The sequence below is a fragment of the Clostridium sp. AF15-41 genome (genome assembly GCF_003604095.1).
Classification (GTDB): Bacteria; Bacillota; Clostridia; order Lachnospirales; family Lachnospiraceae; genus Coprococcus.
In genome coordinates this window covers 16,709-58,527 of sequence record NZ_QTMQ01000017.1, presented here as the reverse complement: position 1 = coordinate 58,527, position 41,819 = coordinate 16,709, and the positions used below count along the sequence as shown (strand labels likewise).

The window sequence follows — 41,819 nt, the reverse complement described above, 5'->3', positions numbered from 1 at the left end:
ATTTATATTTCATATATAGAATTATATTTCAAGCATAGGATATTATTTTATAAATGACATCACAGGTAATAACCTACAAATACAAATTATCTTATAGTAAAAGCAGTGCCAGCAATTATTTTTCGTTGTGCACTGCTTACTATTAACTAAATTTAGAAAGAGAGATTTTATTAAATGGCACTTTTAGATAAATTAACCTCCGGTTCTTCCTCATCTCCTGATAATTCCGGAATGAGCAAACAAGCAAAACTTGTATGTGAACTGGTCGCAGATTTCAATAGTAACAACCTTCTTACACAGATTAGAAATAACAATCGTTCCAAAAGCGACATTGATAAAACATATAAATATCCGGATCATTTTACCAGCGAATTAATAGAAACAAAGAATTTCAAAATGGAAATGTTAAAATGGAAAAATTCCCATAATCCATATGTCATCCTTCAATTTCATGGTGGCGGATATGTCGGAGCTTTTAAGACACAGTATCGTATGTTTGCCGGTTTATATTCAGAACTTGGGAAAGGCGCATCTGTTCTTTCCATTGATTATCGTGTTGCCCCGGAGAATCCATATCCAGCAGCTTTAAACGATGCCTTATATTCATATGACTGGCTGTTAACCCATGGCTACTCTGAAAACCATATCATTCTGGCCGGTGATTCTGCCGGTGGCGGATTAGCTATGGCATTATGCCATTATCTTGCAGATCGAGATCGTATTCTTCCTGCCGGAATCGTAGCTATGTCTCCATGGACAGACCTGACAGCAAGTGGTCCATCCTATACAGAGAATTTTGAGATTGATCCACTTTTTGGAAATACAAATGAAAGCTTAATCTACAACAGTGTTTATCCGGGAGCTCATGACTCAAGTGATCCTTATATCTCACCATTGTTTGGTGATTTTACCGGTTTTCCTCCGATGCTGATTCAGGTTGGATCTAATGAGATGCTTTTATCTGATTCTGTTCTTGTTGCTGAAAAAGCAAAAGCCCAGGGTGTAAAAGTTCGTTTATCCATATATGAGAATATGTTCCATGTTTTTCAAATGGGTATGACCCTTATGCCGGAATCCAAAAAAGCCTGGGTGGAGGTTTCTAAATTCTTAGAGCAATTAATGATATTCTAACAGATATATAGAATAAACGGATAGGATACTCTTACACATAAAAATTTAGTAAGTAAACAAACATAAGATAGGATTGTCTTACTATAAAGAAGCAATCCTATTTTATGTTTCACGTGAAACACAGACATATTTTTTATTATTATATGTTTCACGTGAAATACAATCATACTTGTTTATCATTACTTGTTTCACGTGAAACACAGCGAGGAATTCATCTCACGAGAACATCTTTTTTAATTTTTTCTACATTTTTCAAAATAATAGTAGATATTTCTACATATTAGTGTTATAATAAGTCCATCGAAACGCAGTCTATACGTTTTGATAAGATTGATGTGACTACACATAATATAGCAAAATTTAATCCCCCCCTTTTTTTAAATTGCTCTTTCCGGAGCCCGCTATATCATGTTACGTCACATCTTTCCTTTTATATAGACATTTTCTTGTACCCGTTCTGCTAATTTATTTTTTAATTAGTGTGACGGGATTTTATAATATATAGAGATTTTTTCATTTCAATAATTCTATTATAGTGATATAATGGACAAGGAAAAAATAATACAACAAAGTAAAAAATAAATTTGTAAATAAAATGTTTCACGTGAAACATCTGTTATTAGACTTTAAGAAGGAGATTATCAACAAGTGGGAAGAATAATCGCAATTGCCAACCAGAAAGGTGGCGTAGGAAAAACTACAACTGCAATTAATCTTGCAGCCTGCCTTGCAAAAAAGGGAAAGAAGGTATTAGCTGTAGATATGGATCCACAGGGTAATATGACAAGTGGTCTCGGTATCGATAAGAATGCACTTGAATACAGTGTATATGATATGCTAAATGGCGATTGTAACCTTGGCGAATGTATGATTATTGATGCCTATCCCGATATCAAAGGTTTGAATCTATTACCTGCAAGTCGAGAACTCGCAGGTGCTGAAGTAGAATTTGTTACGGTAGAAGACCCACAATATGTCCTTAAAAATCATCTTAAAAGTGTAAGGCGAAAATTTGATTACATCATTATAGATTGTCCACCTGCTCTCGGAATGTTAACTGTCAATGCCTTAACTGCAGCCAACACAGTATTAGTTCCTATTCAGTGTGAATTTTTTGCTCTGGATGGATTATCACAGTTAATCTATACAGTAAATTTGATTCGAAAACAGCTTAACCGTTTACTAACGATTGAAGGAATCGTATTCACTATGTATGATTCACGAACAAATCTTTCTATGCAGGTTGTAGAAAATGTAAAAGAAAATCTGAATCAGCATATCTATAACACTATGATTCCCAGAAATGTACGTCTGGCAGAAGCACCAAGTTATGGAATGCCTATAATTGAATATGACCCAAAATCTGCTGGAGCTGAACACTATATGATGCTTGCAGATGAAGTAATCGAAAATGATTATTATAAATAAAATACAGGAGGAAAATCATGCCCACAAAAAAAGGTTTGGGAAGAGGTCTGAATCAACTGATTCCCACAGGCGATGAAGCAAGAACGAAATCCAAATCTACTCCTGGCGAAACAACAAAAACCATTACAAAAGAAGTTGTAAAGGAAGTTGTAAAAGAAGTAGAACAAAAAGTTAAGATAACACAGATTGAGCCAAATAAATCTCAGCCCAGAAAGCAATTCGATGAAGATGCATTACAGGAACTTGCAGATTCTATCAAACAGTATGGTGTATTAGAACCCCTTATTGTTACAAAAAAAGGCAAATTTTATGAGATTATTGCCGGTGAACGCAGATGGCGCGCAGCCAGACTTGCCGGTGTAAAAGAAGTTCCTGTCGTCATTCGGGAATATACAGATCGTGAAATTATGGAGATTTCTCTCATTGAAAATATTCAACGTGAAGATCTGAACCCAATTGAAGAAGCTCTGGCATATGAAAGCCTGATTAATGAATATAGTCTGACTCAGGAAGAAGTTGCTGAAAAGGTGTCCAAGAACAGATCAACTATCGCAAATTCTCTTCGTCTCTTAAAATTATGCGACGAAGTACGTCAGATGATTATTGAAGATAAACTAACAACCGGTCATGCTCGTGCACTAATTCCGATTGAAGACGCTGAATTACAGACAGAAGCGGCCAATTTTATCTTTGATAATAAACTTAGTGTTCGCGACACAGAGATTTATATTAAAAAGCTTTTAAGTATTCCGAAAGAGTCGAAAGAAAATATTGTAGCCACAAACGATTTATCTATCTTCTATAATGATATTGAAAGTCGTTTAAAAGATATTTTGGGTGCAAAGATAGCTATAAAATCAAAGAACAATGAAAAAGGAAAAATTGAAATAAATTACTATTCTCAGGATGAATTGGAAAGAATAACAGAGATGTTATATTCCATCAACAGAGAATAAACGGAAAGGAACTATATCAGATGAACAATACATTACTTGATAAGATTGGTCTGGATCCTGCTATCCTTTTCATCATTTTATTCATTTTAATCATCGCCCAGTTTATATTTATATTCTATATACTGGCAAATATACGAAAAAGAAATAAAGATATCAAACGTCTTCTAAACGGGAAAACAGCAGGCGATATGGAAGACATTATTCTTGATCGTTTTGCTGAAATGGACGCTGTTAAAAATAATTCCAAACGTCTTACAAAGGAACATAAAGAGATACAGGAAACTCTTGCCTCCTGCATAAGTAAGATTGGTCTTGTAAAATACGATGCCTTTGAAGGAATGGGTGGAAGTCTCAGCTTTGCTATTGCATTTATGGATAGCAATAACAATGGTATTGTTCTAAACTGTATGCATTCCAGAGAAGGATGTTTTGCATATGCTAAAGAATTGATTCGCGGAGAATCTTATGTTGCTCTCTCCGATGAAGAGAAAGAAGCAATTGAACGTGCAAAAACTCTGGATGAAGAAATTGAAGATATTATAGAACAATAATAATTTTCAGAACAATAATAATTTTCAGAACAATAATGACTTTAGTCAAAAAAATATAAAAACATATGGATATACAATATTCATATAAACTAGGAGGAATATCAAAAAATGATAGACATTAAATTTTTAAGAGAGAATCCAGATGTAGTAAAACAGAACATTAAAAACAAATTTCAGGACAGCAAGCTCCCACTTGTTGATGAGGTAATTGAACTCGATGCACAGGCAAGAGCTACACAGCAGGAAGCAGATGATCTGAGAGCAAATAGGAATAAACTGTCCAAGCAGATTGGTGCTTTAATGGCTCAGGGTAAAAAGGAAGAAGCTGAAGAAATTAAGAAACAGGTAACAGAACAGGCTGAGCGTTTATCAGAATTACAGGAAAACGAAACAGAACTTCAAGCAAAAGTAAAAGAAATCATGATGGTCATTCCAAATATCATTGATCCATCAGTTCCTATCGGTAAGGACGATTCCGAAAACGTAGAGATTGAGCGCTTTGGTGAGCCGGTCGTTCCTGATTTTGAGATTCCGTATCATTCAGAGATCATGGAACATCTTCACGGACTGGATCTTGATTCAGCAAGACGTGTAGCAGGAAATGGTTTCTACTATCTGATGGGTGATATTGCAAGACTCCATTCTGCTGTTATCTCTTATGCAAGAGACTTCATGATTGATAGAGGATTTACCTACTGTGTTCCTCCTTTCATGATTCGAAGCAATGTAGTTACAGGTGTTATGAGTTTTGCGGAAATGGATGCGATGATGTATAAGATTGAAGGTGAAGATCTTTACTTGATCGGTACATCCGAGCACTCCATGATTGGTAAATTCATCGATCAGATTATTCCGGAAGAAGAACTTCCAAAGACATTAACAAGCTACTCTCCATGTTTCAGAAAAGAAAAAGGTGCTCATGGTATTGAGGAACGTGGTGTATATCGTATTCATCAATTTGAGAAACAGGAAATGATCGTTGTCTGTAAACCGGAAGAAAGCAAGATGTGGTTTGATAAATTATGGCAGAATACAGTTGATCTTTTCCGTTCACTTGATATTCCTGTTCGTACTCTGGAATGCTGCTCAGGTGACCTCGCAGATTTGAAAGTTAAATCACTGGATGTAGAAGCATGGTCACCACGTCAGAAGAAGTACTTTGAAGTAGGAAGTTGTTCAAATCTGGGTGATGCTCAGGCAAGAAGACTTCAGATTCGTGTAAAGGGCGAAGATGGCAAGAAGTATCTTGCACATACCTTAAATAATACTGTAGTTGCTCCACCTAGAATGTTAATTGCCTTCCTCGAGAACAACCTTCAGGAAGATGGCTCAGTAAGAATTCCGGAAGTACTTCGTCCATACATGGGTGGCAAGGATAAAATTGAAGCTTAATTATATAAAATAGACTTTTTTGACCATAGTAAATTAGACTAAATTATAAAAATGTAAGACAGGAGGTGTCTGTATGCACAGTTATCTGCGTTCAATTGGTTTTTCCGATATAAAAAACAGAAGGCAATTGACTCCGATCACAAAAGAAATCATTGCCTATCCAACAACAAGAAATATTATAACTGTTGATGCAGACACACGTCTTGTCCAACTGACCAAAGACTTTGGAGAAGGCTTTGGCATTTCACTTGTTGGTGAAATGGATATCGACAACACAGTTTCATTTGAATATTACTTTCCTTATGTTCGCAGTTCTTCCGTAATGAATCAGGAACGCATCTATATAGAAAAGCACGGAGATAAAGAATCTTTTGCCGGTGTATGTGAGGATTATAATCTCGGCATGACACTTATCTTCTTTCTTACCAATGTTTCCGACTATGCAAATACAAAATGGATGAACTACTCCAACCATCTGATCAATAAGGCTTATATGTCCGGTCTGTCTACAAATGGTAAGATCATACTTGATATAGAACAGCTTCCACCATCAACAAAAGAACACAATCATTCTTCTGCTAACCGAAACAAGTTGATTGAAGCTGCCAGACAAGGTGATCGCACCGCAATGGAAAGTCTTACGTTGGATGACATGGATATCTATACACAGGTAAACCGTCGGTCACATTATGAAGACATTCTTTCCATTGTAGAAACAAATTTCATGCCATATGGTATTGAGACAGAACACTATTCTATTATAGGAAATATTCTGGACTACACCTTATGTAAGAATGATTATACAAATGATAATGTCTATCTTCTGAACGTGGAAACAAATGAAATGCTTATGACCATAGCCATTAATGAAAAAGATCTTCTCGGGCTACCGGCTCCGGGGCGCCGTTTTAAAGGTGAAATCTGGCTGCAGGGAAATGTCATTTTTTAAAAATTGACATTTCTAATATTCTTAGGTATCATAGTAATGTTAGGGTTTCTATAAAGTTTAACTCGTCTGCATTTGTAGCTCAGCAGGATAGAGCGTCCGCCTCCTAAGCGGAAGGCCGTGGGTTCGAATCCCGCCAGGTGCATTTTTTATGAAGTTCTTATATTTTAAATTATTTTCAGAATTTCATAGATGTAAATTAATTAATTTGAAAGTATACGACAGTTATTTTCATATAACAAATCAAAGGATCAATACACATGAACTATATCGTAATGGATCTTGAGTGGAATCAAAGTTATTCCGGTCATATCGGAGAACATCCCCGAATGCCTTTTGAAATTATCGAAATCGGTGCAGTTAAAGTAGATAAGAACTATCGCATCATTGATGAATACTCCAGTTTGATAAAACCCCGGATCTATAAAAAATTACATTCAAAAATCAGAACCATTTTAAATTATGATGAAACGGATCTGGCAAAAGGAAGAGGATTTAAAGAAGTCTGTACGGAATTTCTGGAATGGTGCGGTAAAGATTATATCTTTTGTACCTGGGGTCCCATGGATCTTACCGAATTACAGACAAATATGGCTTTCTACTATATGGACAAGCTTCCTCGTCCTTTGAAATTTTTAAATCTTCAGCAGATATATGCAAACATGGTCGATCCAACCGGTTCTACCGTCAGTAAACTGGAAAAAGCAGTTGCAGATTTTAATATACCGGAAGATGAACCTTTTCATTCTGCTGTAAACGATGCCAGATATACCGCTCTTGTTTTAAAAGAGATGCATCCAAGAAATTTGAAAGATTTATACAGCTTCGATCTGTATATTCATCCTACAAAAAAGGAAGAGGAAATTGTAGCCATACATAATAATCAGTATGAATACATTACAAGAGAATTTTCAAGCAAGCAGGAAGCAATGGACGATGAAGATATTACCTGTATAAGATGCTACAAATGTAACAAGAAGATCAATAAGAGGCTTGAATGGTTTTCAAACAGTCCGTCTTCTTACATCTGTGCAGGGAAATGCTGGCACCATGGTTATTTCAGTGGAAAGATAAAATTTAAACCACTTGATAACGGAAAATACTATGTTGTTAAAACAATTAAACCAATAGATAAAAACGGTGTTGAAGCTATCAAACAAAAACAGACAGAAATTCGAGAGAGACGTAAAGAAAAACGGCACACTCGTGCTACAAGATAATATTCTAACATTTGATAATAAAACGAACAGATCATTTTTCTGTATATTTTCCTAATAAAAATGGAGCAGGTTTACAAATACCTGCTCCATTTTTATATAATGTCTTTCATTGATATTATATATTTTTCATATTATATATTTTCATTTCTACTATACTTTTTTATTTTTCTTTCATTCCAAGAGGCTTCTTTGTCGCTGTTCCTGCTTTTCTTGGATACTCCTCCGGTGTTGCTGCTATCTTCTTCACGAAGACAAAACAACGCTCCATATCCGTATCAGGTATCGTTGTATGGAAGATATTCTCTACCTGTCCTCCAAGGATACGAATAGCTTTCTTTCCTGCATGGATCTCTTCATCCAGTCCGGATGCCTTATATGGAATAAAATATCCACCTGTCTTAACAAATGGCATACAAAATTCCGATAAAGAAGAAAGATTGGCAACTGCCCTTGATACCGCAAGATCATACTTCTCACGATACTGTACATTTCTTCCCCCATCCTCAGCTCTGCTGTGAACAGCTTCTATATCATCCAGCTCAAGCGTGCGGATAACTTCATTTAAAAACTTTACACGCTTATTCAGGGAATCCATCAAAGTTACCTTTAATCCCGGAAATGCGATCTTAAGTGGTATTCCGGGAAATCCTGCTCCGGTCCCTACATCTATGACTGATAAAGATTCATACAGCTTTTTATATTTTGCAAGTAGAAGACTATCTGCAAAATGCTTTATAATGACATCTTCCTTCTCTATGATGGCTGTCAGATTCATAACCTTATTCCACTCTACCAGAAGCTCATAATATTTCTGAAACTGTTCTAACTGATGATCACTTAATTCAATATCTATCTTCTTTGCTACTTCATATAGTCGATCCATATTTATGGTATCCTTTCTATATATTTTTGAACATATATATTACATCTCATATTATATGCTTTCAAAAATAACACTTACCTACAGATAATTTTATATTATCTTCATATCTGCTTTTTTATTTATTTTCTGATTCTCCGCCATGCTGCCTCATCTTCAGATAAACCAGCAGCACAGATATATCTGCCGGTGATACACCGGAGATTCTGGATGCCTGACCGATATTTTCCGGCTTGATATCCTTTAACTTCTGTCTGGCTTCTTTTCGAAGATTCGATACATCATCATAATTCAGATCAGCCGGGATCATTCTCTTTTCCAGCTTCTTAAACTGATGTACCTGTTCCGTCTGTCTCTTGATATATCCTTCATACTTGATCGATATATCAATTTGTTCGATCACATCCGCAGGCAACGGCTGTCTCTCCGGATCGATTGGTGCAATCTTCTCATAAGAAAGCTCCGGTCTGCGGATCAGCTCTGCAAGACTTACTGCTGTCTTTAACTCCGTTGTTTCCATAGAACGCAAGAATTCCTGAATCTTACTGTTTCCGCCAACCATCGTTTCATTTAAACGCTTTGTTTCTTCTTCGATCATTGTACGTTTCTGACAGAATTTCTCATATCTCTCATCGTCGATCAGCCCGATTTCATGACCTATATCGGTCAGTCGAAGATCCGCGTTATCCTGTCTTAACAGCAAACGATATTCTGCTCTGGAAGTCATCATTCGGTAAGGTTCTTTTGTCTCCTTTGTAACCAGATCATCGATCAACACACCTATATAAGCCTGTGAACGATCCAGTACAACAGGCTCTTTTCCAAGCACCTTTCTGGCTGCATTGATACCGGCCATAAGTCCCTGTGCTGCCGCTTCCTCATAACCGGAGCTTCCATTTAACTGACCTGCTCCAAATAAGCCTTCCACATCCTTAAATTCCAGTGAATGCTTCAGATTGATCGCACTGATACAATCATACTCAATCGCATAAGCATTTCTTACGATCCTGACATTCTCAAGTCCTTTCATGCTCCGTATCATCTTATACTGAACATCCTCCGGGAGAGAGCTGGACATTCCGCCCATATACATCTCATTTGTAAATTCACCCTCCGGCTCTATAAAAATCTGATGTCTCGTCTTATCCGGAAACTTCATAACCTTGTCCTCGATCGAAGGGCAGTATCTAGGTCCTGTACCTTCGATCACACCGGAAAACAATGGAGAACGGTTGATATTCTCACGAATGATCTCATGTGTTTCCTCATTTGTATAACAAAGCCAGCAGGATACCTGATCCCTCTTGATATCTTCTTCTGTATTTGTAAATGAAAATGGAACGATATGCTCATCACCCTTTTGTTCCTCCATCTGAGAGAAATCAATCGTTCTCTTATCCAGTCTTGCAGGTGTACCTGTCTTAAACCGGCGGATACCGATTCCGGCTTCTTTCATGGAATCCGACAAATGATTGGCTGCCATAAGTCCATTTGGTCCTGTATGATTTACGACATCTCCATAGATACATCTTGCTTTCAGATAAGTACCTGTACAGAGAACAACTGCCTTTGCATAATAGGTTGCACCGGAAAATGTCTTAACACCCTTAACCACGCCGTCTGTTACCATCAGCTCTGATACCTCAGCCTGACGTAATACCAGATGATCGGTATTCTCTAATGTATGTTTCATTGTACGGGAATAATTTGACTTATCTGCCTGCGCTCGAAGAGAATGAACAGCAGGTCCTTTTGATGCATTTAACATTTTGGACTGAATATAAGTCTTATCAATATTCTTTCCCATCTCCCCGCCGAGTGCATCCAGTTCTCTTACCAGGTGTCCTTTCGAGCTTCCACCTACGTTTGGATTACAGGGCATCATGGCTACACTGTCCATACTAACTGTAAAAAGAATCGTTTCAAGTCCAAGCCGAGCAGAAGCAAGTGCAGCTTCACAGCCTGCATGACCGGCCCCCACAACTACCACATCATAATTTTCTTCAACCACTGGCATTTATCCATCCTCCTATTTACCCATGCAGAATTCTTCAAATATCTTATCTGCAAGATCATCTCTGTTCGTTTCTCCTATAATAAGCCCCAGATGTTCATAAGCATCCATCAGGTCAATTGAGAAGAAATCCTCCTCCATACCCATATCAATGCTTTCTCTTACCTTTAAAAGACTTTCTTCGGTCTTCATCAGTTCTTCTTTATGTCTCGCATTTGTAATGTACAACTGGTCATTATAATCCAATTCTCCGGAAAAGAATTTGTCATTTAACAGATCATATAACTTTTCTTTTCCATCTCCTGTAGAAGCAGATAATTCTACGATATCACAACCAAGCTCGCATGTTATCCACATTTTATCCACAACTGTTTGTAAGTCGTTTTTATTCATAACGGCAATGACATTCTTGCCCTTAATCTCTGATATTATCTGCTTATCGTTGTCATCTAACGGTACAGATCCATCGATCACATATAAGATCAGATCTGCCTGTGATGCAAATTTCAGTGCTTTATCCACACCCATCTTTTCCACAATATCTTCTGTATCGCGAATACCTGCTGTATCCACAATGTTCAGTATAATACCATTTATGTTGACAACTTCTTCTAATGTATCTCTTGTCGTTCCTGCAATATCCGTAACGATTGCTCTGTTTTCTCCCAGAAACATGTTGAGAAGTGAGGATTTTCCGGCATTAGGCTTACCAACGATAACAGTCTTGATTCCCTCTTTTAATATTCTTCCGTTATCAAAAGTTCGCAGTAATTTATCCACATTATCACCCAATTTATCCACAATTATTTGTAGTTTTTGTGGATAACCATCCAGACTGTAATGTTCCGGATCATCAAGTGCCGATTCTATAAACGCTACATTATATAAAATCTGTTCTCTCATATCTATGATCTGATTCTTCAGATCACCACGCAGCTGCATAAGAGAAGATTTCACCGCAAAGTCATTCTTCGCACTGATCAAATCCATAACTGATTCTGCCTGTGACAGATCGATCCTTCCATTTAAGAATGCCCTTTTGGTAAATTCTCCCGGTTCTGCAAGTCTTGCACCATTTTTAATTACTGCAGCAAGTACATTTCTTAATACAACCATTCCTCCATGACACTGCAGTTCACACACATCCTCACATGTATAAGTATGCGGAGCACGCATCAGAAGCAGAATACCTTCATCCAGCTCTTTATCGCCATCATATACCTGTCCAAATGCTGCCGTGTAGCTTTTCATGCTTTCTATTTTTTTTTCTTTATTTGCCGGTCTGAACACCTTTGAAGCGACTTCAACTGCATTCTTACCACTGATCCTTATAATACCAACTCCGGCATTTCCCATACCGGTTGCGATCGCGGCGATCGTATCATTTACAAGCATATGATTTCTCCTGTTTCTATCTGATCAATATTCTACATATCGTTTACTGTCATGACAGATATCATGTATTTTATCTTATCATGTCATTTTATTTATACTAACATACTTTTAGATAATACACCTATACATACTTTTTTTCTATCCCTAAAAAAAATTTCCGGAAGCCGATTCACCAGAGCCGTTACCCTGATTCTTCGTTTTCCGGAAATCATATTTTTTCAGAAATTCATATTTACATATGTTTTTCTGTTTTTATACAAGTATCTGTTAGCAAAATACTTTATTATTTGTTATTCCTGTCGTATTTTTTTAAATATACGATAACCTTACGATATGGCTCTTCACCCTCGCTTCTTGTGGATACATACTTATCATTCTGTAAAGTAGCGTGGATAATTCTTCTCTCATAAGGATTCATTGGTTCAAGTGCAAATGAACGCTTTGTTCTCTTTACCTTGAATGCAATGTTCTTGGCAAGATTTTCAAGAGTTTCTTTTCTTCTTGCTCTGTAATTCTCTGTATCAAGCTTTACTCTGATATAAGAGTCACTCTTCTTGTTTACTGCGAGACTGATCAGATACTGGAGTGCATCTAATGTCTGACCTCTCTTACCGATCAGAATACCCATCTCAGGTCCTTCTACATCGATATCAAGAAGATTGTCTGTCTCATTAAACTCAATCTTAATGTCAGCCTGAATATCCATAGCCTTGAATAATGTTTCAAGATATTCTCTTACATCATCCACAAATGTTTTCTTCTTTCTGGCACTGATGACAAATGGCTTTGAACCGATCAGTCCAAGAAAACCTGTGCTTCCCTCACTGACTACATTATATTCCAGGTCTGTACTGGCACATCCAAGCTCAACACTTGCCTGCATAAGTGCCTCATCTAAAGTTTTACCTTTAAATTCTACAAACTCCATTATTTTTTTCCTCCCTTATCATTACTCTTATTCTGATACTGAAGCATGATATTTGCTTTGGAACCAATACTTCCAGATTTGTAATGAACGTTGTTTTCTGACTGTTTCACTTCATCAACTGTCGGATTCGTATAACTTTTCAGTCTTGAAGATGCCATTCTGTTAATACTTTCAGACTGGGTGCTATCTGAACTTACATTACCATTCTGAGCGTCCATCATTCTTTCATAGAATGACTTCTTACCAGGATGCTTTGCTTCTTTCTTTGCCTGCTTCTTATCTGCTTTTACTCTACATTTCTCAAGAACTGCTTCTTTATCACACTTCTTATAATAATTGTTGATAATAAGCTGTGTAATAATTGTAATAACAGAACCTATGATCCAGTAAAGACCAATAGCGATTGGCAGATTAATACAGATAAATAATGACATAAGCGGCATACCGTAAGTCATCATATTCATCATGCTGTTTGCCTGTGCAGCCGTAGGATCATTTGAATTTGTATTGGAAGCACTCATGCTGATTTTTGAAGATACAAACTGCAATACTGCTGACAGGATTGGAACGATCAGTGCTGCTGAAAGCTTCAATCCGGGAGCATCTGCAATATTCATATTAAATAAAAATCTGTTCATATTCTCAAAGTTCTGAATATAATCTGCTTCTTTTCCACTTGTAAATCCAAAAATATCCTGTAACTGTGACCAGTCATATGTGGATATCTTATCCAGTACATCAATTACCTTATTATTTGTAAGATCTCCATTTGATGCAGCCGTCATCATCTGCTTTGAAGCAGTAACTGCTGTAGAAACCTGACCTTCCTTATCTGTTGCAACCGCATTGATAATATCATAATATTTTGCACCGGAATCAAGTCCGATTGCCTGTAACTTGGAAGCATCTATCTTATCGATAGCTACACTCTGCATACTTGTTACAATCGCATCATACTTACCCTTCATATCTTCTACATAAGCAGGAATATTCTGGATAACACGGTACAAACCATAGAATACAGGAAGCTGGATCAGAGTTGGCAGACATCCGGATGTAAGGCTTACACCATACTTCTTCTGGATCTTCTGTGTCTCCTGCTGCTTCTTCATCAGGGATTCCTGATCTGTTTTATTGTTATACTTCTTTGTTGCCTTATTAATCTCCGGCTGGATAAAACTCATAATCTTAGAAGATTTCTGCTGTTTGAAATTCAACGGAAACAAACAAGCTCTTATAAAAAACGTAAATAAGATAACGCAGATACTAAGATTAACATATCCTATTCCCATGCTGTTACTGATAAGCTCGATCAATTTATACATAAGATCGAATATCTTACCGAATAACCAACATATCGGTCCTAAGATCAGACCGTCTTCTACTGTTAGAAACATCTTGTCCTCCTTTATGGAACGGGATCATATCCTCCTTTAGAAAAAGGATTACATCTAAGTATTCTCCATACAGCCAGGAGGCCACCTTTTATCACTCCATACTTTTCCAAAGCTTCGATCGCATATTGTGAACAGGTTGGAAAATACTTGCAGGTAGGATGTCCTTTTAACATGGACAAATACCTTTGATAAAATCTGATTAAACCAATTAACATTCTTTTCATTTTTAATTTTCACCATCTCTGACTAGCGTCAGTTTCTTCAGCCTGAACAGATGCATCATAGCACTTTCTATCTCATGATACCCTTTGTCCTTCGCTGTTGTTCTGGCAACGAACACAATGTCATAACCACTGCGGATACAGTCTTTGTTTAATCGATAAGCTTCTCTAATCAATCTGGTTACCTTGTGTCTCACCACACTGTTACCAACTTTTTTACTAACAGAGATTCCAAGTCTATTGTATTCCAAGCTGTTGGCTCTCAGATACATAACTAAATATTTATTGGCCACCGAATCCTTTGTGTTATAAACACTGCCAAACTCTCTGCTGTTTTTTAACGTAATAAAATTACTCATAACATAACCACCAAATCATTGATTGAAAATTAGAAAAACTAAAAAAGGCCACAACCTTGTGACCTATGCTGATAATTTCTTTCTACCCTTAGCTCGTCTAGCGGCCAGTACCTTTCTGCCATTAGCAGTACTCATTCTCTTTCTGAAACCATGTACTTTTGATCTCTGTCTCTTCTTAGGCTGGAAAGTCATCTTCATATCTATACACCTCCTTTAATTATTATGACCATGATTTATCCACATCCATTCGTTTCCTCTGTTTATAACAGACTCGGACGAACACATGTAGATACCTACAAAGTCCTTGCATATTATAAATAAATAACCACATACAGTCAAGTTTTTTTTGAATATTTCCTTTAAAATCAAGGGTTTTTACACTATAAAATACTTAGTTAGAAAAATGTGATTTTTTATTTTTCAAAAATTGGTGTACATATAATTTTCAAATACAAAATCTTGTGGTTTTTCTTTCTTTTCACATTTATCCATTGATATGTACTTTACCATAATCAATTTACATAATGTTATCCACAAATTGTTAATAACATGTGGATAACATCTGGATTTGTTGTTTTCATTCTTACATAAATCCATATTTTATCTTATTTTTTGATGTTCACAATTTATTAGGTAACATTTTTATTACTTAACATAACAATACTTTTTCATAATTATTATGTAACTTATTTTCAACCTTTTACAAAACGATTTCCATCCATAATGCAAAATGAGTTTCTTCCTATTATATAGAAAATTTTTATCATATGTCTGTCTGAGGGTAATAAAACTTGAAAAAATGGTCATTTTATTATAAGATATAAATACGTGGTTCTATGCCTATAACTCCATAGATACAACGAATGGACTGAAAGGATTTTCATAAAAATGAAAGAATTGATATTATCAAAATGGGACGAGATTCTCTCCCTTCTTGAGACTGAACATGGATTATCCCATATCGTTATTAATACATGGATAAAACCTTTGAAGTTATATTCTGTCGAAGGAAAAAAATTGTATTTCACAATTGACGAGCAGATGGGAGCAAGGGGCATAGAATTTATCAACAAGAAAATGTACGATATGTTTCTGGTTACTTCTATAAGAGAAGTTCTTCAGGATGATTCTATCGAAGTTGTCATTGATCTTGAAAGTAACCTCAAAAACGATTCAAAAGAAATCGTCACATCTGAGGAATACAACGAGGCAATTACAAAAAGCAATCTTTACCCAAAATATACATTTGAAACATTTGTAGTAGGTGAGAGTAACAAACTCGCCCATGCAACATGTCTGGCTGTCGCAGATTCACCGGGACTGGATAAATTCAATCCACTATTCTTATATGGTGGGGCAGGTCTTGGAAAGACACATCTGATGCAGTCGATTGCACATTATATATTACAACATAATAAGAATATGAAAGTTCTCTACGTTCCATCTAACAAATTCACAAATGAGATCGTAGAAGCAATCAAGAAAAATAAGACAGATGAATTTCGGGAAAAATACAGAACCGTCGATGTATTACTTATCGATGATATTCAATACCTGATTGGTAAAGAGAGTACCCAGCAGGAATTCTTTGATACCTTCAATGCACTTCATGATGAAGGTAAGCAGATCATCCTGTCTTCAGATAAACCACCAAAAGAGATCAAAACTCTGGAAGAACGTTTTCGTTCCAGATTTGAATGGGGTGTACCGATCGATATTCATGCTCCTGATTACGAGACAAGAATGGCGATTCTTAAAAACAAAGTAGAGATGAACGGTTATAAAAATATCAGTGATAACATTCTCGAATATATTGCTAATAATGTTACCTATAATGTAAGAGAACTGGAAGGTGCATTGAACAAGATCAGTGTATATGCCGAACTTGGAAATGTCACAATAACCGAAGATCTTGCAAAGAACATATTAAAAGACATGATATCCAAGGAAACCAATGTAGCTATTACACCTGATCTTATCATTAATACGGTTTCCGAACATTTAAATATAAGTGTAGATGATATCAAATCTTCCAAACGTAGTCAGGATGTTGCAAATGCAAGGCAAATATCCATGTATCTCTGCCGTAAGTTTACAACTAAAGGACTCAAAACAATCGGTGATGTATTTGGAGGAAAAGATCATTCCACTGTATTAAGCAACATAAAGAGAGTAGAGGAAAGAATAGCAAATGATCCTGAATATGCTGAAACCATTGATGTGATCATGAAAAAGCTAAGTCCTCACAGCTGATGTTAATTAAATGTGGATGAATGTATGTAATAGTATTATGAAATGTTAGTATCTGACAATTCATTCAATTCAAACGATTTTTAAATGTTAAAAACCTCCATTAAATTAACATTTAAAAAGAGCCTCATTAACATAGTCACATAATTAGTTTTATTATATTTTATAATGGGTTTTAAGAGTTTCAACAAATCCACACCTACTACTACTATTATTACTACTTTAATTATTAAATATATATATAGAATCAAACCGGGAAAGGAGTTATAAACAAAATGAAGATTTCGTGTATGAAGGGAAAATTGATGCAGGGAATAAGTAATGTATCAAAAGCTGTATCTACAAAAACCACACATCCAATTCTTTCATGTATCTTTATAGAAGCTGAAAATGGAAATATCAAACTTACAGCAAATGACATGGAGATTGGTATTGAATCATATGTTGAAGGAACTGTTATTGAGGAAGGAAAGGTTGCTATCGAAGCAAAACTTTTATCCGATATTGTTCGTAAGTTACCTGACAGCGAGATACATATGGAGACAAATGAAGATTTTAAGACAACTATAAAATGTGAGAAATCATTATTTACAATTGCCGGAAAGTCAGGAGAGGATTTTTCCAGTCTTCCTGTTGTAGAGAAATCTAAATTTATAACTATTTCGCAGTTTACATTGAGAGAAATCATTAACCAGACAATTTTTTCTATTTCAGACAGTGAATACAATAATGTTATGACAGGTGAGTTATTTGAAGTTTCAAATAATCGTCTTCGTGTAGTAGCAATTGATGGTCATAGAATTGCTATTCGTAACGTTGAACTTAAGAATGAAAGTGAAGATGTAAAGGTTATTGTTCCAGGGAAGGCACTCAGTTATATAAGTAAGATTGTAAGTGGTGGAGTAGATGATGATGTAAATATCTACTTTGCAGATAACAATATATTATTTGAATTTGATCGGACAAAGGTTGTATCCCGTCTGGTAGAAGGTGAATTCTTCAGAATCGATAATATGCTAAATGTAGATTATCAGATTAAGTTTACAATCAACAAGAGAGAGTTTCTTGACTGTCTGGATCGTTCTTCTCTTCTGATCAAAGAATCAGATAAGAAGCCTATCAAACTTACGATCGAGGATAATATGTTATATTTGAAGATTGATTCTCTGATAGGTTCCATGAATGAAGAGATTGAGATTCATAAAGAGGGAAACAATATTATCATCGGATTTAATCCAAAGTTTTTAATGGATGCGATCCGTGCAATTGAAGATGATGATATTACAATATATATGAATAATACAAAATCACCTTGCGTAATAAAGGATGAAGAAGAGAGTTATATTTATCTGATTCTTCCAATGGGTATCGGAAGCAGATAATCCGGGATTGGAGATAAGAAAAAATGGAAATAATCAAGCTGAGAGATGAATTTATAAAACTGGGTCAGGCATTAAAGGCAGCCGGTTTTGTAGAGTCAGGAGTAGAAGCAAAAGAGGTTATATCTCAGGGTCTTGTCATCGTAAACGGTGAGATAGAGACCAGAAGAGGAAAAAAACTGTATGATGGAGACGAAGTAGAATTTGATGGAGATAAGATAAGTATCCAGAAATAATTCTATATGTGTGGCTGGTAGATAGTATGTATGTAGAATCACTGAATATTAACAACTATAGAAATTATGATGAATTATTCATCACATTCGATAAGAATACAAATATCTTATATGGTGATAATGCACAGGGAAAGACAAATATATTGGAATCTATCTATATGGCAGCCACAACCAAGTCTCACCGCGGAAGTAAGGATCGGGAAATAATAAAAATAGGCGAAGAAGAGTCACATATACGTCTTTGCATTAAAAAAAGTGATATAAGTCATAGAATAGATATGCATTTGCGTAAAAACAAGAATAAAGGAGTTGCAATAGACGGACTTCCCATCAGACGTACAACAGAACTCTTTGGTTTATTAAATGTGATATTTTTCTCGCCGGAGGATTTATCTATCATAAAAAACGGTCCTTCTGAAAGAAGAAGGTTTCTGGATCTGGAATTATGTCAGTTGAGCAGATTATATTATCAGAACCTTTCATCTTATTCGAAAATATTGAATCAGAGAAATAATCTTTTAAAGCAGATTGTCTATAATAAGAGTCTGATGGATACCTTAGATGTATGGAATATCCAGTTAGTAGATTATGGAAAAAAAGTTATAAAAGAAAGACAAAATTTTATAATGATGTTAAATAATCTGATAGGAGAGATTCATTCGAAGCTTACTTCCGGAAAAGAAAAGCTGGAAATTATCTATGATAAGAATGTAAGTGAAGATGAATTTGAAAAGGTACTGGCAGACAAGGTTCATGTCGATCTGAATTATATGAGTACCCAGACAGGACCTCACAGAGATGATATCATGTTTATGATAAACGGAATCGATGCGAGAAGATTCGGATCGCAGGGACAGCAAAGAACAGTTGCTCTTTCTCTTAAAATAGCGGAGATAAAGCTGGTAAAGAATATTATAAATGATAATCCGATATTGCTTTTGGACGATGTTATGTCAGAGCTTGACAGCAGCAGAAGAGAAGCTTTGTTAGAGGAGATCAAAGATATTCAGACAATTATAACCTGTACGGGTTATGATGATTTTATAAAAGAACAAGTAGTGATCAATAATGTGTATCATGTTATAAACGGAACTGTAAAAAAAATATAAGTTTCGTGTGTTGTGGAATATTAAGGAGGAAAAAAATGTCAAATAATTATGATGCTGAACAGATACAGGTTCTGGAAGGACTTGAGGCTGTCAGAAAAAGACCGGGAATGTACATAGGAAGTACGTCTACAAGAGGATTGCATCATCTTGTTTATGAGATTGTCGATAATTCCGTAGATGAAGCTCTGGCTGGTTATTGTAATCACATAGAAGTTTTTATTAACCCTGATAATTCCATAACGGTTGTTGATAATGGACGTGGTATCCCTGTAGGTATTCAGGAGAAGACCGGAAAGTCTGCATTGGAAGTAGTATTTACCGTTCTTCATGCCGGTGGTAAGTTCGGTGGTGGAGGATATAAAGTATCCGGTGGTCTTCATGGTGTAGGTGCTTCTGTTGTAAATGCTCTTTCCGAATGGTTAGAGGTTGAAGTTACAAGAGATGGTCATGTATATAAGCAGACCTATAAGCGCGGTAATGTTGACAGTACATTACAAATCATTGCGGATGCACCGGAAGATAAATCCGGAACAAAGGTAACATTTCTTCCGGATAAGACGATTTTTGATGACTGGATCTATGATTATGATACTTTAAGAACACGACTTCGTGAGACTGCATTTCTCACAAAAGGTTTAAAAATAACATTGACAGATCTTCGTGTAGATCCGCCAAAGGAACGTCATTTCCATTATGAGGGCGGTATCAAAGAGTTTGTTGAATATATGAACAGACACAGAGAAGCACTCTATGATAAGGTAATCTACTGTGAAGGACTTAAGGACGGTGTGTATGTAGAAGTAGCAATGCAGCATAACGATTCTTACAATGAAATGATACACAGTTATGTAAACAATATTAATACACCGGAGGGTGGTACACATTTAACAGGTTTCAAATCAGCTATTACTAAAATATTCAATGATTATGCCAGAAAGAATAATCTGTTAAAAGAAAAAGAGGATAATCTGTCCGGTGAAGATCTGCGAGAAGGTATGTCTGCAATAGTATCTGTAAAGATCGGTGAACCTCAGTTTGAAGGTCAGACAAAGCAGAAGCTTGGTAATTCAGAAGTAAGACCTGTTGTGGAAAATATCGTAAGTGAACAGCTTACCTACTTCTTAGAGCAAAATCCGAATATAGCAAAAATAATTATAAATAAATCTGTGATGGCACAACGTGCAAGAATTGCAGCAAGAAGAGCCAGAGATGTAGCAAGAAAGGCAAATCTTGCAGATAATATGGCACTTCCCGGAAAACTTGCAGATTGTTCCGATAAAGATCCGAAGAATTGTGAGATATATATCGTAGAGGGAGATTCCGCCGGTGGTTCTGCAAAGAAAGCTAGATCCCGTGCAACACAGGCGATACTTCCACTTCGTGGTAAAATATTAAATGTAGAAAAAGCAAGAATTGACAGAATCCTTGAGAATGCTGAGATTAAAGCAATGATCACAGCATTCGGTACAGGTATTCATGAAAATTTTGATATTGATAAGCTCAGATATAATAAGATCATCATTATGACGGATGCCGATGTAGATGGTGCTCATATCGCAACCCTGCTTCTGACATTCTTCTATCGGTTTATGCCGGATCTGATACGAAAAGGACATGTATATCTGGCACAACCACCACTTTATAAATTGGAAAAGAACAAGAAAATCTGGTATGCCTACAGTGATGATGAACTGAACAGTATTCTGAATGAAGTTGGAAGAGATCAGTCAAACAAGATCCAGAGATATAAAGGTCTTGGAGAAATGGATGCAGAACAGTTATGGGAGACAACCATGGATCCGGAAAAGAGAATTTTATTAAAAGTTGCGATTGATGATGATGATGAATCAGAGATTGATATGACCTTTAATGTACTGATGGGAGATAAAGTAGAACCTAGAAGACAGTTCATAGAGACAAATGCCAAGTTCGTTAAGAACCTTGACATTTAAACGAAAGGGAGAAGAACATGGATGATGATAAGATTTTTGACAAAATAAGTGAAGTCGGACTCAAAAAAACCATGGAGCGGTCTTATATAGATTATGCCATGAGTGTTATTGCAGCACGAGCACTTCCTGATGTAAGAGATGGCTTGAAGCCTGTTCAGAGAAGAATTCTTCACTCAATGATAGAATTGAACAACGGTCCGGATAAGCCACATCGTAAATGTGCCCGTATCGTCGGTGATACCATGGGTAAATATCATCCACATGGAGATAGTTCCATCTATGATGCTCTCGTAAAACTGGCTCAGGACTGGAATACAAGATATCCATTGGTAGATGGTCATGGTAACTTCGGTTCAGAAGATGGTGATGGCGCTGCTGCGATGCGATACACAGAGGCAAGATTATCAAAGATAAGTATGGAAATGTTAGCTGATATCAATAAGGATACAGTAGATTTTGTACCAAACTTTGATGAAACGGAAAAAGAGCCTACGGTACTTCCATCACGTTTTCCAAATCTATTAGTAAATGGAACAACGGGTATCGCAGTTGGTATGGCTACCAATATTCCACCACATAATTTGAAGGAAGTAATCGGTGCAACCGTAAAAATTATTGATAATCGTATAGAAGAAGACAGAGAAACCTCCATTGACGAGATCATGCAGATCATAAAAGGACCTGATTTTCCTATGGGAGCAGAGATCCTCGGACGTCGTGGAATCGAAGAAGCATACAGAACCGGCCGTGGTAAGATCAAGGTTCGTGCCGTTACAGATATCGAAGCAATGCCAAATGGCAAGCATAAGATTGTAGTAACGGAGCTTCCATACATGGTAAATAAAGCTTTACTGATCCAGAAAATCGTAGAGCTGGTAAAGACCAAGCGTGTAGAAGGAATCACGGATGTAAGAGATGAATCCTCCAGAGAAGGTATCCGTGTTGTCATCGAATTAAAGAAAGATACAAATGCAAATGTACTTTTGAATCAGTTATATAAGCATACACAGCTTCAGGATACATTTGGTGTTAATATGCTGGCACTTGTAGATGGTGTTCCAAAGATCTTAAATATTAGCCAGATGCTTGGATATTATCTGAAGCATCAGGAGGATGTAGTAACCAGACGTACAAAGTATGACCTGAATAAGGCAGAGGAACGGGCACATATTTTAAAGGGATTGTTGATCGCACTCGATAATATCGATGAAGTTATCAACATTATCCGTAGTTCTAAGAGTGTACAGGATGCGAAGAATTCATTGATCGAAAGATTCGGACTGACAGAGATTCAGGCACAGGCAATCGTAGATATGAGACTTCGTGCTCTGACAGGTCTGGAACGCGAGAAGTTAGAAGCAGAATATAAAGAACTGATGGATAAGATCAGTTATCTGAAAGCAATTCTTGCAGATGAGAAAAAATTACTCGGAGTTATCAAAGATGAACTTCTTGTTATTTCTCAGAAATATGGTGATGAGAGAAGAACAGCTCTCGGCAGAGATGTCGATGAAGTAACAGACGAGGAACTGATAGAGAGAGAAAATATCGTTATAACCATGACAAAGCTTGGTTATATCAAGCGTATGCCGGAAGATATCTTTAAAGCACAGAACAGAGGTGGAAAAGGTATTCGAGGTATGCAGACGATTGATGAAGATTATATAGAGAGTATGATCGTAACAACGACACATAATTATCTGATGTTCTTTACAAATACCGGTCGTGTATATCGTCTGAAGGGATATGAGATACCGGAAGCAGGAAGAACAGCCAGAGGTGTTGCAATCGTAAACCTTCTTCAGCTTCAGGCAGGTGAGAAGATCACAGCAGTTATTCCGTTAAAGAGCTACGAGGATGGTAAATATCTGTTCATGGCAACCAGAAACGGTATGGTTAAGAAAACAGATATATCAGAATATCAGAATGTCAGAAAGACAGGACTTACAGCTATTGTTCTGCGTGATAATGATGAACTGATCGAAGTGAAAGCAACAAATGGAGAGGATGATATATTCCTGATCACAAAGAAGGGTATGACAATTCGTTTCAATGAAAAGGATGTCAGACAGACAGGAAGAACTTCCATGGGTGTAAAGGGTATTCATCTTGGAAAAGATGATATCGTAATTTCCATGCAGATGAGTTCACAGGGAGAAAAAATCCTGCTTGTTACTGAAAATGGTATGGGTAAGCGGACACTGATTTCAGAATTTAACGCACAGAACCGTGGAGGTAAAGGTGTTAAGTGTTATAAGATCACAGAAAAAACAGGTGATCTTGTAGGAGCGAAGATTGTTACTGATGAAAATGATGTTATGATCATTACCACAGAAGGAATTATTATTCGTACAAGCTGTGATGGAATATCCACACTTGGACGAGTAACTTCCGGTGTAAAGGTTATCAACCTGAACTATGATAATAATGTCAAGGTAGCATCCATGACAGAAGTACAAAAAGAAGAATTCGACGATGAGAGTCCGGAGGGAGAAGGTCCGGAAGAAACGGAAGATACAGAAGTAGCAGAAGAACAGTCATCGAAAGAAGATTCAACAGAAGAATAATATAAAAAATACCGGCTGAATAAAATCAGTCGGTATTTGTAAAGAAGGTAAAAGTTATTTAATTAAATTGGAGGTGGGATATGCCGGCTAAAATGTATTTGGGGTTATGTAATGCTGTAAACAGCATTGTATTTAAAGCTGCAACAACGGAAGCAACGACAGAAGCACAGAATATCATTACAAAGAATGACAGATTAAGTAAGTTTCTGGAATCTTCCAATAATACAGTAGGTATTTCCAGTTATATTATGGATATTCTGTATATATTGATCGTTCTGGTCATTGCAGTGGCGTTTCTGACGCTGCTTGCACATATATACAAATATATGAAACAAAAGAGAGATCCACATTATAAAAGAAATGATGATGATTTCTTAGATAATTAAAAAAGAGGATAAAAGAGATGCGTACGATTAATACAGATGAGATTATTCAGACTGTAAAAAAGATGTGTATAGAGGCAAATCTAAAATTGTCAGAGGATATGGAAAAGGCAGTCAGAAATGCCACAACAGAAGAAGACAGTGTACTTGGCAGACAGATTCTGACCCAGTTATGCGAGAATCTTGATATCGCAGCAAAAGAACAGATACCGATCTGTCAGGATACCGGAATGGCAGTATTTTTTGTAAATATTGGTCAGGATGTTCATGTAGAAGGAATGAATCTGACCGATGCAATCAATGAGGGGGTAAGACAGGGATATACAGAAGGATATCTCCGTAAGTCTGTCGTAAAAGATCCGTTAATCCGTGAGAATACAAAGGATAATACACCGGCTATTATTCATTATGATATTGTTCCGGGTGAGAATATCGAGATCACGATTGCACCAAAGGGATTCGGAAGTGAGAATATGAGCCGTGTGTTCATGTTAAAGCCCGCCGATGGAGAAGAAGGAGTAAAGGCAGCTGTTCTTCAGGCAGTAAAGGATGCAGGTCCAAATGCATGTCCGCCAATGTTTGTAGGTGTCGGTCTGGGTGGAGATTTTGAAATGGCTGCCAAGCTTGCAAAGAAAGCTCTTACCAGAAAAGCCGGAGAACATTCACCATATGAGCATATTGCAAGAATTGAGAGTGAGATTCTGGATGCCGTTAATCATACAGGTATCGGACCAGGCGGTCTGGGCGGTAAGACGACAGCACTTGCAGTCAATATCGAAACTTATGCAACACATATCGCAGGTATGCCGCTTGCAGTCAATATGTGTTGCCATGTAAACAGACATGTAACAAGAATTCTGTAATGAATTTCGAAAGCTGTTATTAATATCAACATATGGCAGAATATGAGTTACAGAAGTAATTTTATAGAAGAATAAAAAGAGAGAGATGTGAAAAATGGATAAGCATATTACAGCACCATTTGATAAGAAACAGGTAGAAGAACTTCATGCAGGAGATTATGTATATATATCAGGTGTGATCTACAGTGCCAGAGATGCAGCACATAAGAGAATGTATGATACATTGATCGAGAATGAAAATGATGAATCAAAGCTTCCAATTCAGTTGGAAGGAAATGTAATCTATTACCTGGGACCAACACCTGCAAGAGAAGGACAGGTCATCGGATCGGCAGGACCAACAACCAGCAGTCGTATGGACAAATACACACCACTCATTCTTTCAAAAGGTTTGAATGGAATGATCGGAAAAGGAAAGAGAAGTCAGGCAGTTATTGATGCCATCGTAGAAAACAAGGCAGTATATTTTGCTGCGGTAGGCGGTGCAGGTGCACTCCTTTCCAAATGTATCAAGAAATCAGAAGTCGTTGCATATGATGATCTGGGAACAGAAGCCATCCGTAAGATGACAGTTGAAAATCTTCCTGTTATTGTTGTAATTGACAGCAAAGGAAATAATCTGTACGAAACAGCGGTTGCAGATTATCTGAAACAGCATGAATAATAATATAGAATAAAGCTGTTTTCGTTCTATTATATCAAAATTGATATATTAAAGAATTATAATAGGGATATTCACAGCTATACATAATTATGTGCATCAGGTTACAATAGCATTGTGATGTTCAAAGCCATTTAAATAGTAAATGTTTAAGAGAGATGCGCTGGGATGTTCCTGGCGCATTTTTTCGATTAAAGAGGAGAGTGATGGATATGGGTAAGAACAAAAAGAAAAAAGAAAGTTATTATGATGCAGACCAATCCGGCAGAAAATTTGGTAAATGGAATTTTATCATGTTGGCAGCAATCATCATAATAGAAGCAGTATTATATTATGTATTAACGCCGACAATCAATTTTCACAGTGTTGAATTCTGGATATGGATGATCGTAACAGTTGTTGCACTTTTTATTTGTACACTGAATTTAAAGGCAGAACAGATAGATGATATGCCTGTATCACCAAAACTGACGAAGATAGTTGGTATTGTGATCGGAATCATGATCCTGGCAGCTATCGTTGGATGGATCGGTTCATCTAAATTATTTTCAGCTTCCAAATATGCCGGTCTGATACAGATCGAAGATGGCGATTTTGAGACTGATATCGTAGAAAGCAAAGAGATCAATGATATCGCGCTGATGGACACAGATACAGCAGTGATCATCGGTGAGCGTGCGATCGGTTCTTTATCTGATGTGGTCAGCCAGTACGAAGTAAGCAGTGACTACAGTACGATCGATTATAATGGAAGTCCGATGAAGGTAGCAGCTCTGGAATATGCCGGATTCATCAAATATATGAATAATAAAAAGAGCGGTATACCGGGATATGTACTCGTCGATCCGGTAAAGAATGAAGCAAAATATGTAAAGCTTGAAAAACCAATGATCTATTCACCTTCTGCATATTTCAATCAGAATCTTTATCGTCATGTGCAGATGGCATATCCGACGGCTATGTTTGAAGGCTTTTATCTGGAATTGGATGATAACGGAAATCCATATTATATCTGTCCGGTACTGACAGCAAATGCAGGCTTGTTCGGTGCAAAGGATGTAAAGGGCATCGTGATCTGTGATCCATGTACCGGTGATACCGAATATCATGAAGTTGGTGACGTACCAAACTGGGTAGATCGTGTCTATGACGGAGATCTGGCATGTAAAAAATATGACTGGTACGGAAAATTATCCGGTGGTTACTGGAACAGCGTATTTGGAAACAAGGGATGTAAAACGACAACAGATGACTATGGTTATAAGGTAATGAACGGAGATGTGTGGGTATATACCGGTGTAACTTCCGTAAATGGAGATGAATCTAATATCGGTTTTGTTATGATCAATCTTCGTACCGGAGAAAGTAAATATTATTCGATTGCAGGTGCAGAAGAACACTCGGCAATGGCATCCGCAGAAGGACAGGTACAGCACCTTGGATATAAAGCATCCTTCCCTTCATTGATAAATATTGGCGGTATTCCTACTTATATTATGGTATTAAAAGATAACGGTGGCCTTGTCAAAATGTATGCACTGGTTGATGTCGAGAAATACAACATCGTAGCAACCGGAAATACACAGAGAGAAACACTGGCATCTTATAATAAACTGCTGGCACAGAATGGACTAAAGACAGGCAAAGATCTGTCCGATGATCTTCCAAACAAGCAGATCACGGTCAAAGACATTCAGTTCATTCAGTTAGAGGATAGTACCTATGTGTATATCACAGATGAAAACAGAAATGTCTACAAGCAGGATTTTGCTGAAAATGAAAGTCTGATCCTCATTCAGCAGGGAGATTCAATCAAGGTATTCTATCAGGAAGGAGAGGATGCAATCAATCAGTTGATCTCGTACGAAAAATGATTTGTTGATCTGTTTAGTAAAAAAATACTGAAAAAACAGAATTGCAATGAATGCGTACAATTATATAAAGTATGTGCAAGGTGTATTTAAAGTTTATGTAAATATATACAATTTGCATAAATAAAATTAGCAGTATTGACTAATCAGACCAAATTGACACGAGGTCAAATATATTGTAAATTATTATTATAGGCTGATTCTTGGCATGAATCAGTTGATGCAAAAGGTTTTAAACAAGAAAAAAGGAGAGTTCTATGGAAAAGAAGAGAGTATTCAGTAAATCACTAATTTTACTGGCAATTACAAGTATTATGCTGTTTGCGATGAGCATTACATCTATGGCAGCAACTGAGACAAATATGAATATTCAGCAGACAGGTTCAAGCAGTAGCAGGGTAGATATTACATGGCAAACATACCTTGGTCAGAATATTCATTATCATGTGGAAATGAGTTATGATGGTGTAAACTGGGCAATGCAGGATTATGCATATAATTCTAATGAAACAATTTATGGCTTGACAGAAGGCTCATCTTATTATGTAAGAATATCAGTATATAATAAAGATTTTCATTCAACAGATAGTAGAAAAGATGGCAATCTTGTAGCTGTATCACAGAAGCAGTTAGTCAGTACAAATCCTTCAGAGGTACAGAACCTGAGACAGACAGGAGCAACAAAGAATTCTATATCTATGGAATGGGATCCAGTAGCAGGTGCATCATATTATCGGATACTCATATGGGAAAACTATGGGTATAAGACAATCGCAACTTCAAATACAAATTCTGCTACAATTAGTGGATTAGATCCTTCCAGTGAGATCAGGTATTATGTGGCAGCTGTAAAAAATGTAAATGGATATGAGGCTGTAGGCGATGAATCAGAATCTTCCTATATGAAGACAGTTCCAAAGAAAGTAACCAGAGTAGCAATAACAGACTTATACGATAATATTAAGGTATGTTATTATGGTTGGACATCTTGCGAGAATGCAGATGGATATCAGTATGAAATTACTAGCTTAAATGGAAAGAAAAAATATTATAAAGCTACAACAACCTCTACAAGTGCTCGTTTAACAACATATCCTGTAGGTGCATTTACAAAGGCAAGAGTAAGAGCATATGTTGAAATTAATGGAAAGAAAACATATGGTCCATGGTCAAATTATGATTATAATGCTTGCAGTAAGGACGTTACAGCAAGAAGAAGTAAAAATGGTAAGAAAATTACGTTGAAGTGGAAAAAGGTAAGTGGGGTATCAGAATATCGAATTTACATTTCAACTAAAGAAAAGAAAGGTTACAAAAAGGTTGCAACTGTAAGTTCCAAGAAATCAAGCTATACAATTACAAAGTATAATAAGAAGAAACTGAAGAAGGGTCAGAAGTATTATGTACAGTTAAGATATGTTGGTAAGAATGGAAAGAAGAAGGTTGTAAGTAACATATATAGTTATGTACGTCTTTAATAAACAAAATTGGTAAGAAGTCATATAAGGCAGATGCAACTTGGTAAACATATACATATATGAGCAAGTATTATTAAAAATATTACTTTAACAATCATAAAAGTATCTGGTAAAATTTAAAACGCCGGAGGAATCATAGTTTTTTGCGATATGGTTTCTCCGGTGTATTTATTTTTCAGGCGAGACATGGTTTTGTGCATAATTAACAAAAATAAAACACCAAATTGACAAAATAAATAAAAACGAGTACTCTGAAATTACAGGGTACATTTTATATAGGTATTTTGTGCATCAAAAAAAATAGAGGAGAGTATTTTATGGGACAAAGGGTAGTAAAAAGATCATTTCTATTGGTTGCAATCATGTCAATCATGTTATTTGCAATGAGTATTACGGCATTTGCAGATGGCGGAGTGACAGGACTTAAGCAGACAGGAGTATCTGCATCAGAAGTAGCAATCTCTTATAACGAGGTAACGAATGCATCCGGATATTTAGTATACTATGCAGGCAGTGATGGTGTATGGCAGCGACCATATGGTCGGACAGAGGTCTCACAGCTAGACAGCAGATCAAATAGTGTAACAATATCAGGTTTGAAAGCAGCAACTGTTTATACAGTAAAAGTTGTTCCCGTATTTATTGTAAATGGTACATATGCAGCAGATGAGAATCAGGCAGGTACATTGCAGGTATTTACATCTCCGAATGCTGTTACAGGTCTGAAACAGACAAAGGCAACAGCGAAGACTGCAACGTTATCATGGAAAAAGGTAAGTGGTGCGAATAAGTATTATATCGTAAACAGTTCGAGAACAAAGATCATTGCAAAGACAACAAAGACTTCTGTTACTATTAAAAAATTAAAGACAGGCTCTGCAAATATATATTATGTGTATGCAGTAAAGGAATTTAATAAAAAGAATGCGATATCACAGGGAAAAGGGCTATATGTCTTTACAACACCCGGAAAACCAACAAAACTGGGGGATTATAAGTTAGGAAATTACATCTGGAAACCAACAGAAAGTAATCAGATAACGATTGGATGGAACAGAAGCAAGAAAGATAAGTATTATTCATCAGGATATCGTTTGGAGATTTATTCTTTAGAGGGCAAGAAGATAAAGGTGTATGATATCAAGAATGGTCATACATTATATAAAAAATTCACCGGTATGAAATCTATCAGAAACAAAGGCTTCAAATGCAGAGTTACCGGTTATGTCAAGTTGAATAAAAAGAAATTCTGTGGAACAAAGTCAGATTGGAAGGTAATCATTCCACAGCCCGGTTTCAAGATGACAAGAACCGGATACCACACAGTAAAACTTAACTGGAACTCTATCAAGAATGCAACAGGTTATACTGTATATGCCTGTAAGGATATGAAGGCAGAGAAGCAGGCGTTCTATAAGGTAAAAGAGGTAGGGGCAGGTACAACTTCCTGTGAAGTAAGCAATCTTACAAGACAGAGATATGTTGGATTTTATGTTATTCCAACTGTAAAAGTAAAAGGAAAGACATATAAGCCGGCTCCAACGTGGACTATATATGGATATTTGAATTAATATGCGTTAATCATTGAATTAAGAACTATAAAAGTCATGGGAATATGTAATTTGTACAGATAACATTTCTTGTGCAGTAAAGGACTTCTATGGGGTAAAATGTATATTTGTAAAGAATGCATTTGAACCTGTAGAAGTTTTTTTTATAAAAAAAGATATTGACTATAAATATAAAATTTGATATTTTTGTAATATAATTTTAACAAAAAGGAAATGATTTAAATGAAAACAAAGAAAATATCAATTATAAGGATGATTATAATGACTGTTATTGCGGTCTGTTTTTTTTGTAATCTGACTATGGTTGCACATGCAGAAAATGATGTAACAGAGATCAAGCAGACGGCTGCCGGCGAGAATACAGTTATGGTAAGCTGGAAAAAGGCAGAAGGTGCGTATGGTTATAATGTATACATATCGACAGATGGTGTTACTTTTGTAAGAACAACAAAGGGAAGCGAATGCGATGTCTATAATGATACAAAGAAAAAAATCAGTAATCTTACAGCAGGAAGTACATATTATGTATCAATAGAGGCAGTATATAAGGACAATGAGGGAAATATCACATCGGGAACGATGTCTGATAAAGTGGAAGTCGTAACAGCTCCAAGTGCATCTAAGATATTCACATCATCTATAAAAGAGACAAAGACATCCCCGAATGCAATCTCTTTTAAATGGGGAAGTGTTCGAGGTGCAAACAGATATATCTTATATGTTAACGATAAAAAGATAGCAACGGTAAAGAAGACCAGTGCAAAGGTAAAAGTAAAGGTAGGTTCTGTGAATACAGTTCGTATCACACCGGTTCGACAATCAACATCCGGATTCCTCGCAAAGGGTGGTCATGCGGAAGCGTACGACCTCTATGCTGCGCCGGGGAAACCATGCAAAGTAGCATCTTTTAAGAGAAATAATTACACATGGTATCCGACTGTCAGCAATAAAGTTATGATCGGATGGAATAAATCTGCCCGTGACAAATATGAACCGTCAGGATATCAGGTTCAGATTTATTCTTTAAAGAATAAAAAACTGAAAACATTTAATACTAAGAAGACAAAAGTAAGATTTGATATCCCTGCGGTGAAGGGAAAGGGATTTAAGGTTCGTGTAAGAAGCTATGTTAAGATCAACAATAAAAAATGCTACGGAAGATGGTCAGACTACAAGGTAGTGATTCCTCAGGCAAAGATCAGTATCCAGAGAACAGACGAGACAACGGTTACCGTAAGGTGGAATAAGGTTACAAATGCAAAGCGTTATTATATTTATGCTTGTAATGACATTAAAGCGGCAAAGCCATTATGGAAAAAAGTAGCTGTTGTTGGTCCAAATACCGGAAAATATGAATATAATAATTGTATCGTAGGAAGATCTACTGCGATTTATGTTATTCCGGAGGTAAAGGTTGGTAAGTCATTATATAAAGCTGCATATGTGTGGTATTTATATATGGATATTAAATAAAAAGTTCTTGACAAACCCAATATCCTTTGATATCATGTACTAGCGTCAAAATTTAATATCCCTGGTGGGAACATTTCATTTAGGCATTTTGCAGAAGTACTCAAGTGGCTGAAGAGGCGCCCCTGCTAAGGGTGTAGGCCGTTTGCGCGGCGCGAGGGTTCAAATCCCTCCTTCTGCGTATTCTATCTGAATTATTAAGTCATCAGTTGAAAGCAGATCGTGAACGGAAGCAGATATTAGAATTTTGACAGTGGTATTCCTCGATAGCTCAATGGTAGAGCACTCGGCTGTTAACCGAGGGGTTGTAGGTTCGAGCCCTACTCGGGGAGCTTAGCGAAAGCTAATTGAATAAATGGCGCGATAGCCAAGTGGTAAGGCCCCGGTCTGCAACACCGTCATCGCCGGTTCAAATCCGGCTCGCGCCTCTTTTAAAGAGATTGGAATGATCCAGTCTCTTTTTTAGTTTGCACAAAGTTCTCCTGGTTTACTTTTATAGGGTGGTTTGATATAATATTTTCGGGAGTTTGTTCATTTTTTTATTTGGTGACTCTTATAGGAGGGTTTATGACGCAAAGAAACAAGGAACAACGAATTAATTACAAATTAGATGAAACCATACAGGTAGATCAAAATGAGATAAAAATATATAATGTGCCTTTTGCGGGAAATTCTAATACATGCAGAGAAGTGTTCGTGAAAGGTGATCGTGTTCTGGAATTCAATATTTCAGGAGATCTGACACTGGATCAGCTTGCACAGAAACCGGTATTCAGGGATGAACTGGTTGAATATCTGTATAGTATCAGCAGACAGCTGGTTTCCATGGTACATAATGGATTGAAGTTAGAAAAAGTTGTATTCGATCTGAAGTATATGTATGTGAGATTGAGTGATTTCAGTATACAATTAATCTATCTTCCGTTTGAAAAGGTAGAACCAATGGAAGGACCGGATGCATTTATCCGTTGTCTGTTAAACAAGATGACGTATGCACACACATCTGCGCTTGAGTGTGCCAATCAGATCATTGATTATCTGAATAGTCAGAAGGAATTCAATGTAATACAATTTAATTTGTTTGTAAAGGAATTACGTTTAAAGAGTCAATTGCTTCTGATAGGTGAGCATGTGTCTTCAGAAAATAAAGAGAAAGCAGCGAATTCAGCGAAGACAGAATCAGCGATTCTGATAGCGGAGGAAGCTGCAAGAAATGCAGATATTGCGAGAATGCAGGCAGAGAGCGAAGCCAAGAGACTGACAGCTTATGCAAAACAGCAGGCAAAGGTTGCAAAAACAGCAGAAGAGATGCGTATGTTGGCAGAAGCTGCAAGAATACAGGCAGAAATCAATCGGCAGAAAGCAGAAAAAGAATATCGGGATCAATCGCAGACAGCAGTTCTGTATGCCTGTCAGGTGCAGGAGCAGTCAGATGATGCTGTAAGAAAAGAATATGAAGAGGCGAAGCTGCGTGCTGAGACAGCAGCTAAGAAAGCGGAGGAAGAATTCAGAAAAGCATCAGCGGAATCTGAACGATTGGCAGAGGAAGTAAGAGCTGCCAGGGAAGAAGAAATGCGTGCAGAAGAAGCAAGGATGCGTGCAGAATATGAAGCAAGAAGAAATTATAAAGAAGCTGAAAAACAGGAGAAGGAAGCCCGACGGAGAAACGAAGAGATTGGAAGACTGTCAGAGACTAGACAGACGAACAGGATTGATCCGGAGGAAGATGAGACAGTTGTTCTTACGAATGTAACAGAGAAAATCGGAAAAATACCGGTACTGATTCGGAAAAAAACCGGTGAACAGATTTATATTAATAAGCAGGCATTTTGTATAGGAAAAGCAGATCAGGGTGTCGATTTTAAGATCACGGATAATAAATCCGTAAGCAGGAGGCATGCTTATATTACAAATATAAATGGTATTTATTATCTTCGAGATAATAATTCCACGAATCATACATATTTGAATGGTGATATGGTCTATAGCAATGTGGAGATCGTTATTCCGGATAACAGTAGTATCCGGCTTTCAAATGAAGAATTTTTATTTAAAATGAATTAGGAGGAGCGGAATATGTTTTGTGACAATTGTGGGTGTGAGATTGCGCCAGAGGTGAAAATCTGTCCTGTCTGTGGAAAGAAAGTAGAGGATATGAATCCGGCAGGTATTACGGATGCCGGTACGATCGAAGATGTTTCTACAACAGCAGACGATAAAGCCGAGACAGCAGATGTGATGAAACAGGCATCAGATATAGAAAAGAATCTATCCGATGCTGCAGATAAAGAAAGTGCAGATGTCATTGATACAGATGATATGGAAGAAGAAGGGACTACTGTTTTAAAAGCAGTTGATCTGGAAAAAGAGACCTCTGTTGATGAAGATGAAGAAGGAACAACGGTTCTGAATTCCGATATGTTAAAGGGACCGGCACCAAATGGAATTCCATCATTCCAGAACAGACCAATGGGAGTGAACAATCAGCCAATGCAGGGACGTCCAATGATGGGACCAAACGGTCAGCCGATGCAGGGACGTCCGGTGATGGGACCAAACGGTCAGCCAATGCAGGGACGTCCGGTGATGGGACCAAACGGTCAGCCGGTGCAGGGACGCCCAATGATGGGACCGAATGGTCAGCCGATGCCGGGACCGAATGGTCAGCCGGTGCCAATGAATGGTGAGGATAAGAAAAAGAACAAGAAGAAGGAAAAGGCTCCAAAGCAGCCAAAGCCACAGAAAGCACCTAAGCCACCGAAAGAGCAGAATGCTTCAAAGGAAAAGAAGGGCAAGGGCGGCAAGATCGCTCTGATCGTTATTCTTATCGTGATCGTTCTTGCAGGCGGTGGAGCTGCAGCAATATTTGTTCCTAAGTTCATGAATTATAATAAAGCTGAGGATGCTTTAAAGAATGGTAAAGTAGATGAGGCAATTGACCTTTATAATAAAGCAAAGCCGATCAAAGATTCTAAGACCAAGGTAAATGGTGGAGCATATTTTGAATACGCAGAGAATCTGTTTGCAGCCGGAAACTTTGTTGAAGCTGCAGATAATTACAGAAAGGCAGCAGGTCTTAACTATGAGGGGGCTGCTCAGAAGGAGAAAGAGAGCTACTTTAGTCAGGCCGAAAAGCTGTATGGTGAGGCAAATTACACAGAAGCAGCAGATTATTATGAGAAAGCAGGAGATGTAAATGGTGCAGCCGATAAGGTAAAAGAATGTTCTTATATGAATGGTTGTGCATTGGAAGGTGAGAAGAAGTACGATGAGGCCATTCAGGCATTTACCGCAGCCGGTGACTATCAGGATGCAGCCGAAAAAATTAAGGAATGTTATTATAATGATGCGGTTGACAAGATGGCAGCAGGCGATTATATTAATGCAAAAGATTTATTTGTAAAGTCAGAATATAATGATTATGCAGATAAAGCAAATGAGTGTCTGTGCTTACTGGCAGAACAGTATGTATCACAGCAGGATTATTCAAAAGCGATCGAGACATATGGTCAGGTCGATTCTTCCTATAAGGACTGTACAGCAGATATAGACGCTGTGCGGATCAAATGGGCAAAGCTTTTGAGTGATGGAAAAGATTATAAGGCAGCAGTAGAGATGTATAGTCAGGTTACGACCAAGGATATGACTAAAAAGATCAACAAAGCAAAGTCTAAATACATCAAGGATCATTTTGACAGTAACGATGAGACTACTATGAATTACATCTGTGATCTTCGTCAGGCAGGTTATGACTCAGCAGATGATGATTATACAGCACTGACAGGCTGGTTTATTGAGTCATTTGTAAATGATGACAAGGAAGATTATAAGAGTAAGAATGATTCAGCTTCATCTGATAAAACGATCTATATCCATACGATGTTTTTAACAGAGAATGATGTAACAATGAACCTGAAAGGTTACGTTGTATATTCAGATGGAACAAAGAGCAATGAAGTTACATTTGGTGAAGTGAAAGACAGATATACAACGTGGATGAGCATTGATTCCTCACAGGCGATCAAGGGAGCAGCTACGTTATACATATATGAGATTGATACAAACCGATTGATAGAGAAGTATGTATTTACTATAGAATAAAGATCGGAAAATAGTACAGATAAAAAGCGGCTGTATTCTGAATTAAGAGTTGCAGACGCTTTTTATGCCGAAGTATGTAGAAAGGAACAGTGGACACATGGAGTCAGTCAGCAAGAGAACAATGTCCAATCAGAATACGGGGAATACAGTACAGCAGATGGAAAGTGAATTTACTCCCGGAGTAGAGATCAAGATCATTGTAGCGGTTATTTTCCTTATGGCGTTCGGTCTGGTCATGATCTTCAGCGCGTCCAGTTATACATCATCTATAAGCAGTGCTACGAATTATGATTCGGCATTTTATTTTAAGAAACAGTTGAAAATGATTATTTTGGGAATGGTGGCTGCCGGAGTGGTAAGCGTGATTCCGTATAAGGCATTTAAGAAGGTCGGACCTTTGATGTATGGTTTATCGATCGTTTTGATCTTTGCTTTAAAAACGCCACTTGGTATAACATCCGGCGGTGCGACCAGATGGTTGAATCTTGGAATAATCCAGTTACAGGTTGCCGATGCTACAAAGGTATGTATGATTATCTTTATGGCATATTATGTCAGCAAATACTGGAAAGAAATGCATAAGTTTCTTAGGATATTTAAGCTGTGGCTGTTTATTGCATTTCAGGCAGGACTGATTCTTGCCATTTCTTCAAACCTGAGTAGCTGTCTGATCTTATTATTGATGGTATTTGTTCTGACCTTTATCGTAGGTAAGAATCCATCCCTGCATATCGGAGTCGGAGTGTTTGGTATTGTCGCTGTGATTATATTGATCATATGGTTGAAGGCAACGATGCCGCTTGAAAGTGAGATGGATAAGTATCCGTATCAGATCCAGCGTTTCTTCGGATGGATCGACCCGGAGCGTTATGCCGGCTCACTTGGTTATCAGCCATTGCAGTCCTTATATGCCATCGGAAGCGGCGGCTTACTTGGAAAGGGGCTTGGAAATGGTACACAGAAGCTGAGTAATATTCCGGAAGCACAGAATGATATGATCTTTGCGATCATCTGTGAGGAGTTGGGATTGGTTGGAGCGATCATTATGTTCCTGATGTTCGGCTATCTGTTGTATCAGATGTTTATTGTTGTAAGAGAATCGAAGAATCTATATGGAAGCGTAGTTGTAATAGGAGTTATGCTTCATATTATCTTTCAGATTATAGTTAATGTATGTGTTGCTGTGAACTTTTTCCCGAATACGGGTGTATCCCTTCCGTTTATCAGTTCGGGTGGTTCGGCGATCCTATGTACCATGATCGAGATCGGTCTGGTGCTTGGCATACGAAGACAGCAATGTAATAGAAAATATTCCAGAATAAATTAATTGAGGAGAGATTATGAGAAAAATAGGAAAAGGCTTAATTCTGACTGCATTATTTGCAGTCTGTACAGTAGGAATGGTCGGGGTAAATCTGAATGCTGCAACTTTGCAGAATAAGGATCAGAAGAGTTATGATATCGAGATCATGACAGATGGACAGATCCCGGGCGCAGACAGTTCGGCGACAGAAGCGCCAACAACAGAAGAACCGACAACGGAAGCTCCAAAGAATGGCTGGGTAAAAGAGCCTGATGGTAGAAAATACTATGTAAACGGTGTTGCAAAGACGGGAAGTCATGTAGCGATCAAGGACAGTAATGGCAAGAAATATTATTATTCTTTCGATAAGAAGGGTAATCTTGTGTATGGTCTTGTGAAGGTAAATGGTAAGCTGTACTATCATTCTTCAAGTGACAAGAAGCATCCGGGTGCAGCTGTTACTGGATGGCAGCAGATAAAAGGTAAGAAGTATTATTTCAGCAAGAAGACCTGTGCAGCTTATACAGGATATAAGAAGATAGGAAATTCCAGATATTTCTTTGACAGCAAGGGAAGGATGCTGACAAAGAAATGGAAGACGGTTGAGAAAAGAAAGTATTACTTTGGCAAGGATGGCAAGGCTGAAACAGGACTTGTGAAGATCAGTGGAAAGAAATATTATTTCAGTAAAAAAGGTGTCCTGCAGAAAAGCAAATTTGTAAAATATAAGGGAAAGAAGTATTACCTTGGAAAGACAGGTAAGGCTGCAGCAGGTGAAGTAAGGAAGGTAAATAGTAGCTACTATTACTTTAATAAATCAGCAAGCATGATAAAGAGTTCCTGGATTAAGACATCGAAGGGCAAGTACTATTTTGGTAAGAGCGGAAAAGCCTATACCGGATCACATAAGATCAATAATAAGGTGTATGTATTCCGTTCAAACGGAACGTTGGTAACACAATCAGGTCTGGTGACGATATCCGGCAAGACTTATTATATGAACAGCAATGGTACAGCACAGACCGGATATAAGAAGATTGGTGATGCATATTACTATTTTGGTAAAGATGGTGTTATGTATAGAAAGAAATGGGCGTATGTCGGTGGATATAAGTTCTATTTCTGTTCTAATGGTAAGCGTGCAGTCGAAGTAGATGATGTCATCGGAGATCAGGATGCTTATGAGATCATCATTAATAAGAAAACCAATGTTGTAACTGTATATGCAAAGGATGGAAAGAATGGATATATTATTCCGGTACGTGCTTTTATATGTTCTACCGGTGTGAGCACACCACTTGGTACATTCCATACACAGAGCCGTTACAGATGGCATGAACTGATGGGACCATGCTGGGGGCAGTGGTGCAGTGGTATCTACGAAGGCTATCTGTTCCATTCGGTATACTACAACGATGTAAATAATAACAATGCACTTAGCGTAAATGCTTATAATAAGCTTGGCACAACATGTTCACATGGATGTGTAAGACTGACAGCAGGAGATGCAAAGTGGATTTATGATCACTGCAGTGTCGGAACAAAGGTAACGATCATTAATGAAAGCGGCAGAGATCCATTTCCAAAGCCAACTGCATATAAGCTTCCATCATGGCATACATGGGATCCGACAGATCCTAATATGCAGTATAAATGTAAACAGAAGGGCTGCCACTAGGGAGGACGATCGTGCACACGATTATTAAAAAACTATTTGCGATATCTTTAATATGTATATGTATGTGTGCCTGTGTGTCCTGCAAAAAGGAGGAGACACAGACGGAAGGAACAACAGAGGCGATAACGAATGGATCGGTAGAAGATTCTTCGGCGTTTATTCCGTTGGGAATGGTCATTGATGTTTCACAAAATGATATGATCAAAGATGTAACTTACGAGATAAAAGACACAGAGATCGCTGTTGTGAATTTTAAATATAATGGACTTCAGTGTCAATTTCGGGGATCGGCAGTTCATAATGAATTTGATCTGGCCGGTGTTCAGAATAATGGTGACGGAAATATGGTTGTAACTTCTGTAGGAAGTTATAATGCGACCTATTATAAGCTGGATCCCGGAAGAGTGGTATTCTGGAGCGATGAAAATATTCATTACAGTCTGTATGTATATGTTACGGCGGAAGATTCTGTGTTAGAGGAGATTTTGTCAAATCTGATATTTGAGAATCATTATACGGAGCGTGCCGATGTAAAGAAAAGTACAGAGGCAGCAGCCGAAGAGTTTGCCGGACAGGTTATAACGATCATTCAGAATAAGGATATGCAGGCCTTATCAGAGATTATGAATTATCCGCAGGAGCTTGGAAGCGGACAGTCGATCGGAAATATAGATGAGCTTATGGCGATTCCGGCAGAAGATATTTTTACAAAGGATATTCTTGAAGCCGTGAATGAAGATTCTCTGGCTAACCTGCGACAGGGCAGAGATGGCGATTCTTATCTTATTGGTTCAAATTATAAAAACATCTATTTTCGAAAAAATGCAGATGGAGATTTTAAAATTGTAAAAATAAATAATTAAGAATAGAAAGCAGCCCATTTAGCTGCCCGTAATGCATAGACTGCCCCTGCAATAATATGTGCGAGGATTTCGTTGTGAGATGCATATTGCCGGTAAATACGAGCGCCCGTTCGAGCTCAAAGAGCGAGTTGACGCAAGAATATTTAAAAATCAGGCATATGAAGCGAACAGAAACCGCAGTAAGTTATTGCAGGGGCAGTCTATGCATTACGGGCAGCTAAATGGGCTGCTTTTTATGTGAAAAAAATATGGCGAAAATCTTGTAGAATTCTGTAGGAATAATGCCTACGATATGAATTGTAGAGATGGGAAGATAAATGTAGAATTATTTTGTGTAATGGACAGGCTGGGTCTGACTGTCCGAAAATAAAGCAGGAGGGTACATATAAATGGGAAATAAATATCTGATAAAGGAAGCGGCAAAGCTGGTTGATGTGGAGCCTCATGTATTAAGGTATTGGGAAGAGGAACTTGATATGCGGATCAAGCGGAATGATATGGGACATCGATATTATGATGAGCAGGATATCCGCATTTTAAAGAAGATAAAGGAATTGAAGGATCGCGGAATTCAGCTTAAGGCAATACATGAACTGGTGCAGAAAATGTATGATATTTTGGAAAATGGTGTTCCGGCAGAGGATGCATCCAAAGAGGTAGAGGCAGATTTTACCTCGGAGTTAGTGAATACGGTAACACAGATCGGTGAAGATGTGGATGACGATCAGGCAAGGATCGTGGATTTCAAGCTGGTTCAGTTCCAGTCCGTGATGTCAAAGATCGTTGGAAATTCCATAAAGGAGAATATTAAGCCAATCAGTCAGGCAGTGACAGCGGAGACAACCGAGCAGATAGCAAAGCAGATGGATGTCATTATGAGAGAACAGGACGAGCGGGCTGAGGAGCGGTACCGAAGACTGGATACCGTGATCCGGGAAATGCAGCAGACCAGACGGGAGATTGCGGCAGCAGAAACTACCGGAAAAAAGAAAAAACATTTCTTTGGCAAGAAAAATAAGTAACAATGTATGCAGATCCATCTATCATTCGTTTTCTTTATAAAAACTTCATATAAGAGGCTGCAAAAGCATGATATAATGAGCGTAAGCCGAGCAATGCAGAATAAAAAGTACATAGACCGAATGTAAGCTTGCTTACAATGAGGTCTATGTAGTTTTTATTCTATAGTGCGAAGCACGGACATCGAGTAATCAGAAAGATTACGAGATGAGCATTGCGAAGGAAAAGACATCGAGTAATCAGAAA

At 37.4% G+C, this 41,819-nt stretch carries 34 protein-coding genes and 4 tRNA genes; 30 read left to right on the top strand and 8 right to left on the bottom strand.

The window, feature by feature from the left end:
• Positions 1 to 174: 174 nt before the first annotated feature.
• The 8 genes from DWW43_RS11005 (at position 175) to DWW43_RS10970 (ending at position 7,624) form a co-directional block, all read left to right on the top strand.
• Positions 175 to 1,131: an alpha/beta hydrolase gene (locus tag DWW43_RS11005; protein ID WP_119963580.1), complete on the top strand. Its 957-nt coding sequence runs from the start codon at positions 175 to 177 to the stop codon at positions 1,129 to 1,131.
• Between the two features lie 648 nt (positions 1,132 to 1,779).
• A complete protein-coding gene (locus DWW43_RS11000) occupies positions 1,780 to 2,559 on the top strand; it encodes an AAA family ATPase (RefSeq protein ID WP_008401689.1) in 780 nt (259 codons plus the stop codon).
• A 17-nt stretch (positions 2,560 to 2,576) separates the two neighbouring features.
• Positions 2,577 to 3,515, top strand: coding sequence for a ParB/RepB/Spo0J family partition protein (locus DWW43_RS10995; protein ID WP_008401688.1), 939 nt, complete (start codon positions 2,577 to 2,579; stop codon positions 3,513 to 3,515).
• A 20-nt stretch (positions 3,516 to 3,535) separates the two neighbouring features.
• Positions 3,536 to 4,066, top strand: a complete 531-nt coding sequence (locus tag DWW43_RS10990; protein ID WP_008401687.1) for a DUF4446 family protein — start codon at positions 3,536 to 3,538, stop codon at positions 4,064 to 4,066.
• 108 nt (positions 4,067 to 4,174) lie between these two features.
• Positions 4,175 to 5,458, top strand: a complete 1,284-nt coding sequence (serS, locus tag DWW43_RS10985) for a serine--tRNA ligase (RefSeq protein ID WP_008401686.1) — start codon at positions 4,175 to 4,177, stop codon at positions 5,456 to 5,458.
• 73 nt (positions 5,459 to 5,531) lie between these two features.
• Entirely contained in the window at positions 5,532 to 6,407 is an 876-nt protein-coding gene (locus DWW43_RS10980; RefSeq protein ID WP_008401685.1) for a DUF3881 family protein, read from the top strand.
• A 68-nt stretch (positions 6,408 to 6,475) separates the two neighbouring features.
• Positions 6,476 to 6,549: transfer RNA gene (locus DWW43_RS10975), tRNA-Arg, on the top strand.
• Positions 6,550 to 6,664: 115 nt separating this feature from the next.
• A complete protein-coding gene (locus DWW43_RS10970; protein WP_008401684.1) occupies positions 6,665 to 7,624 on the top strand; it encodes a 3'-5' exonuclease in 960 nt (319 codons plus the stop codon).
• A 160-nt stretch (positions 7,625 to 7,784) separates the two neighbouring features.
• Here the strand turns inward: DWW43_RS10970 and rsmG are convergent, their stop codons facing one another.
• From rsmG to rpmH, 8 genes are all read right to left on the bottom strand, one after another.
• Complete coding sequence (gene rsmG, locus DWW43_RS10965) at positions 7,785 to 8,507, bottom strand: 16S rRNA (guanine(527)-N(7))-methyltransferase RsmG (RefSeq protein WP_119963578.1); 723 nt, start codon at positions 8,505 to 8,507, stop codon at positions 7,785 to 7,787.
• 115 nt (positions 8,508 to 8,622) lie between these two features.
• Complete coding sequence (gene mnmG, locus DWW43_RS10960) at positions 8,623 to 10,521, bottom strand: tRNA uridine-5-carboxymethylaminomethyl(34) synthesis enzyme MnmG (protein WP_119963577.1); 1,899 nt, start codon at positions 10,519 to 10,521, stop codon at positions 8,623 to 8,625.
• Positions 10,522 to 10,533: 12 nt separating this feature from the next.
• Complete coding sequence (gene mnmE / locus DWW43_RS10955; protein WP_119963576.1) at positions 10,534 to 11,913, bottom strand: tRNA uridine-5-carboxymethylaminomethyl(34) synthesis GTPase MnmE; 1,380 nt, start codon at positions 11,911 to 11,913, stop codon at positions 10,534 to 10,536.
• Positions 11,914 to 12,196: 283 nt separating this feature from the next.
• Entirely contained in the window at positions 12,197 to 12,841 is a 645-nt protein-coding gene (gene jag, locus DWW43_RS10950) for an RNA-binding cell elongation regulator Jag/EloR (RefSeq protein ID WP_118482950.1), read from the bottom strand.
• The gene (locus DWW43_RS10945; RefSeq protein WP_119963575.1) at positions 12,841 to 14,238 is read right to left on the bottom strand and encodes a YidC/Oxa1 family membrane protein insertase; all 1,398 of its coding nucleotides are present in this window, start codon (positions 14,236 to 14,238) and stop codon (positions 12,841 to 12,843) included. Before DWW43_RS10945 ends, jag begins: the two co-directional genes overlap by 1 nt.
• Positions 14,239 to 14,249: 11 nt before the next feature.
• Positions 14,250 to 14,462, bottom strand: a complete 213-nt coding sequence (gene yidD, locus DWW43_RS10940; RefSeq protein ID WP_084770674.1) for a membrane protein insertion efficiency factor YidD — start codon at positions 14,460 to 14,462, stop codon at positions 14,250 to 14,252.
• A gap of 2 nt (positions 14,463 to 14,464) precedes the next feature.
• Positions 14,465 to 14,818: a ribonuclease P protein component gene (gene rnpA / locus DWW43_RS10935; RefSeq protein ID WP_008401675.1), complete on the bottom strand. Its 354-nt coding sequence runs from the start codon at positions 14,816 to 14,818 to the stop codon at positions 14,465 to 14,467.
• Between the two features lie 63 nt (positions 14,819 to 14,881).
• Positions 14,882 to 15,016 (bottom strand): 50S ribosomal protein L34, encoded by a 135-nt coding sequence (rpmH, locus tag DWW43_RS10930; RefSeq protein ID WP_004852723.1) that lies wholly within the window; start codon positions 15,014 to 15,016, stop codon positions 14,882 to 14,884.
• Between the two features lie 690 nt (positions 15,017 to 15,706).
• Here rpmH and dnaA point away from each other — a divergent pair.
• From dnaA to DWW43_RS10820, 22 genes are all read left to right on the top strand, one after another.
• On the top strand, positions 15,707 to 17,071 hold the full coding sequence (gene dnaA / locus DWW43_RS10925; RefSeq protein ID WP_008401673.1) for a chromosomal replication initiator protein DnaA: 1,365 nt from the start codon (positions 15,707 to 15,709) through the stop codon (positions 17,069 to 17,071).
• Between the two features lie 272 nt (positions 17,072 to 17,343).
• Positions 17,344 to 18,450 (top strand): DNA polymerase III subunit beta, encoded by a 1,107-nt coding sequence (gene dnaN, locus DWW43_RS10920; protein ID WP_044945529.1) that lies wholly within the window; start codon positions 17,344 to 17,346, stop codon positions 18,448 to 18,450.
• A gap of 23 nt (positions 18,451 to 18,473) precedes the next feature.
• Positions 18,474 to 18,683, top strand: a complete 210-nt coding sequence (locus tag DWW43_RS10915) for an RNA-binding S4 domain-containing protein (RefSeq protein ID WP_008401671.1) — start codon at positions 18,474 to 18,476, stop codon at positions 18,681 to 18,683.
• A 26-nt stretch (positions 18,684 to 18,709) separates the two neighbouring features.
• The gene (gene recF, locus DWW43_RS10910) at positions 18,710 to 19,792 is read left to right on the top strand and encodes a DNA replication/repair protein RecF (RefSeq protein WP_008401670.1); all 1,083 of its coding nucleotides are present in this window, start codon (positions 18,710 to 18,712) and stop codon (positions 19,790 to 19,792) included.
• Between the two features lie 35 nt (positions 19,793 to 19,827).
• A complete protein-coding gene (gyrB, locus tag DWW43_RS10905) occupies positions 19,828 to 21,744 on the top strand; it encodes a DNA topoisomerase (ATP-hydrolyzing) subunit B (protein WP_008401669.1) in 1,917 nt (638 codons plus the stop codon).
• Positions 21,745 to 21,761: 17 nt separating this feature from the next.
• Positions 21,762 to 24,311, top strand: a complete 2,550-nt coding sequence (gene gyrA / locus DWW43_RS10900; protein ID WP_119963574.1) for a DNA gyrase subunit A — start codon at positions 21,762 to 21,764, stop codon at positions 24,309 to 24,311.
• Between the two features lie 80 nt (positions 24,312 to 24,391).
• Positions 24,392 to 24,697 (top strand): hypothetical protein, encoded by a 306-nt coding sequence (locus DWW43_RS10895; protein WP_119963573.1) that lies wholly within the window; start codon positions 24,392 to 24,394, stop codon positions 24,695 to 24,697.
• A 17-nt stretch (positions 24,698 to 24,714) separates the two neighbouring features.
• Positions 24,715 to 25,557: a fumarate hydratase gene (locus DWW43_RS10890; protein ID WP_119963572.1), complete on the top strand. Its 843-nt coding sequence runs from the start codon at positions 24,715 to 24,717 to the stop codon at positions 25,555 to 25,557.
• Positions 25,558 to 25,651: 94 nt separating this feature from the next.
• Complete coding sequence (locus DWW43_RS10885; protein WP_119963571.1) at positions 25,652 to 26,221, top strand: Fe-S-containing hydro-lyase; 570 nt, start codon at positions 25,652 to 25,654, stop codon at positions 26,219 to 26,221.
• Positions 26,222 to 26,430: 209 nt separating this feature from the next.
• Entirely contained in the window at positions 26,431 to 28,092 is a 1,662-nt protein-coding gene (locus DWW43_RS10880) for a hypothetical protein (RefSeq protein ID WP_119963570.1), read from the top strand.
• Between the two features lie 254 nt (positions 28,093 to 28,346).
• On the top strand, positions 28,347 to 29,567 hold the full coding sequence (locus DWW43_RS10875) for a fibronectin type III domain-containing protein (protein WP_119963569.1): 1,221 nt from the start codon (positions 28,347 to 28,349) through the stop codon (positions 29,565 to 29,567).
• A 317-nt stretch (positions 29,568 to 29,884) separates the two neighbouring features.
• Positions 29,885 to 31,138: a fibronectin type III domain-containing protein gene (locus DWW43_RS10870; RefSeq protein ID WP_119963568.1), complete on the top strand. Its 1,254-nt coding sequence runs from the start codon at positions 29,885 to 29,887 to the stop codon at positions 31,136 to 31,138.
• Between the two features lie 222 nt (positions 31,139 to 31,360).
• Entirely contained in the window at positions 31,361 to 32,611 is a 1,251-nt protein-coding gene (locus tag DWW43_RS10865; RefSeq protein ID WP_119963567.1) for a fibronectin type III domain-containing protein, read from the top strand.
• Positions 32,612 to 32,701: 90 nt separating this feature from the next.
• A tRNA-Ser gene (locus DWW43_RS10860) sits at positions 32,702 to 32,789 on the top strand.
• Positions 32,790 to 32,868: 79 nt separating this feature from the next.
• Positions 32,869 to 32,940, top strand: a tRNA-Asn gene (locus DWW43_RS10855).
• A 25-nt stretch (positions 32,941 to 32,965) separates the two neighbouring features.
• Positions 32,966 to 33,036 (top strand) — tRNA-Cys (locus DWW43_RS10850).
• A 139-nt stretch (positions 33,037 to 33,175) separates the two neighbouring features.
• A complete protein-coding gene (locus DWW43_RS10845) occupies positions 33,176 to 34,672 on the top strand; it encodes an FHA domain-containing protein (RefSeq protein WP_119963566.1) in 1,497 nt (498 codons plus the stop codon).
• A gap of 12 nt (positions 34,673 to 34,684) precedes the next feature.
• Complete coding sequence (locus DWW43_RS10840) at positions 34,685 to 36,709, top strand: DUF4366 domain-containing protein (protein WP_119963565.1); 2,025 nt, start codon at positions 34,685 to 34,687, stop codon at positions 36,707 to 36,709.
• A gap of 64 nt (positions 36,710 to 36,773) precedes the next feature.
• A complete protein-coding gene (locus tag DWW43_RS10835) occupies positions 36,774 to 38,036 on the top strand; it encodes an FtsW/RodA/SpoVE family cell cycle protein (protein WP_008399747.1) in 1,263 nt (420 codons plus the stop codon).
• Positions 38,037 to 38,049: 13 nt separating this feature from the next.
• Entirely contained in the window at positions 38,050 to 39,690 is a 1,641-nt protein-coding gene (locus tag DWW43_RS10830; RefSeq protein WP_119963564.1) for a L,D-transpeptidase, read from the top strand.
• 11 nt (positions 39,691 to 39,701) lie between these two features.
• Complete coding sequence (locus DWW43_RS10825; RefSeq protein ID WP_049941069.1) at positions 39,702 to 40,553, top strand: hypothetical protein; 852 nt, start codon at positions 39,702 to 39,704, stop codon at positions 40,551 to 40,553.
• A 389-nt stretch (positions 40,554 to 40,942) separates the two neighbouring features.
• On the top strand, positions 40,943 to 41,575 hold the full coding sequence (locus DWW43_RS10820; protein WP_008399750.1) for a helix-turn-helix domain-containing protein: 633 nt from the start codon (positions 40,943 to 40,945) through the stop codon (positions 41,573 to 41,575).
• Positions 41,576 to 41,819 lie beyond the last annotated feature (244 nt).

What these genes read in the sequence shown, in the direction of transcription:
- DWW43_RS10835 (WP_008399747.1), top strand. Translation starts at nt 36,774, where the DNA reads ATGCCGAAGTATGTAGAAAGGAACAGTGGACACATGGAGTCAGTCAGC.
- DWW43_RS10970 (WP_008401684.1), top strand. Translation starts at nt 6,665, where the DNA reads ATGAACTATATCGTAATGGATCTTGAGTGGAATCAAAGTTATTCCGGT.
- DWW43_RS11005 (WP_119963580.1), top strand. Translation starts at nt 175, where the DNA reads ATGGCACTTTTAGATAAATTAACCTCCGGTTCTTCCTCATCTCCTGAT.
- DWW43_RS10995 (WP_008401688.1), top strand. Translation starts at nt 2,577, where the DNA reads ATGCCCACAAAAAAAGGTTTGGGAAGAGGTCTGAATCAACTGATTCCC.
- serS (WP_008401686.1), top strand. Translation starts at nt 4,175, where the DNA reads ATGATAGACATTAAATTTTTAAGAGAGAATCCAGATGTAGTAAAACAG.
- DWW43_RS10890 (WP_119963572.1), top strand. Translation starts at nt 24,715, where the DNA reads ATGCGTACGATTAATACAGATGAGATTATTCAGACTGTAAAAAAGATG.
- dnaN (WP_044945529.1), top strand. Translation starts at nt 17,344, where the DNA reads ATGAAGATTTCGTGTATGAAGGGAAAATTGATGCAGGGAATAAGTAAT.
- yidD (WP_084770674.1), bottom strand. Translation starts at nt 14,462, where the DNA reads ATGAAAAGAATGTTAATTGGTTTAATCAGATTTTATCAAAGGTATTTG.
- DWW43_RS10980 (WP_008401685.1), top strand. Translation starts at nt 5,532, where the DNA reads ATGCACAGTTATCTGCGTTCAATTGGTTTTTCCGATATAAAAAACAGA.
- mnmG (WP_119963577.1), bottom strand. Translation starts at nt 10,521, where the DNA reads ATGCCAGTGGTTGAAGAAAATTATGATGTGGTAGTTGTGGGGGCCGGT.
- DWW43_RS10895 (WP_119963573.1), top strand. Translation starts at nt 24,392, where the DNA reads ATGCCGGCTAAAATGTATTTGGGGTTATGTAATGCTGTAAACAGCATT.
- gyrB (WP_008401669.1), top strand. Translation starts at nt 19,828, where the DNA reads ATGTCAAATAATTATGATGCTGAACAGATACAGGTTCTGGAAGGACTT.
- rpmH (WP_004852723.1), bottom strand. Translation starts at nt 15,016, where the DNA reads ATGAAGATGACTTTCCAGCCTAAGAAGAGACAGAGATCAAAAGTACAT.
- jag (WP_118482950.1), bottom strand. Translation starts at nt 12,841, where the DNA reads ATGGAGTTTGTAGAATTTAAAGGTAAAACTTTAGATGAGGCACTTATG.
- rsmG (WP_119963578.1), bottom strand. Translation starts at nt 8,507, where the DNA reads ATGGATCGACTATATGAAGTAGCAAAGAAGATAGATATTGAATTAAGT.
- DWW43_RS10885 (WP_119963571.1), top strand. Translation starts at nt 25,652, where the DNA reads ATGGATAAGCATATTACAGCACCATTTGATAAGAAACAGGTAGAAGAA.
- DWW43_RS10915 (WP_008401671.1), top strand. Translation starts at nt 18,474, where the DNA reads ATGGAAATAATCAAGCTGAGAGATGAATTTATAAAACTGGGTCAGGCA.
- DWW43_RS10830 (WP_119963564.1), top strand. Translation starts at nt 38,050, where the DNA reads ATGAGAAAAATAGGAAAAGGCTTAATTCTGACTGCATTATTTGCAGTC.
- dnaA (WP_008401673.1), top strand. Translation starts at nt 15,707, where the DNA reads ATGAAAGAATTGATATTATCAAAATGGGACGAGATTCTCTCCCTTCTT.
- DWW43_RS10945 (WP_119963575.1), bottom strand. Translation starts at nt 14,238, where the DNA reads ATGTTTCTAACAGTAGAAGACGGTCTGATCTTAGGACCGATATGTTGG.
- DWW43_RS10875 (WP_119963569.1), top strand. Translation starts at nt 28,347, where the DNA reads ATGGAAAAGAAGAGAGTATTCAGTAAATCACTAATTTTACTGGCAATT.
- recF (WP_008401670.1), top strand. Translation starts at nt 18,710, where the DNA reads ATGTATGTAGAATCACTGAATATTAACAACTATAGAAATTATGATGAA.
- DWW43_RS10990 (WP_008401687.1), top strand. Translation starts at nt 3,536, where the DNA reads ATGAACAATACATTACTTGATAAGATTGGTCTGGATCCTGCTATCCTT.
- DWW43_RS10880 (WP_119963570.1), top strand. Translation starts at nt 26,431, where the DNA reads ATGGGTAAGAACAAAAAGAAAAAAGAAAGTTATTATGATGCAGACCAA.
- DWW43_RS10865 (WP_119963567.1), top strand. Translation starts at nt 31,361, where the DNA reads ATGAAAACAAAGAAAATATCAATTATAAGGATGATTATAATGACTGTT.
- DWW43_RS10870 (WP_119963568.1), top strand. Translation starts at nt 29,885, where the DNA reads ATGGGACAAAGGGTAGTAAAAAGATCATTTCTATTGGTTGCAATCATG.
- DWW43_RS10845 (WP_119963566.1), top strand. Translation starts at nt 33,176, where the DNA reads ATGACGCAAAGAAACAAGGAACAACGAATTAATTACAAATTAGATGAA.
- DWW43_RS10820 (WP_008399750.1), top strand. Translation starts at nt 40,943, where the DNA reads ATGGGAAATAAATATCTGATAAAGGAAGCGGCAAAGCTGGTTGATGTG.
- DWW43_RS10840 (WP_119963565.1), top strand. Translation starts at nt 34,685, where the DNA reads ATGTTTTGTGACAATTGTGGGTGTGAGATTGCGCCAGAGGTGAAAATC.
- gyrA (WP_119963574.1), top strand. Translation starts at nt 21,762, where the DNA reads ATGGATGATGATAAGATTTTTGACAAAATAAGTGAAGTCGGACTCAAA.
- mnmE (WP_119963576.1), bottom strand. Translation starts at nt 11,913, where the DNA reads ATGCTTGTAAATGATACGATCGCCGCGATCGCAACCGGTATGGGAAAT.
- rnpA (WP_008401675.1), bottom strand. Translation starts at nt 14,818, where the DNA reads ATGAGTAATTTTATTACGTTAAAAAACAGCAGAGAGTTTGGCAGTGTT.